This is a genomic window from Nesterenkonia muleiensis (assembly GCF_003600155.1).
GTDB classification, from domain to species: domain Bacteria; phylum Actinomycetota; class Actinomycetes; order Actinomycetales; family Micrococcaceae; genus Nesterenkonia; species Nesterenkonia muleiensis.
The window spans coordinates 1-55946 of record NZ_QWLD01000046.1; the positions used below are offsets into that span (position 1 = coordinate 1).

General features: G+C 64.5%; 55 protein-coding genes, 3 tRNA genes and 2 pseudogenes (1 of these 60 running past the window's edge). 20 read left to right on the plus strand and 40 right to left on the minus strand.

Annotated features, from left to right (window positions below):
- Positions 1–430: 430 nt before the first annotated feature.
- From DVO78_RS18420 to DVO78_RS18425, 5 genes and pseudogenes are all read right to left on the minus strand, one after another.
- A complete protein-coding gene (locus tag DVO78_RS18420; protein WP_420799095.1) occupies positions 431–538 on the minus strand; it encodes a CysS/YqeB C-terminal domain-containing protein in 108 nt (35 codons plus the stop codon).
- A pseudogene (locus tag DVO78_RS13640) lies at positions 512–661 on the minus strand (helix-turn-helix domain-containing protein); the annotation flags it as partial. The gene DVO78_RS18420 and the pseudogene DVO78_RS13640, both read right to left, overlap by 27 nt.
- A gap of 5 nt (positions 662–666) precedes the next feature.
- Positions 667–1233, minus strand: a complete 567-nt coding sequence (locus DVO78_RS13645) for an AAA family ATPase (protein ID WP_238385310.1) — start codon at positions 1231–1233, stop codon at positions 667–669.
- A gap of 196 nt (positions 1234–1429) precedes the next feature.
- Positions 1430–2686, minus strand: coding sequence for an ATP-binding protein (locus DVO78_RS13650; RefSeq protein WP_238385311.1), 1257 nt, complete (start codon positions 2684–2686; stop codon positions 1430–1432).
- 115 nt (positions 2687–2801) lie between these two features.
- Entirely contained in the window at positions 2802–3047 is a 246-nt protein-coding gene (locus DVO78_RS18425; RefSeq protein ID WP_157984045.1) for a GrpB family protein, read from the minus strand.
- 401 nt (positions 3048–3448) lie between these two features.
- On the opposite strand from DVO78_RS18425, the gene DVO78_RS13660 reads away from it, so the two are divergent.
- Positions 3449–4549: a Fic family protein gene (locus tag DVO78_RS13660; protein WP_120005505.1), complete on the plus strand. Its 1101-nt coding sequence runs from the start codon at positions 3449–3451 to the stop codon at positions 4547–4549.
- Positions 4550–4749: 200 nt separating this feature from the next.
- On the opposite strand, the gene DVO78_RS13670 is transcribed toward DVO78_RS13660, so the two are convergent.
- From DVO78_RS13670 to DVO78_RS13745, 17 genes are all read right to left on the minus strand, one after another.
- Complete coding sequence (locus DVO78_RS13670) at positions 4750–5097, minus strand: helix-turn-helix domain-containing protein (RefSeq protein WP_120005510.1); 348 nt, start codon at positions 5095–5097, stop codon at positions 4750–4752.
- Between the two features lie 324 nt (positions 5098–5421).
- Positions 5422–5985 (minus strand): HAD domain-containing protein, encoded by a 564-nt coding sequence (locus DVO78_RS13675; protein WP_120005512.1) that lies wholly within the window; start codon positions 5983–5985, stop codon positions 5422–5424.
- A 366-nt stretch (positions 5986–6351) separates the two neighbouring features.
- Positions 6352–7107 (minus strand): Fic family protein, encoded by a 756-nt coding sequence (locus tag DVO78_RS18430; RefSeq protein ID WP_202912198.1) that lies wholly within the window; start codon positions 7105–7107, stop codon positions 6352–6354.
- Positions 7108–7483: 376 nt separating this feature from the next.
- Positions 7484–7990 (minus strand): GNAT family N-acetyltransferase, encoded by a 507-nt coding sequence (locus DVO78_RS13685; RefSeq protein WP_157984046.1) that lies wholly within the window; start codon positions 7988–7990, stop codon positions 7484–7486.
- A 190-nt stretch (positions 7991–8180) separates the two neighbouring features.
- Positions 8181–8504, minus strand: a complete 324-nt coding sequence (locus DVO78_RS18435; RefSeq protein WP_420799093.1) for a type II toxin-antitoxin system RelE/ParE family toxin — start codon at positions 8502–8504, stop codon at positions 8181–8183.
- Between the two features lie 12 nt (positions 8505–8516).
- Entirely contained in the window at positions 8517–8816 is a 300-nt protein-coding gene (locus DVO78_RS18440; protein ID WP_420799094.1) for a hypothetical protein, read from the minus strand.
- Positions 8817–8910: 94 nt separating this feature from the next.
- Positions 8911–8987: transfer RNA gene (locus tag DVO78_RS13695), tRNA-Met, on the minus strand.
- Positions 8988–9111: 124 nt separating this feature from the next.
- Positions 9112–9183, minus strand: a tRNA-Thr gene (locus DVO78_RS13700).
- An 82-nt stretch (positions 9184–9265) separates the two neighbouring features.
- Entirely contained in the window at positions 9266–11122 is a 1857-nt protein-coding gene (locus DVO78_RS13705; protein ID WP_274380770.1) for a DEAD/DEAH box helicase, read from the minus strand.
- A 287-nt stretch (positions 11123–11409) separates the two neighbouring features.
- Positions 11410–13140, minus strand: coding sequence for a hypothetical protein (locus DVO78_RS13710; RefSeq protein ID WP_120005517.1), 1731 nt, complete (start codon positions 13138–13140; stop codon positions 11410–11412).
- A gap of 51 nt (positions 13141–13191) precedes the next feature.
- Positions 13192–13644, minus strand: coding sequence for a DUF4282 domain-containing protein (locus DVO78_RS13715; protein WP_120005518.1), 453 nt, complete (start codon positions 13642–13644; stop codon positions 13192–13194).
- Between the two features lie 159 nt (positions 13645–13803).
- Positions 13804–14424, minus strand: coding sequence for an MBL fold metallo-hydrolase (locus tag DVO78_RS13720; protein WP_120005670.1), 621 nt, complete (start codon positions 14422–14424; stop codon positions 13804–13806).
- Between the two features lie 17 nt (positions 14425–14441).
- Positions 14442–15557 (minus strand): S-(hydroxymethyl)mycothiol dehydrogenase, encoded by a 1116-nt coding sequence (locus tag DVO78_RS13725; protein WP_120005520.1) that lies wholly within the window; start codon positions 15555–15557, stop codon positions 14442–14444.
- Positions 15558–15602: 45 nt separating this feature from the next.
- On the minus strand, positions 15603–18002 hold the full coding sequence (locus DVO78_RS13730) for an FdhF/YdeP family oxidoreductase (RefSeq protein WP_120005522.1): 2400 nt from the start codon (positions 18000–18002) through the stop codon (positions 15603–15605).
- Between the two features lie 120 nt (positions 18003–18122).
- Positions 18123–19040: a formate dehydrogenase accessory sulfurtransferase FdhD gene (gene fdhD, locus DVO78_RS13735; RefSeq protein WP_120005524.1), complete on the minus strand. Its 918-nt coding sequence runs from the start codon at positions 19038–19040 to the stop codon at positions 18123–18125.
- Positions 19041–19096: 56 nt separating this feature from the next.
- Positions 19097–20356: a molybdopterin molybdotransferase MoeA gene (locus DVO78_RS13740; RefSeq protein ID WP_120005526.1), complete on the minus strand. Its 1260-nt coding sequence runs from the start codon at positions 20354–20356 to the stop codon at positions 19097–19099.
- A 28-nt stretch (positions 20357–20384) separates the two neighbouring features.
- Positions 20385–20693: a DUF6457 domain-containing protein gene (locus tag DVO78_RS13745; protein ID WP_238385314.1), complete on the minus strand. Its 309-nt coding sequence runs from the start codon at positions 20691–20693 to the stop codon at positions 20385–20387.
- Positions 20694–20851: 158 nt separating this feature from the next.
- Here DVO78_RS13745 and DVO78_RS13750 point away from each other — a divergent pair, with 158 nt between their 5' ends.
- On the plus strand, positions 20852–22426 hold the full coding sequence (locus DVO78_RS13750; RefSeq protein WP_120005528.1) for an OFA family MFS transporter: 1575 nt from the start codon (positions 20852–20854) through the stop codon (positions 22424–22426).
- 1 nt (position 22427) lies between these two features.
- Here the strand turns inward: DVO78_RS13750 and DVO78_RS13755 are convergent, their stop codons facing one another.
- The 4 genes from DVO78_RS13755 to arsM form a co-directional block, all read right to left on the minus strand.
- Positions 22428–23045: an NTP transferase domain-containing protein gene (locus tag DVO78_RS13755; RefSeq protein ID WP_157984048.1), complete on the minus strand. Its 618-nt coding sequence runs from the start codon at positions 23043–23045 to the stop codon at positions 22428–22430.
- Positions 23046–23094: 49 nt separating this feature from the next.
- Entirely contained in the window at positions 23095–24276 is a 1182-nt protein-coding gene (locus tag DVO78_RS13760) for a cystathionine gamma-synthase (protein WP_120005532.1), read from the minus strand.
- Positions 24269–25813, minus strand: a complete 1545-nt coding sequence (locus DVO78_RS13765; protein ID WP_120005534.1) for a pyridoxal-phosphate dependent enzyme — start codon at positions 25811–25813, stop codon at positions 24269–24271. Before DVO78_RS13765 ends, DVO78_RS13760 begins: the two co-directional genes overlap by 8 nt.
- Before the next feature lie 412 nt (positions 25814–26225).
- The gene (arsM, locus tag DVO78_RS13770; protein WP_120005535.1) at positions 26226–27041 is read right to left on the minus strand and encodes an arsenite methyltransferase; all 816 of its coding nucleotides are present in this window, start codon (positions 27039–27041) and stop codon (positions 26226–26228) included.
- A gap of 82 nt (positions 27042–27123) precedes the next feature.
- Between arsM and DVO78_RS13775 the strand changes: the two genes are divergently transcribed.
- Together DVO78_RS13775 and DVO78_RS13780 are read left to right on the plus strand one after the other, a co-directional pair.
- Positions 27124–27504 carry an ArsR/SmtB family transcription factor gene (locus tag DVO78_RS13775; RefSeq protein WP_120005537.1) on the plus strand — a complete coding sequence of 127 codons (381 nt, stop codon included), beginning with the start codon at positions 27124–27126 and terminating at the stop codon, positions 27502–27504.
- Between the two features lie 109 nt (positions 27505–27613).
- Positions 27614–28765, plus strand: coding sequence for a DNA-3-methyladenine glycosylase family protein (locus DVO78_RS13780; protein ID WP_120005539.1), 1152 nt, complete (start codon positions 27614–27616; stop codon positions 28763–28765).
- Between the two features lie 114 nt (positions 28766–28879).
- Here the strand turns inward: DVO78_RS13780 and trxA are convergent, their stop codons facing one another.
- The gene (gene trxA / locus DVO78_RS13785) at positions 28880–29257 is read right to left on the minus strand and encodes a thioredoxin (protein WP_120005541.1); all 378 of its coding nucleotides are present in this window, start codon (positions 29255–29257) and stop codon (positions 28880–28882) included.
- A 101-nt stretch (positions 29258–29358) separates the two neighbouring features.
- Here trxA and DVO78_RS13790 point away from each other — a divergent pair, with 101 nt between their 5' ends.
- Both DVO78_RS13790 and DVO78_RS13795 read left to right on the plus strand, forming a co-directional pair.
- The gene (locus DVO78_RS13790; protein ID WP_120005543.1) at positions 29359–29790 is read left to right on the plus strand and encodes a TlpA family protein disulfide reductase; all 432 of its coding nucleotides are present in this window, start codon (positions 29359–29361) and stop codon (positions 29788–29790) included.
- A gap of 57 nt (positions 29791–29847) precedes the next feature.
- A complete protein-coding gene (locus tag DVO78_RS13795; RefSeq protein WP_120005545.1) occupies positions 29848–30369 on the plus strand; it encodes a DUF4395 domain-containing protein in 522 nt (173 codons plus the stop codon).
- 105 nt (positions 30370–30474) lie between these two features.
- Here the strand turns inward: DVO78_RS13795 and DVO78_RS13800 are convergent.
- Positions 30475–30556 (minus strand) — tRNA-Tyr (locus tag DVO78_RS13800).
- A 283-nt stretch (positions 30557–30839) separates the two neighbouring features.
- On the opposite strand from DVO78_RS13800, the pseudogene DVO78_RS18060 reads away from it, so the two are divergent.
- From DVO78_RS18060 to DVO78_RS13825, 6 genes and pseudogenes are all read left to right on the plus strand, one after another.
- Positions 30840–31067, plus strand: a pseudogene (locus DVO78_RS18060) (GntR family transcriptional regulator); the annotation flags it as partial.
- 9 nt (positions 31068–31076) lie between these two features.
- Positions 31077–32156: an LLM class flavin-dependent oxidoreductase gene (locus DVO78_RS13805; protein ID WP_420799096.1), complete on the plus strand. Its 1080-nt coding sequence runs from the start codon at positions 31077–31079 to the stop codon at positions 32154–32156.
- Between the two features lie 42 nt (positions 32157–32198).
- Positions 32199–32774 carry a sigma-70 family RNA polymerase sigma factor gene (locus tag DVO78_RS13810; protein ID WP_120005549.1) on the plus strand — a complete coding sequence of 192 codons (576 nt, stop codon included), beginning with the start codon at positions 32199–32201 and terminating at the stop codon, positions 32772–32774.
- Entirely contained in the window at positions 32767–33435 is a 669-nt protein-coding gene (locus tag DVO78_RS13815) for a hypothetical protein (RefSeq protein WP_120005551.1), read from the plus strand. Before DVO78_RS13810 ends, DVO78_RS13815 begins: the two co-directional genes overlap by 8 nt.
- 52 nt (positions 33436–33487) lie before the next feature.
- A complete protein-coding gene (locus tag DVO78_RS13820; RefSeq protein WP_120005553.1) occupies positions 33488–33859 on the plus strand; it encodes a hypothetical protein in 372 nt (123 codons plus the stop codon).
- Positions 33860–33900: 41 nt separating this feature from the next.
- Positions 33901–34338, plus strand: a complete 438-nt coding sequence (locus DVO78_RS13825) for a cytochrome b5-like heme/steroid binding domain-containing protein (protein ID WP_202912199.1) — start codon at positions 33901–33903, stop codon at positions 34336–34338.
- On the opposite strand, the gene DVO78_RS13830 is transcribed toward DVO78_RS13825, so the two are convergent.
- The 5 genes from DVO78_RS13830 to DVO78_RS13850 form a co-directional block, all read right to left on the minus strand.
- Positions 34304–35335: a sugar phosphate isomerase/epimerase family protein gene (locus DVO78_RS13830; RefSeq protein WP_120005555.1), complete on the minus strand. Its 1032-nt coding sequence runs from the start codon at positions 35333–35335 to the stop codon at positions 34304–34306. The genes DVO78_RS13825 and DVO78_RS13830 overlap by 35 nt on opposite strands.
- 36 nt (positions 35336–35371) lie before the next feature.
- On the minus strand, positions 35372–36628 hold the full coding sequence (locus DVO78_RS13835) for a Gfo/Idh/MocA family protein (protein WP_238385315.1): 1257 nt from the start codon (positions 36626–36628) through the stop codon (positions 35372–35374).
- A gap of 11 nt (positions 36629–36639) precedes the next feature.
- Complete coding sequence (locus DVO78_RS13840; protein WP_120005557.1) at positions 36640–37710, minus strand: substrate-binding domain-containing protein; 1071 nt, start codon at positions 37708–37710, stop codon at positions 36640–36642.
- A gap of 93 nt (positions 37711–37803) precedes the next feature.
- A complete protein-coding gene (locus tag DVO78_RS13845) occupies positions 37804–38853 on the minus strand; it encodes an ABC transporter permease (RefSeq protein WP_120005678.1) in 1050 nt (349 codons plus the stop codon).
- Positions 38854–38966: 113 nt separating this feature from the next.
- Complete coding sequence (locus DVO78_RS13850; RefSeq protein WP_120005558.1) at positions 38967–40487, minus strand: sugar ABC transporter ATP-binding protein; 1521 nt, start codon at positions 40485–40487, stop codon at positions 38967–38969.
- Positions 40488–40594: 107 nt separating this feature from the next.
- Here DVO78_RS13850 and DVO78_RS13855 point away from each other — a divergent pair, with 107 nt between their 5' ends.
- Entirely contained in the window at positions 40595–41815 is a 1221-nt protein-coding gene (locus DVO78_RS13855) for an ROK family transcriptional regulator (RefSeq protein WP_120005560.1), read from the plus strand.
- A gap of 113 nt (positions 41816–41928) precedes the next feature.
- Here DVO78_RS13855 and DVO78_RS18200 read toward each other — a convergent pair whose 3' ends face one another.
- On the minus strand, positions 41929–42063 hold the full coding sequence (locus tag DVO78_RS18200; protein ID WP_274380771.1) for a hypothetical protein: 135 nt from the start codon (positions 42061–42063) through the stop codon (positions 41929–41931).
- Positions 42064–42117: 54 nt separating this feature from the next.
- Here DVO78_RS18200 and DVO78_RS13860 point away from each other — a divergent pair, with 54 nt between their 5' ends.
- On the plus strand, positions 42118–42606 hold the full coding sequence (locus tag DVO78_RS13860; protein WP_120005562.1) for a YajQ family cyclic di-GMP-binding protein: 489 nt from the start codon (positions 42118–42120) through the stop codon (positions 42604–42606).
- 21 nt (positions 42607–42627) lie between these two features.
- On the opposite strand, the gene DVO78_RS13865 is transcribed toward DVO78_RS13860, so the two are convergent.
- On the minus strand, positions 42628–43878 hold the full coding sequence (locus DVO78_RS13865) for a Na/Pi symporter (protein WP_120005564.1): 1251 nt from the start codon (positions 43876–43878) through the stop codon (positions 42628–42630).
- Between the two features lie 273 nt (positions 43879–44151).
- Between DVO78_RS13865 and DVO78_RS13870 the strand changes: the two genes are divergently transcribed.
- The gene (locus tag DVO78_RS13870) at positions 44152–45024 is read left to right on the plus strand and encodes a M48 family metalloprotease (protein ID WP_120005565.1); all 873 of its coding nucleotides are present in this window, start codon (positions 44152–44154) and stop codon (positions 45022–45024) included.
- A gap of 109 nt (positions 45025–45133) precedes the next feature.
- Here DVO78_RS13870 and DVO78_RS13875 read toward each other — a convergent pair whose 3' ends face one another.
- A complete protein-coding gene (locus tag DVO78_RS13875) occupies positions 45134–46582 on the minus strand; it encodes an FAD-dependent oxidoreductase (protein ID WP_120005567.1) in 1449 nt (482 codons plus the stop codon).
- Positions 46583–46785: 203 nt separating this feature from the next.
- Between DVO78_RS13875 and DVO78_RS13880 the strand changes: the two genes are divergently transcribed.
- Together DVO78_RS13880 and DVO78_RS13885 are read left to right on the plus strand one after the other, a co-directional pair.
- Positions 46786–47214 (plus strand): hypothetical protein, encoded by a 429-nt coding sequence (locus DVO78_RS13880; protein ID WP_120005569.1) that lies wholly within the window; start codon positions 46786–46788, stop codon positions 47212–47214.
- 2 nt (positions 47215–47216) lie between these two features.
- Positions 47217–47717, plus strand: coding sequence for an HIT family protein (locus tag DVO78_RS13885; protein WP_120005571.1), 501 nt, complete (start codon positions 47217–47219; stop codon positions 47715–47717).
- A gap of 185 nt (positions 47718–47902) precedes the next feature.
- On the opposite strand, the gene DVO78_RS13890 is transcribed toward DVO78_RS13885, so the two are convergent.
- Both DVO78_RS13890 and DVO78_RS13895 read right to left on the minus strand, forming a co-directional pair.
- Entirely contained in the window at positions 47903–48949 is a 1047-nt protein-coding gene (locus DVO78_RS13890; protein ID WP_120005573.1) for a polyprenyl synthetase family protein, read from the minus strand.
- A gap of 11 nt (positions 48950–48960) precedes the next feature.
- On the minus strand, positions 48961–49680 hold the full coding sequence (locus tag DVO78_RS13895) for a demethylmenaquinone methyltransferase (RefSeq protein WP_274380772.1): 720 nt from the start codon (positions 49678–49680) through the stop codon (positions 48961–48963).
- 104 nt (positions 49681–49784) lie between these two features.
- Here DVO78_RS13895 and DVO78_RS13900 point away from each other — a divergent pair, with 104 nt between their 5' ends.
- Complete coding sequence (locus DVO78_RS13900) at positions 49785–51113, plus strand: isochorismate synthase (RefSeq protein WP_120005578.1); 1329 nt, start codon at positions 49785–49787, stop codon at positions 51111–51113.
- Between the two features lie 547 nt (positions 51114–51660).
- On the opposite strand, the gene menD is transcribed toward DVO78_RS13900, so the two are convergent.
- Positions 51661–53535 carry a 2-succinyl-5-enolpyruvyl-6-hydroxy-3-cyclohexene-1-carboxylic-acid synthase gene (gene menD, locus DVO78_RS13905; protein ID WP_120005580.1) on the minus strand — a complete coding sequence of 625 codons (1875 nt, stop codon included), beginning with the start codon at positions 53533–53535 and terminating at the stop codon, positions 51661–51663.
- Positions 53525–54508 carry an o-succinylbenzoate synthase gene (locus DVO78_RS13910; RefSeq protein ID WP_238385321.1) on the minus strand — a complete coding sequence of 328 codons (984 nt, stop codon included), beginning with the start codon at positions 54506–54508 and terminating at the stop codon, positions 53525–53527. The genes menD and DVO78_RS13910 overlap by 11 nt, the downstream gene beginning before the upstream one ends.
- A 118-nt stretch (positions 54509–54626) precedes the next feature.
- Between DVO78_RS13910 and DVO78_RS13915 the strand changes: the two genes are divergently transcribed.
- The gene (locus DVO78_RS13915) at positions 54627–55595 is read left to right on the plus strand and encodes a phosphatase PAP2 family protein (protein ID WP_157984049.1); all 969 of its coding nucleotides are present in this window, start codon (positions 54627–54629) and stop codon (positions 55593–55595) included.
- A 15-nt stretch (positions 55596–55610) separates the two neighbouring features.
- Positions 55611–55946, plus strand: partial view of an HhH-GPD family protein gene (locus DVO78_RS13920; protein WP_120005582.1) — the beginning only. The gene runs 612 nt beyond the window's last position; 336 of the gene's 948 nt are visible here — the first part of the coding sequence; its start codon is at positions 55611–55613; its stop codon lies off the right edge, out of view.

Consider the following 55946-nt stretch of genomic DNA (forward strand, 5'->3'; position numbering starts at 1 on the left):
GACCGAGTATGACTTCACCACCCCAGTCACCTCAGATCTGACCCTCTACGCCGGATGGGAAGAAGCCCCAGCCTCCGGAAAGCCAATAGATGACGAACCGCAAGAGATTTCAACCTCGGGTGTCCTAGCCGCCACAGGGGTCTCGTTATCCCCGGTACTGGCAATGTTGACCGCTGCGCTTGTTATCGGCACTGGTGCCCTCCTCGTTGGTCGCACTCGAGGTCAAAGACCGCAACAATAAGAACATCTCGTCTCCGGCGAAACGGTCAAGGAGCACAGCCGCAAGGTTCCAGGGATGAAAGAGTGCTGAGAACGGCACCTACAATTCCGTCAGACGTCAACGAGAAGACGTCTCACGCCGCCATGAGCTCGAGGCTTTCCTCTAGGCCTGCACCACCACATAGTGTCCGGCCAACTGTTCACGGATTGTCTATGCCTCCCCGGAGCGTTCATCGGTGAGCGCCCGCTGGCGTTGGCGCAGCAGCGCATGGATCTCCCCTGAGCACGTTCCCGGACTGCGGTATTTCGGCGGCTCCATCGAGGCCACGGCCTTGGCCACAGTGTTTCGCGAGATACCAAGCTTCTCGGCGATATGCTTCTTTGGCATCTTCTCCGCGTGATAAAGACGTCGTATCTCAGCCCAATCTTCCACAGTAATCATGCCTCCTAGCATGGTCCGGGTGTCCAGTTTTCACCCGTCGCTAGGTGCCCAGTATTCAGGCGTCGTCGACAGTATTGCTGGGCCGTGAAGGACGATTCCCCACGCACTTCCTCCTGGGTTCCTTCCAGCAACCCGCGGAGGCTCACCGTTGGCTCAGCGGCGCCCCGCTCGTAGAGGGTCATGGGGCGCATACACAGCGACATGATGCGCCCTGCCCCAGAATGGGTGCCCCTCCCCGGCTTCGGTGTTGCACTGCCTGTCAGCAGAGAACGCCCCGGGGATGCGCCATCATCGACGCCTCTGCGGACCAAGTGCCAGGCTTCGGGAAGGTGCTGCCACTCGTCGATCAGCAGGGTCCCCTGCGCAGCTCCGCTAAAGTTCAGATCTGCGGCCAACGCCCGACGCTGCGCTGGATCGTCGAGCTTCCACATCAGGTCGGCACGCCGTTGTGCGGTCACCGTCTTGCCCACACCCTTTGGGCTGTCAATGGCAATGGCGGCTTCCCACTGCATATGGTCATCCAGCTGCGTGTCGACCGTCCTGCGCAGGTACTCCATGACGGAACGCACCATTCGCAGGGCATGATCGCTACCGTTCACATGACTGGAAAACTACCAAATGCAGGATCCCCCATAAAATGATGACTTTGAGTATTAAGTCGCAGAAGACCCCGGGTTAGTGACAAGGGGGTCTTTCCTCGTATTCAGATATCTGGTACGGGCGACGGGACTCGATCCCGCGACCTCACGATGATGAGTCCTGGGGAATCTACTCCCCCAGGAGCGCCAAAGGGACGACAGCGATACCGTCTCGGGTGCGGTACGCTTCCTTGCCGGAGTAGAGCACCATCAGGTCAACCACTCGATCCGGCATCTGCTCACGCAGCCACTTCAGGTGTTTCAGGTGTTTCTCATCGACATGAGCGGAAAGCTTCACCTCAATGCCGAGGACTGCGCCGTCGAAGCTTTCAACAATGAGGTCAATTTCCTGTCGACCGCCCTTGGTCCGGAGATGGCCAATTTTCGCCCAGGCAGCACCTGCGGCCGCCCGCACCGACAAGGTGGCCAGGCTCTCGAACAATGGCCCCGCCATAGACGCCCCCCGTGAGTCGCCCAAACTCGAAGCGGAGAGTCCCAAGAGGTGAGCGGCGATCCCCGGATCAGCCAGCTGATGCTTCTCAGAGAACTGCAGCCACTTGAAAGGGTTGTTCAGGGCAGGCGACCAAGCCGGAATCGGGTCTAGCAGCCAAAGTTGAGTCAGATGGTCGCGGTAGGAGATGGTGGTGGTTTTCGCCGGTTGGTGGCCATCACCGCTGGTGGTGGCGTCCAGGATGGTGGAGTACGTGGCAGTCGTGGAGGAGGCCGCTGCGTAGGCTGCCATCCATCGCCGAAGGGTCTCCGGTCGCCGCACGGAGAATCCCTGTTCGGGCAGATCTTGATCGATGATGCGCTGAATATATATCCCCACAGCTCTCGATGCCTGGCGCTCCGAGAGTCTTTGCAGATCGGGGAACCCGCTCTGCACGATCGCGCGGTAATAGTCCGAAGCAGTCAGGGGCGAGGCACCGGTGATTTTCCCTGCCTGCCCCTCGAGCAGAGCACCCAAGCTCACCTCAGTCTCGATCTTCCCCCGCTCATACAGAGCCATAGGGCGCATACGCACAGAGTCAATGCGCCCCGCGCCCGAATGCGTCCCCCGTCCAGTGCGAGGAGTCGCGCTCCCAGTGAGGAGGAAACGCCCAGGTGGTGCGCCGTCGTCCACACGACGACGCACCGAATCCCAGATCGGCTGATAGTGCTGCCACTCATCAATGAGCAAAGTTCCTTCAGGAGCGTCCCCGAACTGTGGATCGGCCAGCAGGGAAGCGCGTTCAGCCTCATCATCGAGCCGCCATGCCTTGACAGCGCGGCGTCGCGCGGTCTCAGTCTTGCCCACACCTTTGGGGCCATCGAGCGCAATCGCAGATTGGAACTGCATCAGCTCGTCCAACTGCGTGTCTGCTGTGCGACGAAAATACTCTTTCACCGTCAACCCTGCTTTCTACGCTACCTTTAGAACACGATATACGCTACTTTATGAACATCCCCTACGATCCTTCTGGAACATCTATTGCCTGCTGGAGACCAGGCGGCTTCCCCGGTCAACTCCGCTCGTTCAGTCCACGGATGGAGGCCCTTTCATTCTTAGTGAGGTCGGAGTACTCCAGAACTTCTTGCAGTACCACAGACTTTCCTGCGAGATATGCGTCCATGCCGATGCTGGGAACTCTGGAAAGTTCGAACTTCACCGCACCGTATCTGTCACGCAGATCGGAGCGACGGCGCAGCACATCACGTACAGCCAGATGGTTCCGCAGGTGCAAGGATCCTTCGACACAAACGTACACATGGCGTCTTGGCTGATCATCGGGAGCCTTCAGCGCCTCCGGTCCGTCATACCGAAATCACCTTCGTGGATATAGCCGCAAGCAGTCAGTGCTAAGAGGGCAGTCTGTACATCACTCCGCCGAACCACAACGTCGATAGACACACAAGCATGGTTGCACAGGCCTGCCGCAAAGACATCGGCGTACGAGACTCCGGTGCATCTCCCGCCTGAAGCAGGTTGAGCCCCCGGGGTCATGTGTTAAATTTTCTTGGTAGCGGTGCCGGGGCTCGATCCCGGGGACCTCACGAGTCGCACTACCCACCTCTGAAACATGTCAACGCAGCGAACACATGGCCTGCAACATGTTATTTTTTCGACGATTTCTTTACATGTTAAGGGGGATCTGTCACGATGTCTGACATGTCGCCGATCCACCCGACCCGCTGGGATCCCACTCAACCTTATAACGAGCTCCCTGCTCTTCCGCCGCGGAACGACGTGGAAACACGCGGTGTCCTCAAACTCCTGATTGAAGCGAGATCAACTCTGGCCGCGATGGACCAGGCAGCCCGCCGACTCCCCAACCCCCAGGTACTGCTCAGCACCTTGACGGTGCTCGAGGCTCAGGCCAGCTCGGAGATCGAGAACGTCGTCACGACCACTGACGAACTCTTCCGGCATATAGATAACGATGCGGGGGCCTCCCCCGATGTCAAGGAGGCGCTGCGCTACCGGCAAGGCCTCTTCTCCGGACTTGACCTTGTGCGCACCCGCGGAACGATCACCCGTGTCACAGCCGAGACCATCTGCACCGAGCTGGCCGGACGGCATATGGGACTACGACGGACTTCTGGCACAATCATCGCGGATCCACGGACCCGCCAGGCTGTCTACACCCCACCTGAGGGCTACGAAATCCTGGACCGGAAGATGGCGGAATGGGAACGATATGTGAACGGTCCAGGCCATCACGATCCCCTGATTCGCATGGCCCTGGCGCATTACCAGTTCGAAGCGATCCATCCCTTCGAGGACGGAAACGGACGCACTGGTCGGATCATCAATATTCTCCAACTGATCAATGACGAGCTCCTCGACCGTCCCGTGCTCTACCTCTCTCGACAGATCATCGCGACGAAGAATGAGTATTACCGACTGTTGAGAGAGGTCACCAGCGAGGAGAACTTCGAGGACTGGATCATCTACATGCTGGAATCCGTCCGGAAGACTGCTCAATCAACCTTGTATCTCATCGACCAGATTCAGGAACTGGAGGGGGGCCTCAGATCCGTCATGGATTCAGCCCTCCGAGGTGCAGGTTCACTAGCACTGGCAAATGTACTCATGGCCCAGCCTTATACACGCATCAAGCAGGTCTCTCAAGCATGTGGGGTAACGCGACAGACCGCGAGTCGATGGTTGAGCGCTTTGGTTGACGCGAACATTCTGGAACGGATCGAAGCGGGCCGCGATGTACTCTTCCTCAATCCTCGATACATGCGGCTGCTTGCAGAGGCATAGACCCACCGCTCACCGGAAAGGTCGTGCGCCGCTGACGCCTCCGGCAACGTCGAAACGGTGAGGAATGGTGTCGCCGACATGCCGGCATGGGGTGAAACCCATCGCCTGATACTCGCTCTGATCCTCAGCACCGAGAATCAGAGTCCGTGTCACTGGAGCAAAAAGCACATTCGCATCCAGGAAAACACGGACTCTGCTGCTCAACCCTCCAGCTCCGCAGTGAGCTCATCAGCATACAGATCCACTGCAGCATTCATCCTGGTCTGGTGGAACCGGCGCACCTCAGCCTCAGTGATTCGGTGATGACTCCCACGCTTCTCCGCGGCAATCTCCCCACTGGCGATCTTCCGCGCAACCGTCGCCCGCGAGATACCAAGACGCTCTGCCGCCTGTGCAGGAGTCAACAGCACACGCCGAGAACTTACCTCGACTTCCTCCCCCTGCTCAGCAGCGCGCTGCACATATTCCAGCATATCCTTCACCCACTGAGGCGAGGACTCCAGCGGGTGACGCCGAATCTCATCCGGCCGAAACTTCAACTTACCCATATTCCAGTGTACCTAACGTGAGCACATAGAGAAACATATCTGATCAAACTGGGCAGCCGAAGTGCACTCTATCTTCAGTTGGATGAACATTCGGTAACGTGACGAGCCGTAGCCCTTGTTTACTGCATAGCCTGGTGGAGATCCTCGAGAGGGCTAGCCCGCGAGGGGTGTTCCTCTGGAAGCTGGTCGAGTTCTGAAATACGCTCTCGGATTCCTGCCTTCAGCGTAGAAGGCAATTCGCTGCTCCAGAGGGCCCGCAGGGTGTCTGGTTCCTGGTGCCACGGCGACCAAGAGGACGAATAGCGACCAAGGACAGACGGTGGGTCACGACAGTTCGCCCTCGCCCAGCCCGCGAAGCCATGTCTCGACGACGTCGAGGTCGCTGCCTTGCATACCCGTCAGCGAGTCGACGCGATGCAGGAGCGCTCTCCCCGAGTAGTTTGCGCTCACCCAGGCGCGGTCGACAGCCGTCAGTTCGTCGTCGATCCAGACGAACGAGCGCCCGGCCGCGATCCGGCACAGGTGCCTCGTCTTCCAACTCAACTCAGCAGCGTCGTCGTCGGCCCAGACCGGACCCTCAAGCCCCGGGAGCTCCCCCATCTCCGCTACCGGCAGTGCGGGCAGACCCAGGAGCGGGGCGATCACCGTATTCGCGTCGTGCATCCACGCCGTCGCCCACACAACGTCACAGCCGAGCGCCAGGAGGCGCGGCCCATGCGAGCGATCGATCGCGGCTAGCTGCGAGTTGCCAGGGTGCTGCCACATGGCGTACCAGGTCCCGAGAGTCTCCGGGAGCGACACCCCACCCGTGGGCAACACGGTGCCGTCGACATCAAGGAACAGCAATGGACGATGCTCGGTGCTGAGATCCTCGTGCGCAACCGTCACCCTTATACCCTAGCCCGGTTCATGGCGCCTCTCACTCGTGCCAGCAGGCATTCTGTCGGATTCAGGCCTGGACTCAACAGTAGAGAGGACGTTTGACAGAAATCGATGAGCTTCACATGACCCAAGTCCACGATTTCCGAGCCAGTTACCTCGTCGGGTCACAGGATATGGCTGCTATTCGGTGACTATCGCGGACTACAACGGCAAGATTCCGCGACTCAACTTGTTGCGTGGCGACCACCGTTGAAGAACCAAGGTTCGCGTATGTTCAGTTGTTGGTAGCGGTGCCGGGGCTCGATCCCGGGACCTCACGATTATGAGTCGCGAGCATTCACTTCTTCGGCACCCGGCGTCAGCAGGTCTACCTTACCGACTGCGCCTGGATCGCTTGACCGCTTTCCTTGTACTTCTCCACTCACCATCAGATCCGTGTACCGCGTCAAGGCGCCCCCTACGGGCAGCGTGTCGAAGAGCCACCACGGTAAGGTCCTTGTCAGCCAGAGCGCGCAAGGGGACAAGACGCGCAGGACCAGCAACGTTCGGAACAATGAATCGGTTGAGGTTTTCATACATCGCTCTGGCCAGCAGCTCTCCCAGCGGGCCATAGTCTTCGTCGTCAGCACGCTGCATAGCCTTCAAGTAAGCCGGGCGTTGACGTTTCAGGATGATCACCGGCGGGTATCCAAGCCGGACCAGGATGAGGTTCAGAAGAAGACGCCCTGCACGCCCATTGCCATCCAGGAAAGGGTGCACCTTCTCGAAACGATTGTGGACCTCGGCGAGGCGCTCGGGCCATGGGACTGGCACCTGCCGACTTCGGAGTTCCTCAGTGTGGGTATTAACGAAGCGAACCCACTCTTCGATGGCGGCCGGGACAAGTGGCCAAAATTGGGGTGTCATGCCACCCTGGAACGGTTGAATGTCATGCTCACGGAAGTTTCCCGGCGCTGCGGCATCGGTGGCCACTGGGTGTGGGGCAACTGCCCACACAGGGCTCATCGCCCGGTGGTGAACCTGCCGGACCTCGTAAATGCTGATAACCCCTTCGGTGCTCCAGCCACCGGGTTCAAGAGCCTGCCGATAGACCCATTGCGCGGCAGCACCGTATCCCTGAACTTCCATGTACTCACGAAGAGGCTTGGCTCCAACAGCACGTCCATCCTCCAAGAGAGCCTCAACCTCCCGCAGAACGAGAGTGTTGCCTTCCAAGGCAGTGGAATGGTGCGCTTCAAGGTGCCGATATCGGACCAGATGTAGTTAGCCTCTTTGGGAGAAGGCAGCCCGCCAAGCCGATCGTTGAGTTCACGGATTGCGCTCTCCAGTCGGTCATAGACCGTTACTCGAGAGGGACGTCCGCGTGCCACTCACGATCCTTGGTACATCTAGCCCTGTCTAATTGATCGTACCGCTGAGAGGCGAGTTTGGTACATCACAGGATCGCTAATTGATCGCACCACCGGGCCGCGTGCTCTTGAACCCCTCGTACGCACACCGCAAGCTATCCGCTGCGGTCACGGCGAAGGCGAATCTCCCAAACTCCCGTGCCCGGATCAATCTGCCGAACACCATCGGGCTTGAAATCATGCTTCTCGTAGAAGCGCCGAGCACGTACATTCTCCTCAAAGACCCACAGCAGCGCAGACCGATCCTGTATCCCGAAGTGCATCAGGCGGCGCGCCAGACCAGTTCCTTTCCAGGATGGCCTCACATAAAGAGTTTTGAGTTCGAGGCCGGGGTTTTCCCCCGTACTGGACCAGCTGGCGACTCCGACCACTTCGGTTCCGTCGAGTGCCATCGCGGCTTCCCTCACGCCGGAGGCCAACCTGTCTCTCCAGCGATACTCCCGCTGCGCTGTGGCAGTCTCATCCAGATGCTCCTCTGGAATCAGACTCTCGTATGCCTCGTTCCACGCAGTGGTCTGGAAAGCAGCAATCGCATGAGCATCATCGGGCAGAGCTAGCCTGATCAGCAGGTCGTCTATGGGCACGTAGTCATCGTCGCACAAGCTCCACTGCAGGATGGGAAGACCTCCGAGTGCATCTGCTCTCTTGCTCTCTGAAGCAGGGGAACAACGGGGTTCACGCATGTTGAGTTGTTGGTAGCGTTGCCGGGGTTCGATCCCGGGACCTCACGATTAGCGGATGAGCCGAGAAGGGAAGTTCACCGGGGCGCGGCGAGCCGAGGCTCCTCCCGGTTCAGCCCTTGGACCAACGGGAAGGGTTCCGGAGGCGAATCTCATAGTCCTGTCTGCTTGAGTACACCCCTACGACTTCCACATTGTCTCCGATCACTCGATAGGCGACCGCAATCCGTTTATCGTGGAAGGCAAGGCGACACCCCGGTGCAATGTCTCCACGTTCTGGTCTGGACTTAGCCGTAGACAGTAGCGTTTGGCAGAAATCGATGATCTTGAAATGGTCCGAGTCCGCGATCTCTGGACCAGCTACATCTTCGAGGTATTCCCAACGGTGCTGCAAATCAGCAATAGCGTAGTCAGTGAGATGAAGCTTCGGTGCCATAGCGAACTGCCGCTATGCCACCCGACGAGCCGCAGCCCTCGTTTGCTGCATGGCCTGGTGGAGGTCCTCAAGAGTGCGGCTCCGCGAGGGATGACCCTCTGGAAGCTGGTCGAGCTCTACGATGCGTTCCTTGATGTCCTCTTTCAAGGCAGCAGGCACGTCTCCATGGTGCCCCTCGACACCCAACTCCCTATCCAGACTCTTGTTGATGGCATCGTTGATGTCCGAATAGACACCAGCCTGCACACGACTCTCTAAAGCCTCAGCTCGTTCTGCGGGGAGCGTCACAGTGTATTGGCGATTCTCGGACATAAGGCACACCTCCTGTGGCTGATAACCCCAGTCTACGCCTGCTCCCCTCGCGAACCCATACGGCCCAGGGATCCCGTCTCCGTATTCAGATGTCTGGTAGCGGTGCCGGGGCTCGATCCCGGGACCTCACGATTATGAGTCGTGCGCTCTAACCAGCTGAGCTACACCGCCATGGACGAAGTGTTCGCCCGGAACAAGAACCCCCGCGCTGCGCAACCCTGAAAGTACGCTGCGCGGGGTCTTGCTCTTTAGGTCTGAGGCCGCTGCCGCGGCACGCGGCCGACTTCAAACGCAGAGCCCCAACCGGGAATCGATCCCGGGACCTCAGTCTTACCAAGACTGCGCTCTACCACTGAGCTATTGGGGCAACAGCAGTAAAGCTTATCACCGGTTCTGCGACCGGCTCAAATCACTGTACTGCCGCATGCTGACGCGGATCCGGCCCCCGATCAGCGGTCGCGCCAGCGAGGCTTTTTGCCGGTCTTCTTGGCAAAGCGATCGTCTTTGAAACCGTCTCGCTTCTTACCACCCCGGTACCCGCCGTCGCTATTCTTCCTGCCCGGTCCCGAGGTGCCGTGCGGACCGGCGTCGCGCTCAAGCCGGATCAGCTCTCCACCGATCCGGGTCTTGGCCAGCGCCCCCCACTGATCCTTGGTCAGGCTCTCCGGAAGCTCCACCAAGGAGTGCGTCGGGCGGATCTCGATGCTGCCGATCTCACGTGCCGAGAGACCAGCCTCATTCGCGATCGCTCCGACGATGTGGCCGGGGGCCACGCCGTCACGCCGGCCGACGGCGATCTTGTAGATCGCATTGCCCGCACCGGCCACCGGAGCCGCGCCCTTCTGCCGCGGGCCCCGGTCACGGGGTCCGCCATCGCGGGCACCGCGGTCTCGAGCACCTCCCCGGTCTTCCCGGTCGAAGCTCTGCGCCGCCGCACGGGCCAGCTCGTCCTCACCCTGCTCGTCCAACAGCAGCGGACGCCCTTCATGAACCATCGCCACCAGTGCGGCCGCTACATCCTCGGCCGGGATGTTGTGCTCAGCCACATAACTGGTCACCAGATCGCTGTACTCCTCCAGGTCTTCGCTGGAAAGCGTCTGAGTGATCCGTTCGGAGAACCGCTCCAACCGCGAGGCGTTGACATCGGCCACCGTGGGCAGGTTCATCTGCTCCACAGGCTGCCGGGTGGCCTTCTCGATGGCCCGCAGCAGGCGCTTCTCACGTGGGGTGACGAACAGCACCGCCTCACCGGAACGGCCGGCACGCCCGGTGCGGCCAATGCGGTGCACATAGGATTCTGTGTCCAGCGGGATGTCGTAGTTGAACACATGGCTGATGCGTTCCACATCAAGTCCGCGGGCGGCGACATCGGTGGCCACCAGCACATCGATCCGTCCATCCTTGAGCGACTCCACGGTCTTCTCCCGCAGATTCTGCGGGATATCTCCGTTGATCGCCTGAGCGCGGAAACCGCGGGCGATCAGTTTGTTGGCGACCTCCTCGGTGGCCGAGCGGGTGCGCACGAACACGATGGCGGCGTCGTGAGGCTCGGTCTCCAGAATCCGCACCAGAGCCTCAGGCTTGGCATGATGCTTGATGAACACGAACCGCTGCTTGATGTTCGTCCCGGTCGTGGTCTTGGCCTTGACCGCAACCTCCACCGGCTCATTGAGGTAATCCTCAGAGATCCGCCGGATCGCTCTGGGCATAGTGGCGGAAAACAGTGCTACCTGCTTGGTGTCCGGTGTCTGGGCGAGGATCTTGTCGACCTCTTCGGCGAAGCCCATGCGCAGCATCTCATCGGCTTCGTCCAGGATGAGGTGCTTGACTTCGCTGAGGTCAAGAGACCCCTTGGACATATGGTCGATCACCCGGCCCGGGGTACCGACAATGACATTCGCTCCCCGGCGCAGACCGGCCAGCTGCGGTCCATAGGGCGCACCGCCGTAAATGGGCAGCACAGAGATTCCCTCCAGCTGGGCAGCATAGGAGGCGAATGCCTCCGCCACCTGGATGGCCAGCTCGCGTGTGGGGGCAAGGACCAGGGTGTTGGGCACGGAACCGAGGCTCCCGGCGTCATAGTCCGCTGCCATATGCGTCAGCGCGGGTAAAGCGAAGGCGGCAGTCTTTCCGGTGCCGGTCTGGGCGAGCCCGACGACGTCGCGTCCGGCGATCAGGTGCGGGATGGTCTCTGCCTGGATGGGAGAAGGGGTTTCGTAGCCCATCTTCTCGATAGTGCCCATGACCCGGGGATCCAGGCCGAGGTCGGAGAAGGCAGTCTGGTCAGTTTCAGGTGCTTCAGTCACAGGGGACTCCTTGTCACATTGGGCGGCTCACCCCCGTGGCATGTCAGCGTGCAAGATTCTTCGACCACTGGTGCTCGAACTGCCTGCTCGAGGGTACGGCAGCGCATGGGCACAGCAGGATTCATCAGGTGGTGTCACGCTGGACAGTTCACGGGGACAGGACCGCTGGGGGTTCCGGAGTCGACCCGTGACGAAAACAACGCTCAACTGGACCTACCGACCGGGTGGCCGGACGAGCCAGGAGTCTGCACAGAGATACGGGATTATCCGGAGAGTGCTCACACAGTCTACGGCATAGGTGGCGAATTTCCCGCATTGGGCGCCGTCGGGCCCGAGTACGGTGGAGGTAGCGGTCCAGCGAAGGGGTCCTGGTGCGCTGCGGAGGCCGGAGTACTGCGGCGTTTGCCGGCGAGGATACGCCGGATGGGTGCAGGCACCGAATCGCTGATGAAGGCGGAGCAGACCCGAGCCAGGGCCTCGATGATGGCACCGATGATGAGCAGGATGAGGAAGCTCCACCAGGCCGGACCGAGCGCGATCTGCCCTGTCATGAGATTCATCATGGAGATCTCAACTCGCATCTGGCCAAAGAGCGTCAGAGTGGCACCGAGCACGGCATACACCAGAGGCAGCGTCAGGAAAGAGAGGATGTTCGCCACGGCACCGCGACTCGCCTGACGCACCATCGACCAGGTCAGAGAGGCGGCGAAGAGGGCGAAGAGGCCGATCAGGACTGAAATCAGCACCTCCCACCAGGCGAAGCCGTCGGCGAGCACATGGTAGATCCACTCATCCTCCGCTGAGACTTCGGCCGGGAGCTCATCGGCCCCGCCGCTCCACAGGTAGAACGCCGTGGAACCGGACTCGGACTGGCCGAATCCGATCATGTCGCGGAATTCCCCAGAGCCGTGGACCGCGCCTGAGGTCAGCAGGATGAACGCGATCACCGCGGCGGAAGATCCCCAGAGGGGACTCGTCATCACTGTGCCGGGTGAGCCATCGGCGAGGAACCGGATGCAGACATACACCAGTGCCGGGATCACAATGATCATGCTGTGGACGACCATCACTCGCGGGGTACGGGTGATGGAGGGAAGAACACTGTTAAGCCTGGTGAGAGCCGTGCCGAAGATCCCCTTCTTGGCCGAGACCAGCAGGCCGATGAGCAGGTAGAAGGCCAGTGCGCCCCAGAAGAGACTCAGCCCCGCCGCGGAGCTGAAAAAGGTGATGTCCATGTCACCGGGCTGGATGCCCATGAACTCGGCCATCTCTTCCAGTTCGGCCTCAGGGATGTCCTCTCCCAGGGCCTGCGCCATGTCCAGGGATTGGCGGAAAGCCAGAGCCCAGGTGATCAGCAGCGTGAGTCCCGCCAAGGCTGCAGAGACGAGGACGTTGATGACTAGCTTGGCCAGAACCGGAAGCTGTGACAGCGGCACTTCTCCGCGGCCAGCAAGCCGCCGCCCGGCCCACACCGCCACCCACAGGGCCACGGCAAGCACGAGCAGGTTCGGCATCCAGAAGGTGAAAGTCATCTCGGCAGAGGCGCCAGCCCCGCCGAACTGCGCGAACATCTCCTGGAAGAAGTCCGGCATGCCGACCTCGAAGCGCAGTGTGCCGAACAGCCAGAGCCCCACCACCTGGAACGGGATCACAAAGCTGGAGAGCACGTCGGTGAAGTCTGGGGTGCCGATGAGATTACCAAGATCTCCGGCCATGACCTCGACCTCAGCTGTCTCACTATCCATGGTAAGGCCGAGAACCAGGAGAATGCAGCCAAGCACTGCCAGGAGAAGCAGCGTCATATAGGCGATACCCTGGCTGATCAGCACGGTCACTGCGTGCCGGATCCTCACAGCGCTGAGAAACCCCGGCACCTGCATGGTCACAGTCTTCGGCGTATCCAGCGGCTCCTCTTCACGCTCGCTGCTGCCGCTGGACCCCGCATGAGGTGGACGGTAACCCTCTGGCGGCAGAGGAGCCCCGTGCGGCTGCTCCCGGTGTGCTGGGTCTTCGCTCATCAGTTCCCTTCGGCAGCCTTGGACGGGCAGCAGTGAGTCCGGTGTGCTGGATCAGTTCTTCTGGGACAGATCCCAGCGAAGGTTCTCAATCTCCGAGGTGGTTGCCGCTGTGTTCTGCGCGGTCCGAATCATCGAGACATACAGCTCCAACGTCAGTCGGATCATGATGAGGTAGAACGGTGCGGCGAGGAGGACCATCAGCAGGATGAAGAAACCAGCCAGCACTTCCTCCGTCATAGTGACAAACGCCACGACAACCCCGATGAGCGTCAGCGCACCAATCAGCAGCAATGCGATGGCGTAGATGATCGCAGCGAATTTGATGGTGACAAAGCTCTTGAAGCTGAAATCGAACAGTGCCCGAAAGAACCCTGCGGCGTTGGGGCCTGTCTTCGCCTCACGGGACGGATAGGCGTTCGGATCACCTTGGGGCTGCGGAGGCTGCTCGCCATAGGACGGGTTTGGTGGCTGATCACCGTAGGGTGGCTGCGGTGGCTGTGTCATGGTCCCTCCATCGTTCGTAGTCTGCTGAGTGACGGCGACGGCGACAGCCGCCTGGGGTTCAGACTACACAGTGGGGTGTAGCCGCTTCCAGAGGAATCGCCGATTCTTCGCCGCGATCACGCCGATCGGCCTCCGGACCAAAGCGCAACCGGGCCTTCTTCACCCCTGGAGCTGCACGGCCTCCTCACCGATGGTGGTGGAGGGCCCGTGGCCGGTGTTGACCCGGGTGTTTTCAGGCAGGGTGAACAGCTTGGTGTTGATGGACTCGACGATCGTGTCATAGCTGCTGTAGGAACGGCCGGTCGCCCCGGGCCCGCCCTGAAACAGAGTGTCCCCGGAGAACAGCACCGGGGTCTCCCCCAGGTCCTCGGAGTAGAAGCATGTGGAGCCCGGCGAGTGCCCCGGGGTGTGGATGGCCCGCAGCGTCGCCCCGGCCACGGTGAAGGTGTCACCGTCGTTGATGTCACCATCCGGAGCGCCGTCGGTATGGACCTGATCCCACAGCATCCGGTCTGCCGGGTTGAGGTGGATGGTCCCTCCGACTCTGCTGCCAACCTCCATCACCTGCCGGATGTGATCGTCGTGGCCGTGTGTCAGCAGGATCGCAGCGACCTTCCGGCCGTTGACCGCCGAGGCCACGGCCTCAGCACTATGGGCCGGATCGATGATGATCACTTCTGAGTCATCGCCGACGATCCAAACGTTGTTGTCCACATCCCAGGTGCCGCCGTCGAGGGAGAAGGTGCCTGAGGTCTCGAGATGCTCAATACGCGCGTTCATCATGGTGCTCCTTGAAGCTAGGGGGTTGTCCGAGTGTCAGGGGCCATTTCAACGACAGTGCGCAGCACGTCTCCGCGGTTCATGGTGTCGAAGGCCTCCTGCACCTTGTCCAGGGTGGTGCGTTCGGTGACGAAGGCGTCCAGGTCCAGCCTGCCCTGCTGGTAGAGGTCCACCAGCATCGGGAAGTCCCGGGAGGGCAGGCAATCGCCGTACCACGAGGATTTCAGCGCTCCGCCGCGCCCGAAGAGCTCGATCATCGGCAGCTCAATGGTGAGGGAGGGATCCGGCACGCCGACCAGGATCACCCGGCCTGCCAGGTCCCGGGCGTAGAAGGCCTGGCGGTACGTTTCTGGACGGGCGACGGCGTCGATCACCACATCTGCCCCGAAACCGCCGGTGTGCTCACGAATGGCTTCCACCGGGTCGGCCTGCGTGGAGTTGACGGTATGAGTGGCGCCGAGTTCCTTGGCCTTCTGGAGTTTCCGGTCCTCAATGTCCACTGCGATGATCGTGGTAGCTCCTGCCAGCTTGGCACCTGCGACGGCCGCTGTGCCTACGCCTCCGACGCCGATGACAGCCACTGATTCGCCGCGCTTGACCTCACCGGTGTTCAGGGCAGCGCCGAGGCCGGCCATGATCCCGCAGCCCAGCAGCCCCACTGCCGCGTTGGCGGAGTCTGGAACATCGTCGATCACCGTGCACTGCCCGGCTGCGACCAGGGTCTTCTCCGCGAAGGCTCCGATGCCCAGGGCCGCCTCCAACTCGGTGCCGTCGGTCAGCGTCATCTTCTGCTCGGCGTTATGGGTGTTGAAGCAGTACTTCGGCTCTCCTTTGCGGCAGGCCCGGCATTCGCCGCAGACCGCACGCCAATTCAGGATGACCTTGTCGCCCTCTTTGACGGAGGTGACCCCCGCACCTGTCCGGGAGACCCGCCCGGTGGCCTCGTGGCCGAGCAGGTAGGGGAAGTTGTCGCCGACCTCGCCCTGCTGGAAGTGCTGGTCGGTCTGGCAGACGCCGCAGGTGAGGATGTCGACGATGACTTCCCCGGGGCCGGGGTCGGGGATGACGATCTGTTGGACGGTGGCCGGGGCGTTCTTCTCAGTGACGACGACTGCGTTGACGGTCTGGGCCATAGTGGGCTCCTTTGATGTGCTCGATGCGGGAGGGACTGATCGCGCTCAGGAGCTTCTAGCCCCTGCCAGCTCCGGCTCGACGGTGCTTTCCACCCCGTACTCCTCGCTTGCGCGAGGACTGTCGGCGCAGGGCTCGAACCGGACGAAGATCGCTTTGAAGCCCGGGGTGTTCGACTCTCTGGCCACCAGATCGCGGTGGACCAGAGCGTTGGCTTCCGGATAGTAGGCCGCCGCACAGCCTCGTGCGGTCGGATAGGCCACCAGCCGGAAGCGTTCAGCCCGGCGCTCATCGCCGTTGAACATGGAGACCACATCGACCATGTCGCGATCCTCAAAACCCGTGGCCTTGAGATCCTCGGGGTGGATGAGGATCACCCGACGGCCTCCGGAAATGCCACGATAACGGTCGTCGAGGCCGTAGAAGGTGGTGTTGTACTGATCGTGGGAGCGCATGGTCTGCAGGACCAGGCAGCCCTTGGGCGGTGCCAGGTACTCCAGTGCACGAAGGGTGAAGGCCGCCTTGCCGTCCTCTGTGGCGAAGGCCCGGTGGTCGCGTGGCGGGTTGGGCAGGACGAATCCGTACTTGTCACGGACCCGCTCATTGAAGTTCTCCGTGCCAGGGATGACTCGCGAGGCATGGTCGCGGATGACATCATAGTCATCGGCCATTGCCTTCCAGTCCACCAGGTGGCCGGTGCCGACGCGGGGCTCCTTGCCGAAGATCGCCTCGGCCATTCTCGCAATAATGACCGGTTCGGCCAGCAGGTGGTCAGAGACCGGCTCCAGCCGGCCCTGGGTGCGGCTGATCACCGACATGGAGTTCTCCACCGACAGGAACTGTGCGCCACCCGGGTGCTTGTCGTCCCGGTCGGAACGGCCCAAGGTGGGCAGGATGATAGAGGTCTTCCCGTGAACCACATGGGACCGGTTCGGCTTGGTGGAGATGTGCACCGTCAGTCCGGTCCGCTTCAGCGCCTTCTCCATCAGAGCGGTGTCGGAGTTGGCCATGGCCAGATTGCCGCCCAGGGAGACGAAGACATCGGCCTTGCCCTCGGCCATCGCGTACATCGCATGGGTGGAGTCGTAGCCGTGCTCTCTCGGGGAGGAGATGCCGAACTCAGCGTCCAGCTTCTCCAGGAGCGCCTCCTTGGGCTTCTCCCAGATCCCGAAAGTCCGGTCGCCCTGGACGTTGGAGTGCCCGCGCACCGGGCAGGCACCGGCACCGGGTTTGCCGAAGTTGCCCTGCAGCAGCAGCAGATTGACGATCTCCTTGATGGTGTCCACCGAGTGCGGCTGCTGAGTGATGCCCAGTGCCCAGCAGAAGATGGTGGCCTTGGACTGCGCCAACAGCTCCGCGATGTGCTCGATCTCAGCGCGGTCCAGCCCCGTGGCCAGCTCGATCTCGTCCCAGTCGAGCTGGTTCCGGGCCACCTTGTACTCCTGATAGCCCTTGGTGGAGGATTCGATGAACTCCCTGTCGACCACAGTGCCCGGATTCTCCTCCTCCTTCTTCAATAGCAAGTGGCCCAGGGCCTGGAAGAGCGCCTGGTCACCACCGACCTTGATCTGGAGGAATTCGTCGCTGATGCGATCGCCGCTGCCCACAAGGCCCTGCGGAGTCTGCGGGTCCTTGAACCTCAGCAGACCTGCCTCGGGAAGCGGGTTGACCGCCACGACCTTCCCGCCGTTCTTCCGGCATTCGGCCAGTGATCCGAGCATACGAGGATGGTTGGTGCCCGGATTCTGGCCGACCACGAAGATCAGCTCGGCCTTCTCCAGGTCCTCCAGGGAGACGGTCCCCTTACCGATGCCGATAGTGGGGTTCAGGGCTGTTCCAGAGGATTCATGACACATGTTCGAACAGTCCGGCAGGTTGTTCGTCCCCAGGCAACGGGCCAGCAGCTGATACATGAAAGCCGTCTCGTTGGCCGTACGCCCCGAGGTGTAGAACACGCAGCGGTCCGGTGCCGTCGCCCGGATGTGCTCAGCGATGGTCTCGAAGGCCTCGGCCCAGCTGATCGGGCTGTAGTGCTCCTCGCCCTCACGGATGACCATCGGATGGGTGATCCGCCCGGACTGCCCGAGCCAGTACTCGGTCCGGCCCTCCAGCTCGCTGATCGGATGCCGGGCCCACCATTCCGGGGTGACGATGCGCTGGGTATTCTCCTCGGCGAGCGCCTTCACACCGTTTTCGCAGAATTCGACCTTTTTGCGGTGCCCAGTAATGGACTCCGGCCAGGCGCAGCCGGGACAGTCGACGCCGCCGGGCTGATTCACCCGGTACATGGAACGAACCGTCCGGCTCACCCCGCCCTGCTCCAAGCCGCGGTCGAAAGAGACCTTGACCGCTTTCAGCCCAGCAGCGTAACCCTTGGGGTCGCTGACCTCCAGCTTGGTCTCATCGATATCATCGAACTCGACTATGCGTCCTCGCACGTCAGACATTGCCTATCAACCCTTCACCACATCATTCGGAACAGCATGTGTCTTGGCTAACAATTTTATCGGTAGGCGGGCCCTGTGGCTATGCGTGGGTGTAGACGCTGGGGCCGCAGGCACAGCCTCTCACATCCTGCTTCGCTGCGCCTGAGCCTCCTGTCCCGTCTGTGCATCAACGTCTCGAATTCTCTCCGGATGGGTATACAGGTTGACGCTCCTGCCTCGGGAGAAACCGGCCAGGGTCAGTCCGGCGCGTTCGGCCAGATGAACAGCCAGGGACGACGGCGCCCCGACAGCGCTGAGCATCTCGATCCCGGCCAGGGCAGCCTTCTGCACCAGCTCGAAGGAGGCCCGCCCGGAGACCTGCAGCACGGTGCCGGTCAGCGGGAGCCGGTCGTCCATCAGCGCCCAGCCAACCACTTTGTCCACGGCGTTGTGCCGGCCCACGTCTTCGCGCAGGCAGATCAGATTCCCCTCACCGTCGAAGAGGCCCGCCGCGTGGACCCCTCCGGTTTTGTCGAAGATGAGCTGATTGTCCCGCAGAGTGTCCGGCAGTTCCAGTATCGTCTCGCTGCTGATGCTCAGCTGAGGACCTTTCGCCGGCGCCGCAGGGAGCGTCTTCTCCACCGCATCAATGGAGGTGGTGCCGCAGATGCCGCAGGCCGAGGTGGTCAGCACATTGCGCTTCTCGCTGATCGAGGGCCTGATCAGCAGCGGGTCAAGCTCGGCGTCGATCACGTTATATGTCTGGTTGCCGAATTCATCAGTGCCCGCGCAATAGCGCATCCCGCGCAGCTCATCGGCGGCCCCGACGACTCCCTCCGCCACCAGGAAGCCGGCGACCAGCTCGAAGTCATTGCCGGGGGTGCGCATGGTCACGGTGAAGGCCTCTCCGCCGAGCCTGAGCTCAAGCGGCTCCTCGGCAGCGAGCACATCGATTGTGCTGCGGATGGCGAAGCTGGACTCGCCGTGCTGTGCAGAGTCGCCCTCACCGGACTCGCGGAGGATCCGGGTGACTCTCCTCCGCTGTGTCATACGTCCCATTACTCAGCTTCCTTCCCGCTCGATCGCCGGGTTCTCCTCTGGGCTGAACGGCTCGGTCAAGGGAAACTGCCCGGAACCTGCAGGCACTCCACCTGTTCACCGGCGGCGATGCCGCCGGTGGGCACCACGGCAAACGCATCGGCAGCGGCCAGGCCACGCATCATATGTGAGCTGGCGTGGCTCAGCGGCTGCGCGTCATCCTCCCGGATGTGCACCGGCAGCAGCCGTACTGCGCTGCGAGCCCCTTTAAGGGCGTTGCTTGCTCTAAGAATACGGGAACTCACCGCGGGCGTGATACCCCGAAGTGCCCTGATCAGCGGCTCGCCCAGAACAGCCAGGGCAGCGAAGCCCGCCAGCGGGTTACCGGGCAGGCCGAGGACATAGGTGCGTCCGTGACGTGCCAGCATCGCTGGATGACCTGGACGCATATCCACTGACCCGACCAGGACCTCGGCCTCGAGACGCTCCAGTGCCGGGCGCAGTGCATCGGCACGGGAATGCGCCGTCCCCCCGGTGGTGATGACCAGCTCCGGACCATCTGTCTGCCAGCTTCGCTGTCCTGAACATCCCTGTTCAGAAAGTCCCGGCTCTGAGAATCTCAGTTCGATGAGCGAAACCAGCCCTGCGGTGTCGTCGCCCAGTCTGTGGACGCCCACCAGCTCGGCACCCATGGCGCCCAGCATGCTAGGAAGCGCCAGCCCGAAGACGTCGCGGACCTGCCCCCGCGCGGGCAGACCGGAGCTGATCACCTCGTCTCCGGTCAGCACCAGCCGGACCCGCGGACGGGGGATCACGGTGAGCTCGTCATAGCCGGCGACGGCGGCGGCAGCGGCTCTGGGGGCTGTCAGCACCTGGCCCGGCTCGCAGAGCAGTTCACCGACCCGCGCCTCGGCGGCCTCAGGCCGGATGTTGCGGCCCGGTTCCAGGTCCGGGGTACCCGGATCGGCACGAAGCACCGCGCCCTGGGCTTCGCTGTGCTCGATGTGCCCGTGCTCGGAGCGGAGCACGGAGTGAGCGCCTTCCGGCACCGGTGAACCCGTCACCACGGCGACCGCCTGACCCGCAGCGAGCGGATCCAGAACGGTGGCGGGACGGTCGGCACCGTCGGCCCTCAGCCACCAGCTGCGCTGCTGCCCGGAGGTGATCGCCCAACCGTCCATGGCGGAGGTCGCCGCATGGGGAATGTTCAGCTGGGCGTTCAGCGGCTCCGCCAAAACACAGCCGATGCCAACGGCCAGCGGGCGCCGCACCGGGACCAGCGCTGCGGCCGACGCCGCGATGCTTCGGGCCTGGCCGAAAGGGAGCGGGGAAACCATGAGGCTACCTGGGACTGCCGGCGCCGGCTCAGCCTGTGGCCTGAGAACGGCGCTCAAGCAGCCGCCGAGTCACATCCGAGGCCGCGCTCAGCGCCTTCTGGTAGTCGGCCTGCCCTGAGGCCTCGGCGAGTCCGGTCACATATCCGATCAGGAAGGTCGTCACCGGCGCAGCGGGCCGGACGACGGTATGGGCGGCTTCTCCGGCGAGCTTCAGGAGGGCATCGATGTCGACCTCGACCTCGTCGATCTCCAGGTGATGGGTCAGCTCCTCGACCCACGGGGCGATCATCTCGCGCGCGGACGGCTGGGCATTCTCTGCTTTCTCGGCTTCCGGCATGGGGCTCCTCGCGGTGCTGCGTTCTCAGGTCAGTACATACTCTGCTACAGGCTCGCATAAAACGTGCGGTACTCGCTGATTGTTCTGCGAGGCTGCAAAACAGCAGGTGCTATCGTTGTGATCCGCATCACGACCCTGATAAAGGAGACTACTCTCGTATGACGGTCACTGTGCCCTCCAGGTCACCCTCCATGCAGCGCATCACCGCTGGCCCCGGCTTCAACAGGTGGCTGATTCCGCCTGCCGCACTGGCGATTCACCTCTGCATCGGGCAGGCGTATGCGACCAGTGTGTACAAGGACTCCCTGGTGCGGCATTTCGTCGACTCGCGCTTCTCCGAGCTTATGGGCCCTCAAACATCGGTGGGCGTGATCTTCTCCATCGCCATCGTGATGCTCGGCCTCTCCGCTGCGCTATTCGGCACTTGGGTGGACCGAAACGGTCCGCGCCGGGCCATGCTGGCCTCCACCGTCTGCTGGGTCACCGGATTCGCCGTCGGCTCCCTGGGCATCTACACCGGCCAGCTCTGGTTGGTCTACCTGGGCTATGGTTTCATCGGCGGCATCGGGCTGGGAATCGGCTATATCTCCCCGGTCTCGACACTGATCAAGTGGTTCCCGGACCGGCCGGGACTGGCCACCGGCATGGCAATCATGGGATTCGGCGGCGGTGCGATGATCGCCAGCCCGCTCTCCTCGTCACTTCTGGACTTCTACGACCCCAACGCAGAGGACGGCATCCATTCAGGTCAGGCCGTCGGCGCGCTCTTCCTGACCCTGGGGGCCATCTATCTGGTGGTCATGCTCTTCGGCGCCTGGATCGTCCGGGTACCCCACCCGGACTGGAAGCCCGAGGGCTTCGACCCCAGCAAGGCCAAGAAAAAGGCTCTGGTCAGCGCCGGCAACGTGCGGGCGAACACGGCAATCTCCACCCGGCAGTTCTGGCTGCTGTGGATCATCCTGTTCACCAATGTCACCGCCGGTATCGGAATACTCGAACACGCTTCTCCGATGATCCAAGACTTCTTCCGTGGGGGCGACAACATATCATCGGTGGCTCCCGCGGCGGCCGCAGGGTTCGTCGGGTTCCTGAGCCTGACCAATATGGCCGGCAGGTTCATCTGGTCATCCACCTCGGACGTCATCGGGCGCAAGAACATCTACCTGCTCTATCTGGCCGGCGGTGTGCTGCTCTACTTCTCACTGGCCGTATGGGGCAGCGTATCGATGACCCTGTTCATCATCATCTCCGGAATCATCCTCAGCTTCTACGGCGGAGGCTTCGCCACCATACCGGCCTATCTGCGGGACCTCTTCGGCACCCTGCAGGTGGGAGCCATCCACGGACGGCTGCTGACCGCCTGGTCATGCGCTGGCATCGCAGGTCCGCTGATCATCAACGGCTTCCTGGATGCTCGCGGCGAACCCGGCTCACTGACCGCAGCCGACTACCGGCCTGCGCTGTTCACGATGGTCGGCCTGCTGGTGGTGGGGCTGATCGCCAACATCCTGGTGAACGCGGTCGATGAGAAGCACCATGTGGAGAACGCTCCGGCAGATCCGGAAGCAGAGAAGAGCTCAGGCACCGAAGCCAAGCCCGGTGACACCGAGACGCTCAAGCCGCTGGGCGCACCCCGGGTTCCGCTCTGGCTGGCCTGGGGCGTGGTGGGCATTCCACTGCTTTACGGCGTGGGGCAGACGTTCAACAGCGCCATCCGGCTCTTCACCGGATAGCTCATCCTGAGCGGTTGACCCCGAGACGCTGCGCGTCCTCAGCAGTGTCCACGTCGGCACCCAACCCTGCCGGAAGTATCGGGTGGACGGTCCGGGCACCCTCAAGCAGCCAGCGCAGTGACTGGCTGGTCTCCTCCCCCGGTCTCAGTCCGGCCACTCGCTGGCTGAGCCAGCTGTGGCGGAACGCGGAGCTGAGCATCTGGAACTGCCCCTGAGCATCCCGGGGGACCACGGCCTGTTCTCCGGCGCGGCTGAGCGGCGGCAGCCAGTCCTGGAGCCAGCCGAGCAGCGCCACGGGATCCACCACGTCCACCGCCAACAGGAGCACCACATCATCGGGAGCAGCAGATCCCGCGCCATCCAGCGCACGGACCCCAGCGCAGACTGCGGCGGCCGGGCCGGCCAGCGGCGGATCCTCCCGGGTGAGCAGGAAACCGTCCGGCAGGTTTTCTCCCAGGTGCTCAGGGCCGACGACGACGCCGGAGAACTCCCGGTCGGCGAGCGCCGCAGTCCAGTGCTCCAGCAGGGTACGGCCTCCATGGTCCAGCAACGCCTTGTCCGCACCGCCGAGCCGCTTTCCGGCACCGCCTGCCAGCAGCACTGCGCGCACAGCAGGCATCACCACTGACTCCTCACCCGTGGGGCCGTGGGGCATCACAGACCCGCGGTCACAGTCCTCCGAGGGCCTGTTCCAGATCATCCACCAGATCGGCGACATCCTCAATACCCACCGAAAGCCGCAGCAGGTTCTCCGGAACCGCCAGCTCAGTGCCGCGCACCGAGGCATGGGTCATCTCATGCGGGTAGTTCATCAGCGACTCCACACCGCCCAGAGACTCGGCCAGGATGAAGTACCGGGTCGCCTCGGCGACCTTGCGGGCCGCCGCCTCCCCTCCCGCCAGCTCGATGGAGACCATGCCGCCGAAACCACGCATCTGCTGGGCGGCCAGCCCATGGCCGGGGTGGGACTCCAAGCCTGGGTAGAGCACCCGCTCAATGGCCGAATGCCCCTCGAAGTGCTCAGCGATGGTCTGCGCATTGGAGCAGTGCCGGTCCATCCGCACTCCGAGGGTCTTCAGCCCGCGGGTGGTCAGGTAGGCGTCCAGCGGACCGGAGACCGCGCCGACGGCGAACTGCTGGAAGGCGACCTTCTCAGCCAGGCCGGTGGCGGCGTCACCGGACCCCAGGACCACCGCGCCGCCGACCACGTCGGAGTGCCCCCCGATGTACTTGGTGGTCGAGTGCACCACCACATCCGCCCCCAGCGCCAGCGGCTGCTGCAGGTAGGGGGTCGCGAAGGTGTTGTCCACCACCAGCAGCGCCCCGTGAGCGTGGGCGATCTCAGCCAGCACGGCGATGTCGGTCACCGCCATCAGCGGGTTGGAGGGCGTCTCCACCCACAGCAGGCCGGCGTCGTCGTGCTCTAACTCCGCGGCGACCCGCGCGTGGTCGCTGAGGTCCAACGGGGTATTGCTCACTCCCCAGGCAGAATGGATCTTGTCGAAGAGGCGGAAGGTGCCGCCGTAGGCGTCGTTGCCCATCACGATGCGCTGGCCCGGGCGCAGCAGTGCGCGGATGATCGCGTCTTCGGCGGCCAAGCCGGAGCCGAAGCTGAAGGCGTGACCGCCGCCCTCCAGTGCGGCCAGCTGGGACTGCAACGCGGTGCGGGTGGGGTTGCCGGCCCGGCCGTAGTCATAACCGTTGCGCAGGTTGCCGATGCCGTCGGGAGCGTAGGTGGTGGAGAAGTGCAGCGGGGGCACCACCGCGCCAAAGACCTGGTCCACCTCCTGCCCGGTGTGGATGGCGTGGGTGGCGAATCCCCGCTGGGATCCGCGCTGGGACTCACTCATCGATACTGTCCTCCTCCGCGGCCGCACCCGAGAGGTGGGCCAGCAGGTCGTTTCTGGTGAGCACACCGACGATATCGCCGCGGTCAGCCACCAGCAGGGTGGGGTTGGCCCGGAGTTTGGCCAGGATCTGCGGCACCGTCTCTGTGATGCCCACCAACGGGAGGTCGTCACGCAGGTTGTCGGCCACCAGCTCGTCAGGCTTGGCCTGTCCCTCGATCACATCCTCGGAGAGGTGGGCGACGTCCACGATCCCATAGACCTCGCCGATCCTGGCGGCGCCGCCGGGGCGGTCGATCACTGGCACAATATCCACCCCGTAGCGGTTCATCACGCTCACGGCCTCCCGCAGGGTGGTGTCGCGGGTGATGGAGATGACCTCGGGAAGCGCGTCGGAGAACAGGTCCCGCTTGGCGGCGAGCAGGTCCGCGGCCGTCGTCGTGCTGGTGTCCGCACTTCCGGTGCCCGGCAGCGGCGGCGCAGATTCTGCACCCACCGTTCCCTGGCGCACCGCGGCGCTGATCTCCTCGACGGACTTCACCGTGATCTCGGTGCCAGTGGAGGTGGAGACCACCTCGCCGAAGCCGTGATCGATCATCCACTGGTCGTTGAAGATCTTTCCCAGGTAGCCGCGGCCGGAGTCGGGCAGCACCGCGACGACGACGTCCTCGGGCCCCAGCTCCTGGGCGACCTTGAGTGCGGCAGAGACGGCAAGACCTGAGGAACCGCCCACCAGCAGACCCTCTTCGGTGGCCAGGCGGCGGCACATGGCGAAGGACTCGGCATCGGTGATGGCGTGCTTCTCATCCGGCACGGAGGGGTCGTAGTTGGGGACCCAGACGTCCTCGCCCACGCCCTCCACGAAGTACGGGCGACCCTCTCCGCCTGAGTAGACCGAACCGTCAGGATCGGCGACCACCACGCGCACTGGCCCTGACTCTCGCTCAGCGGAGACTTCCTTGAGGTAGCGGCCGGTCCCGGTGACCGTGCCTCCGGTGCCGGCACCGACCACCAGATGGGTGATCCTTCCGTCGGTGTCCTCCCAGATCTCCGGGCCGGTGGTCTCATAATGGCTGGCCGGTGCGCCCGGGTTGGAGAACTGGTCCGGTTTGAAGCCGCCCTCGATCTCCTCTGCGATCTGGTCGGAGACGCCGTAGTAGCTCAGCGGGGACTCCGCATCGACCCCGGCGGGGCCGACGACCACGTCGGCACCGTAGGCGCGCAGCACATCGCGCTTCTCGAGGCCGACCTTGGGCACGGTGACGAACACCGCCCGGTAGCCCTTCTGCTGGGCCACCAGGGCCAGACCCACACCGGTGTTGCCGGAGGTAGGTTCGACCACCACCCCGCCGGGCACCAGTTTGCCGGCCTCCTCGGCGTCTTCGATCATCTTGCGTGCGATGCGGTCCTTGATGGAGCCGCCGGGGTTGAGGTATTCGAGCTTGACCAGGATGGTGGCTTCGATCCCCTCAGTGACATGGTTCAGGCGCACCAACGGGGTGCCGCCGATCAGGTCGACGACGGACTGGGCATATTTCATGCCTCTCAGGGTACCGGCGTCGCTTCCGTGACCCTAGGGGGCTCGTCTTCTTGCGCAATATAAATAGATAAATAGTAGGCACCATCAATATTAGGCACCATGGGTTCTTGCGATCTGCTTTCCCCGCCGAGTGCCAGATTCTCTCCGCCTCCAGCGCATCTCGGGTCATCAGGCGGAGAGAACCTAGCACTCGAGGGGTGTGAGCTCGACGTGATCTCAATCCTCCCCTCCGAACCGCCCCACCGATGGCCGCGGGCCGTGCAATGACGAGGTCTTCTCATGCCCGAGCCGATGATCGCCATGACCAGCACTGCCGTCCAGGTCGCTTCGGCGGCGATCATGCTGACCAGCCCACCGCGCGGCGCCGCGGCTGGCGAGTCCACCGATGTATCGGGTTGAGGCATAGAGGCGCTCAGGCGGAAGGCTTGGCGGCGCGGACGATGGCGGCGTGCATCCCGTCGGCGGCTTGATGGGTGAACTCCACGCTGGCGTCGATGAACCCGACCGCAGCCAGCCCGTGGAGGTACTCGCTCATGGAGAGCGCTCCGGCAAGGCAGCCGACGTAGGAGCCCCGCTCAGCCCGCTCGGCCGGGGTCAGGTGGTCCTCGGCGACGACGTCAGAGACCCCGATCCGCCCGCCAGGCGCCAAGACACGGAACATCTCGGCCAAGACGGCGGGCTTGTCGGTGGAGAGGTTGATGACGCAGTTGGAGATCACCACGTCCACCGCACCGTCTGACAGCGGGAGATCCTCCATGGCGCCTTTGAGGAACTCCACGTTCCTCGCTCCGGCCCTGACAGCATTCTTCCGGGCCAGCTCCAGCATCTCGTCGGTCATATCCACTCCGTAGGCGAACCCGGACTCTCCGACCCTGCGGGCCGAGAGCAGAACGTCGATCCCGCCGCCGGAGCCCAGGTCAAGGACACGCTCGCCTTCCTGCAGATCGGCGACCGCGGTCGGGTTCCCGCAGCCCAGGCTCGCCTCGACCGCCTCAACGGGAAGGTCCATGGCCGCGGCGGGCTCATAGAGGCCCGCCCCGAATCTCCGTTCGGTGGAGGCGGAGCCGCCGTGACAGGGCGATGCCGAGGGACCGCAGCAGGAGCCCTCCTCAACCAACAGCTCCGCGTTGCGGGTGCCGGTGGTGACTGCGGTCGCGGCCTGCGCGTAGCGGGTGCGGACCTGTTCACGCAGCTGGGTGTCGATGCCCTGATCGCCGCTCTGGCTCATAGCCGGCCTCCTTCATGTCGGATGTTTCACATCGATAATGATCGATGTATCGATGAATGTCAATGTGTGAAAGAATGAAGGCATGACGACCTCACTGCCTCCGCTGACCTTAGAGGCATCCGGCTGTTGCGCTCCGGTGACCGCGGGTGTGATGGAGGTTGCCGACGCTCAGCGGTTGGCGCAGATGTTCAAGGCACTGGGCGATCCCACCAGGGTGCGGTTACTGTCGCTGATCGCCGCCCAGACCGGCGCCGAAGCCTGCGTGTGCGATCTCACCGAGCCGGTCGGGCTGTCCCAGCCCACGGTGTCCCATCACATGAGGCAACTGGTCGGGGCCGGACTGGTCACCCGTGAGCAGCGCGGCAAATGGGCTTACTACGCGATCGTTCCCGAGATGCTGGCCACACTCAGCAGGGTGCTCGACCCGCAGCCGTTGCAGGCCGGGCCCGGCTCATCCTGCTGAACGCGCCTCCAGGCTTCTTCAACCCTGTTCAGCGAGCCAAGGCGCAGACACGAGCATCAGAGTGTCCCGCCACAGGACACCGCGGGTTGATGATGGGATGGTGACAAGTATGACGGCCGAAACAGCCACCGCGGCGGCATGCGCGGAAGCCAGCAGCGAGATGGTCGTGGAGTGCGGCACGCCCTATGACCTGCCGCGCACGCTGGGGGTGCTGCAGCGCGGGTACGCCGACCCGGCAGTCCGGGTCGATGCCGGCACCTTCAGCGGCGGACCTCACGGCACCCCGGGGGCTGGCGCGTGGATGTGCCAGCGGATCTACGGGATCAGCCCCAAAGCCCCTCGGACTCTTGAGGAGCGCCCTGCCCCACTGAGCCGCAACACCGCCGAAAGCCCGGCGAGCGACCCTCTGGAACTTGGCCAGGTGACCTTGCGATTCGACCAGCTCAGCGCCTCCGAGGTCCGCGTCCGGGTGGCGGTTCGCCCCGAGCGCATCCCGGCGGACCTGCTGACTGAGACCGCCCTGCAGCGAGCCGCGAGCATTCTGGGCGTGGAGGACGACTGGACCGGGCTGGAACTGCTCCTCGATGCCCTCGGAGACCGGGCCTCCACGGAGCTTGCGCGGACGCGGCGTCGCCACCCCGGAGTCCGGCTGCCGGCCACTGGTGCGCTGTTCGACCAAGTGGTCAACGTCACCCTGGAGCAGAAGGTCACCCATGAACAGGCGCGGCACAGCTGGCGGAATCTGCTGAAGCGGCACGGTGAGCGGCCACCGTCGTCCTCCGCCCTGAGCGCTCCGGAGTGGATGCGGCTTCCGCTGACGGCTACTCAGCTCAAGCGTGTGCCGAGCTGGGAATGGCACAGGATGTGGGTGCAGCCGCCGCTGTCTCGCACGGTGCTGCGGATCGCCGAACGCGCACCGGCCATTCATCGGCTTGGCAAAGCCACGCCTAGCGATAGTCCCAGCCTCGCCGGACTGGCCGAGCAGCTGACGTCCGTCCCGGGCATTGGGCCATGGACCTCAGCTGAGACCCTGCAGCGATCACATGGAGCGGCGGATCTGGTCGCCGTGGGCGACTATCACCTGGCGCACTTCGTGGGTGAGGCGCTGACCGGCCGCCGCACCGACGATGCCGGAATGCTTGAGCTTCTTAAGCCCTACCGCCCGCATCGGCAACGGGTTGTCCGGCTGCTCGGGCTGAGTGGATTCCGGATGAGCCGATTCGGCCCGCGTCTGGACCCAGAGGATCACCGGCAGCGCTAAGTCCCGCGCAACCAGAGCGTGAAGACCATGGGAACAGCGCCCGACGACGCCGTCATGCCTTACAGTTTCCGCGCATTCCACACAGCGACTTTCCGGTGAGGAAGATCTCCGGTATCAGGACTGGGACTGTTCGGATTCCTGCTCCGCGACCTGCTGGTGAACCTCTTTCATGTCGAGGTCCTTCACCGCGGTGACCACCTGGCCCAGCTGTTCCGCGTTGAGCGCCCCTGGCTGGGAGAAGACCAGCACCTTCTCGCGGAAAGCCATCAGTGTGGGGATGGAGCTGATCTTCGCAGCAGCCGCCAGCTCTTGTTCGGCCTCAGTGTCGACCTTGGCGAAGGTGATCTCCGGATGCTCCTCGGAAACCTTCTCATAGACCGGGGCGAACTGTTTGCAGGGACCGCACCAGTCCGCCCAGAAGTCGATGAAGAGAATCTCGGAGTCCTCGAGCGTCTGCTGGAAGGCCTCAGCGGTCAGTTCAGTAGTAGCCATGGGCGCCACGATACGTCAGCGGGCCGCTGATGTGGAGTGCTGGGAACCATTAAGCGTCCGGCGAATCCCGGAACGGCGCCTTCTTTGGGTAGCCTTCGGGCATGAGTCCCAACTCCGCGCTGCTGCTGGTTCTGGGGATTGTGCTGGTCTTTGCCCTGGTAGGGGTCCTGATGCGGCGCAGAGCGAACCGGCGACGTCGTGCCTCACCGGCGGCGCCGGACACCGCACAGCTGCTGGGCCTGAGCGAGCTGGGCAGCACGGCGACACTCGTGCAGTTCAGCACACAGTTCTGCAGCCGTTGCCCCGGGATGCGGCGAGCATTGGAGGAGCTCACCGGTCGGTTCCAGCATGTGGTCCTCCACGAGGTCGACCTCACCGAGGACCTCGCCACCGCGAAGGCGCTGAACATCCTGCAGACTCCCACTGTGCTGGTTCTGGACAGCGCCGGGAATCTGGCCGCGCGCTACGCCGGAGCCACCGACCCGCGAGCACTGGAGGCCGAACTCATTGCGTTGCGTGACAGACAGCTCTGAGCCGGGACTCTTGGCACCTATAGTGATGACATCAATCATCAGTGAGCGGAGGCAGGGATGAACGCTACGGGCCCTGAGCAGGCATCTGACGAGCAGGCGCGCATCGATCCTCGGGGTCCGCGGTTCACGGCATGGATCACCTCGGCACTGCTCGGCGTGGGGCTTTTTCTGGCGCTGCTGGACGGACAAGGGGCCGCGTCGGGACTGGGCGAACGAGCCTCTCAGCCTGGATTCGTCCTCCTGGCTGGGGCCGGGCTGCTCTTCGTGTGGGGGTTCACCGCACCCAGCACAGCACCCTGGGGACTGCTGTTCCGGCAGGTCGTGCGCCCTCGTCTGAGCCCGCCGCGGGATGTGGAGGATCCCCGTCCGCCCAGATTCGCTCAGCTGATCGGTTTCACCGTGGTTACCATCGGCCTGGCGCTTCACCTGCTGGGCGTTCCCTGGGCGCTGGTGGTCGCCTCAGCGGCGGCCCTCGGAGCAGCGTTCTTGAACGCGGCGTTCGGGTTCTGCCTGGGCTGTCAGATCTACCTCGGCCTGGCTCGCGCTGGTCTGATCCGGCCCCGGGGCGGGCTTGCCTGAGCTAACCCAGACTCAGCTCAGGCGCCAGGAGGCCGGCAGACGAACGCCGAAAGCGGGCCTCAGCCCTCGCCGAGACCCGCTTCTGTATGTGCTGCGTGAGTAAGGTGGCGGATGAGGGATTCGAACCCCCGTAGGCAGTGCCAGCTGATTTACAGTCAGCCCCCTTTGGCCGCTCGGGTAATCCGCCTGAGCAATGGGCGTCCACGCAGAACGCACCGGATTACTTTACCGCACCAGGGGGTATTTCTCGAATCCGAGCAGCTCCCTGTACACGCTCTGTCTCACCCACTGGGCTGATGCCGAGGTCCCTCCACCAGCCATGCGGCGGCGAGGGGCCCGAGGGCGGCCGAGAGCAGGAAGACGAGCATCCGCAGAAGCAGTCGAACCATGATGACTCCCTCGTTCTTACGGAAGTCGCCGCGAGTAGAATGACAGGCAGGATTCTGACCCGAACCGGAGGCTGTGGAATTATGTCTGAGCTCGATGCCGAGGAACTGGCCGCCCGGCTCAGCGACCGCACACCGGCCGGCATCGCCGAGCAGATCGGCCACCTGATCGAGCATAAGCTGCTGCCTGTGGACTCCCGGCTGCCCACAGTCCGGGATCTGGCACAGGAGTTGGGGGTCAGCGTAGGGACCATCGCCCAGGCGTGGAGCCTGCTGCGCGAGCAGGGCCTGGTCGAGACCCGACGCCGCGGCGGCACCCGGGTGCTTCCCCGGGCACGACGGCGCGCCGAAGACTTCACCGGCCCCGGCTCAGCGCTGAAGAAGCTCGGGTTCCTCACCATCGGCCTGTTCGATCCCGCTGAGCCTGCTGCCGGGCACGAATCCACTCTGCGGATCATCGAGCTCGGCGAACAGCTCGGCTTCGACTCCGCCTGGCTGCGCCACCGCCACCTGCAGTTCGGCATCTCTTCGCCGGTAGCGGTCATGGCCGCGGCCTCCCAGCGCACCTCCCGGATCGAGCTGGGCACTGCAGTCACCCCGCTGAGCTGGGAGAATCCACTGCGCCTGGCCGAGGACCTCGCGACCGTGGATGTCCTCTCCGGCGGGCGCATCAACCCGGGGTTCAGCGTCGGTGCGCCGATGCACTTTGACACTGTGCGTGAAGCCCTCTATCCGCACACCGCTGAGGCTGAGGACTTCAGCCACTCCCGCGCCGAGCGGCTGGCGGGGTTCATCGCCGGCGAGCCGGTGCGCGAGCTCTCCGGCAAAGATGGTGTGGTGGAGGAGTTCTCGAATCGGGTGGAACCCCACTCCCCCGGGCTGCGGCAGCGGCTCTGGTACGGAGCAGGAAGTCTGCGCTCTGCCCAGTGGGCCGGCCAGGCAGGGCTGAACCTGCTCTCCTCTTCGGTGCTGTTCCCGGACGACGACGCCGGAGACTCACCTGATTTCGCCGAGGTGCAGGCTCAGCAGATCCGCGCCTTCCGTGCCGCCCACCCTGATGGTGGGCGCGCCCGCGCCTCGCAGGGCCTGGTCGTGATTCCCACGGATTCGGCCAGCCGGGAGCAGGAGGCCAAGTACCGCGCCTATGTCCAGGAGCGGACTCCACGCACTGGTGAACCGCAGCAGGCCGGCGCCAAGAGGATGATGTTCGCCCCGGATGTGATCGGCACCAGCGATGAGATCGCCGATGCTCTGCTTGCTCACGCCGGATACCTGGAAGTGGATGAGGTCGCCTTCGCCCTGCCCTTCAGCTTCGCTGAGGAGGACTACGTGCAGATCCTCACGGATATCGCCGCCCGCCTCGGGCCTGCACTGGGCTGGAGGCCCCGATCCAACCGATGAGCTGCCAATCCCTGACGACCTTCTCACCGTAATGTAGATGTGATGGCATTCTCACGGGCGGCTGCGGCCGACGATGACGCGCTCTTGGCGGCATTTGCCCTGGGCGATGAATCCGCGTCTGCGGCTTTCCTGCGGCGCTTCCAAGGACGCGTCTATGGCCTGGCGCTGTCGATCATCCGTGATCAGGCGATCGCTGAGGATATCAGCCAGGAGGTTTTCGTCCGTGCCTGGCGAGCAGCCCAGAGTTATGATCCCCGGCGCGGCACAGTGCTCACGTGGCTGCTGACGATCACCCGCAATGCCGCCATCGATGCGATGCGAGCCCGGCGCAGCATCCCGGCAGAGGACGAGATCCTCGACCATCTCCTCCACGCAACGCTCGACGCCGCTCCCGCCACGGAGGATCTTGCTCTCAACCGTGCAGAAGTGCAGTCCGCTCTGCGGTTCCTCCAGGGCATCTCGCGCCCACAGGCGCGGGCGGTCGTCCTTGCCACGCTGGGAGGATGCACTGCGGCTGAGATCAGCCGCCTCGAGGACATCCCACTGGGCACAGCAAAAACACGGATTCGGGATGGACTGCGCCGCATACGGCAGCATTCGGAGGCAGCACATGACTGAGACCTGGCACCCCGATACCGACCTGCTTGTGGATCTGGCCCTCGGTCACGCCCGAGCCGATACCAGCGACCGGATCACGCGCCACCTCTCTGAGTGCCGTGCCTGCCGAGGCGTCTACGACGAACTGCAGGAGGGATTGGAAGCTGTTCTTCCAGCTGCTCCCGAGACCACCGCACCGGCGGGCTTCGAATCCGGCGTGCTTGAGAGACTGCATCCGCCGCAGCAGACAGCGCCCGCGCCCCATGCTCCGAAGACCCGCATGACGCTGGCAGCTGCAGCAGCCTGCCTATTGGGTGCCCTGATCGGAGGGACCGGCGTCTACGCCTATGAACGAGGCACCTCTGAGCAGACGCAGAGCCCAGCACCCGAAGCTGAGCACACCGCAGAACTGGTCACCGCCGGCGGCGAGACCGTGGGCTGGGCCGCCGCCGGATACGGCGCCGAAGGGGCTGTGCTGATCCTGACGGTGGACGGCGGATCCGCTGGAGCCAGCTATACCTGCCTCGGAGTATTCGACGATCGGAGCACCGAGGTTCTCGCCGAGTGGACGATCTACGAGGACAAGACGAGCATATGGGTGCTGGAGGAATCCGCCGATTCGCTGCAGCGGCTCGAGCTGCTCGATGACTCAGGTGACGTGTGGGCGCAGGCGGAATGGTGAGGAATCTGGGCCGGAGGCAATCCCTGCCGGGCGCGGGTCCGTAGTACTACTCGTGAAGCTCACCACCATGCTGATGCTGACGGCGCGAATCGCCGCGCTGCTGACCCTCGCCTCGCTTGCTGCACTGTTCGCTTCGGCGGGGCTGCTCGTCCAGGACGCCCACGGACTCACCCTGCACAGTACTGGCGCGGTGGGGATCCATATCTTCTCGGGGATACTTGCCGCGGCTCTGGCTGCACGCGCATGGGTGACGCGCTCAGGAGTCCGAACTGCGGCGGCTGCCGCAGCACTGTTCGGACTGAGCTTCGTCCAGGCCGCCCTGGGCAGTTATCTGACGATGGCACTGCACGTCAGCGGCTCTCTGGTGGTCACCGTACTCTCAGCGGGGATCACCTTCTGGGCCTTCACGACCCGAGCGCACTGACCGGCAAGACCAGATCACCGACACAACGGATGGAGAACCGCATGACGATCCTTGAGAATCGCCTGAGCCCGCACCGACTTATCGCCGCCCCGCTCGTGATCGGCGCCATGCTGCTGGCAGCAGGGTGCGCTGCCGACGAGCCCAGCACGGACACCGGCGACGGCGAAGCCGATACTGCGACCGCTGAGGAGAATGGCACCGACGACCCCGAAGACGACGAGGCTGAGCAGGGCGCCGCAGACGGGGCGATGACGTTGGCAGAGGTTCAGGAGAACGACTCCGCAGACTCCTGCTGGGCGGTCATCGACCAGACGGTCTACGACCTCACAGACTGGATCGACGCGCATCCAGGCGGGTCAGCCCGCATCGAAGAGCTCTGCGGCACCGATGCCACCGAGCAGTTCGCTCAGCAGCACGGTGGCCAGGACGGTCCCGAGAGTCAGCTCACGGAGTTCGAGGTCGGGCCCCTGGAGGACTGACGCTGAAGGCTGCGTCGAAGGCGGCGGCCGAGGGTTCGAAGGCGTTGGCGCGGACGAAATCCAGGGCCTGCGGGGCGCCGATCAGCCGGTCCATTCCGGCGTCTTCCCACTCCACGGACAGCGGACCCCGGTAGTGAATGGCGTTGAGCATCCGGAAGGCGTCCTCCCAGGGCACATCGCCGCGGCCCACGGAGATGAAGTCCCAGCCACGGCGCGGATCGCCCCATGGCAGATGCGAGGACAGCCGTCCGCTGCGCCCGTCGGTCAACCGCTTCTTGGTGTCTTTGCAGTGCACGTGGTAGATCCGGTCCTGGAAGTCCCAGAGGAAGCCGACCGGGTCGATATCCTGCCAGACCATATGAGAGGGGTCCCAGTTCAGCCCGAAAGCCTCTCGGTGGCTGATGGCCTCCAGCGCCTGGTGGGTGCTCCAGTAGTCATAGGCGATCTCCGAGGGGTGAACCTCGTGGGCGAAGCGGACCCCGGCCTCGTCGAAGACGTCCAGGATCGGGTTCCACCGGTCCGCGAAGTCCCGGTACCCGGCCTCCACCAGCTCCTCTGAGACCGGCGGGAACATGGCCACGTACTTCCAGCTGGCCGAACCGGTGAACCCGGTGACGGTCTTGACTCCGAGCCGGGCCGCAGCATGGGCGGTGGCTTTGAGCTCCTCCGCGGCGCGCTGACGCACACCCTCGGGATCGCCGTCACCCCAGACCCTGTCCGGAAGGATGTCCCGGTGCCGGGCGTCGATGGGGTCATCGCAGACCGCTTGGCCCTTCAGATGGTTGGCGATCGCGTAGACCCGCAGACCGTTCTTCTCCAGGATGTCGAGCCGGTTCCGTACATATGAGTCGTCCTCGGCGGCCCTCCACGGGTCCAGGTGGTCGCCCCAGCTGGCAATCTCCAAGCCGTCATAGCCCCATTCCCCGGCCAGCCGCGCCACCTCCTCAAACGGCAGGTCGGCCCATTGACCGGTGAACAGTGTGACTGGTCGTCCCATTGCTGTGCTCCTTAGGGGTTCTCACGAGGCGGGTGCTCAGTGGGCGGGTGCAGCGGCCCGGCCGTCGGGAACGGAGGCGGCGGCACCGTCCTGAACTGTGGGTGGTATGGGTGTCCAGCGGCTCTCTGCCGCGGAGGAGCGCTCCACGGCATCGAGAACCCGCTGGACATGCAGGCCGTCGTCAAAGCTGGGGCTCGGCGCGGTCCCAGAGCCCAGGGCGGTGAGCAGGTCGACCAGCTGGTGGGTGAACCCGTGCTCATAGCCGAGCCCGTGACCGGGGGGCCACCACGCCTCCAGATAGGGATGTTCCGGTTCGGTGACCTGGATCCGCCTGAAGCCGGCAGTGGTGGCGTCATCGGTGGCCTCGTAGAGGTTCAGGACGTTCATCTCCTCGAAGTCGAAGGCCAGCGCCCCGGTGGTTCCGGACACCTCGATGCGCAGCGCGTTCTTCCTGCCCCAGGCGTAGCGGCTGGCCTCCAGGGTAACCGGTGCTCCCGACTCCAGCCGTGCCAGGCCCAGGGCGACGTCGTCCACGGTCACCGGTCCGCGTGCGGTGCCTGCTGTGCCGTGGAGTCCGGAGAAGGACTCGGCCACCGGGCGTTCGGGGACGAAGGTGTCCAGCAGCCCCGAGACTCCGGCGAAGCGCTGACCGGTGATGAACATGGTCAGGTCCACCGCGTGGGCGCCGATGTCGCCCAGCGCCCCGGAGCCGGCCTTGGCCTTGTCCAACCGCCAGGACAGCGGGGCATTCTCATCGGCCAGCCAGTCCTGCAGGTACTGGGTCCGGACCTGACGGACCTCGCCGATACGGCCAGCGGCCACCAGCTGACGCGCCAGCTGGACAGCCGGGACGCGGCGGTAGGTGAAGCCGACCATGGAGTGCACCCCTGCGGCCCGGGCCCGGCGTGCGGTAGCGGCCATGGATTCGGCCTCAGCCACAGTGTTGGCCATGGGTTTCTCCACCAACACGTGCTTGCCGGCCCTCAGTGCAGCCTCGGCGATCTCGGCATGGGTGTTGCCCGGGGTACAGATGTCCACCAGGTCGACGTCCTCCCGCTCCAGGACACGGCGCCAGTCGGTTTCTGACCCGGCCCAGCCAAGCTGCTCAGCCGCGGCCCGGGCGGCCCCCTCGCTGCGGCCGACCAGCACTGTCATCTCCGGGGTCAGCGGCAGATCGAAGAACCTCGGAGCGGTTCGCCATGCCTGGGAGTGCGCCCGCCCCATGAAGGAGTACCCGATCATGGCCACGCCGAGCCTCTTCTTCGCCGGAGGCGGCGTCAACTGCTGGTTCATGCTTTGCCCCCTCAGGACTCGAAGGCGGAGTCTATGTACTGGTCCACATTCTCAGCGGTCACCACCGGTGCGTACAGCTGAATCTCCCGGGGCACCTCCAGCTGAACCAGATCGCCCATGGCCCGGCCCTGAGCCAGCAGGCGGGCCAACCGGATGCCATCAGCAGCCTGGGTCGAGGGATAGATAACCGTGGCTTCGACCACCGACTCCTCATCCTGAATCTCGCGCATCATATTGGCTGAGCCCGCCCCGCCGACCATGAAGAACTCATCGCGGCCGGCGTTCTCGATGGCAGCGAGCACCCCGACCCCCTGATCGTCGTCGTGGTTCCACAGGGCGTCGATCTCCGGGGCCGCCTGCAGCAGGTTGGCCGCGGCGGACTCACCCTCAGAGACGGAGAAGCCGCCGTCCACCCGGTGATCCACCTCCAGGCCGCAGTCGGCCAGCGCATCCTCGAAGCCGGCGCTGCGGTCCTGGGTCAGCGGCAGTGAGTCAATACCCGCCACTTCGGCCACCACGGCGTCGGAGTCGCCGTCCAGCCGTTCACAGATGTACTCACCGGCCGAGACTCCCATCCCGTAGTTGTCGCCGAGGATGGTGGTGCGGGCGGCGAACTCGGAGGAGAACTCACGGTCGACGTTGACCACCGGGATACCGGCCTCCATGGCGTCGATGGCGACCTCTGTGAGCGCTGCGCCGTCGAAGGGCAGCACCACGATCGCATCGACGCCGTCGTTGATGAACTGCTCGATCTGACTGATCTGCAGATTGACATCGTTGTCGCCTTCGGAGATGCGCAGGTCCACGTCCTCGAGCTCCTCGCCCTGTTCCTGGGCCGCCTGGGTGATGGCGCTCATCCAGCCGTGGCCGGCAGCCGGGCCCGAGTAGCCGATGACCACTTCTTCCCCCAGTTCGGCGTTGTCACCGACGAGCGCGGTGTCGGCGGTGCCGCCGCCGTCGTCATCATCATCGGCCACGGCGTCGGGGTCGTTGCTGAGGCAGCCGGAGACCAGCAGGCCGGCCGAGAGCAGGGCGGTGGCGGAGAGCCACCATGTCGGAGTGGTTGAGATGGTGCGAGTCATGTTTCCTCCTTGAAAACGGTATGGACTCAAGTGGTGGGTGAGTGATTCCTCGTAGGACGTGGGGACAGAGCCCGGAGAACCAGAGGCAGCTAACTATCGTCGTTTCGCTTCACGGGAGAAGCGCTGCTGCAGCAGCACCGCGCCCACGATGATGCCTCCGGTCACCAGGGCCTGGACCGACTGGTCCAGATTGTTCTGGATGAGCACATTGGTCAGCACCGCGAAGATGATCACGCCCAGCACAGTGCCGACGATGGTGCCTCGGCCGCCAACCAGCAGCGTGCCGCCGATGACCACTGCGGCGATGGCGTCCAGCTCCATGAGGGAACCGTGGGTGGAACTGCCCGCTGTGGTGCGGGAGAGCATCATGACCGCACCGATGCCGGCGCAGAGACCGGCCAGGGTGAAGACCAGCATGGTGTGCCGCTTGACCTTGATGCCGGCCAGCCGGGCGGCCTCCGCGTTGCCCCCCACCGCGATGGTGCGGCGTCCGAAGGTGGTCCGGTTGAGCAGGAACCAGCCCGCCACGGCCACCAGGATGAAGATCCATACGATCACCGGAACACCCAGGATGCTGCGGCGGAAGGCGTTGGTGAATTCGGGGACGTTGACGATCTGGGTCTGCCGTCCGGAGATGATTTCGGCGAAACCCCGGGCTGCCACCAACATGGCCAGGGTGGCGATGAAGGGGACCACTTTTCCGTAGGCGATGATGATCCCGTTGACCAGCCCTGCACCGGCGCCGACTGCCAGCGCGGTGAGCACCAACACGATCCAATGCAGGTCATTGGCCATCGCCTGGGTGCCCAGGGTGGTTGCCCAGACGGTGGCCAGTCCCATCACCGAGCCGACGGAGAGGTCGATGCCCCCGGCGGTGATCACGAAGGTCACCCCGATGCTGATCACCCCGATGACGGCGGCCTGGCTGAGGATCGTGGTCATATTGGACAGGCTGAGGAAGCGGTCTCCCCCGGTGGCGGCGCCGAGTGCGATCAGGGCGACCAGGGCCAGTACCAGGCCGAGGCTGTGCCCCAGGCTCAGTTGGAATGTCGGCGCGGCCTTCTGCTCAGAGTCCACCGGTCTGAGATCTCGCTCCACCGTGCTGGTTTCGCCGGTGGGCACAACCGCCTCGGTCCCTGACATGGCCCTCCCGGGCACGGACGTGTCCGGGTGAGACCCGGCCCGGGGTCCGCCACGGCCGCGTGCAGGGGCCGAGGCCTTCACGCCTGAAGCGTCGTGAGAGGTGTCTTCGGTGCTCATGCGGGGGCTCCTTCCATGACAAGGTCGAGCACTTGGTGCTCATCGAGTGCTGCCGCTGGTCGCTGGTCGACGATCCTGCCGTCGGCGACCACTAGGATCTGGTCGGCCAGACCGAGCACTTCTTCGATTTCACTGGAGACCATCACCACGGCAGTTCCCTGGGCGGTCAGTTCACGAATGAGGGTGTAAATCTCGGCGCGGGCTCCGACGTCGACTCCGCGGGTGGGCTCATCCAGCAGCAGCACCTGACAGCCGTGGACCAGCCAACGGGCGAGCATCGCCTTCTGCTGGTTGCCTCCGGAGAGGGTGCGGATCCGACGGTCCACATCCGGCGGGGACAGATGCAGCGACGTGGCCTGTTTCTTGGCCGCGCCGCGTTCGGCGGCTTCGCGCAGCCAGCCGCCGGCGGCGAAGCGGGCGAAGGTGGACAGGGTGATATTGCGGTAGATCGGCTCTTCCAGCAGCAGGCCCTGGCTCTTGCGCTCCTCAGGGGCAAGCCCGATACCGTGGCGCACCGCATCGGGGACGGAGCCTGCACGCAGCTGCCGGCCCTCCATTCGTACCGCACCGGCGGTGGGCTTGCGCGCCCCGTAGATGGTTTCAAGGATCTCCGAGCGGCCCGCCCCGACCAGTCCGGCCAGGCCGATGATCTCACCGGGACGGACGCTGAAGCTCACCGCCTCGAAGAGGCCGTCGACGGCGAGGTCCTCCACTGACAGCACAGGTGTCTCGCTGATGGCGCCGGTGGGTGCGCCGCCGAAGTCGGCCACCACCTCGTGACCGGTCATCAGCTCGATCAGTTCAGCAGTGGAAGTGTCCTCCACTGACAGGCCGGTGGCCACGGTGCGGCCATCCTTGAGCACAGTGATCCGGTCACCGATCCGCCGGATCTCCTCCAGCCGGTGAGAGATGTAGATCACCGCCACACCCTGCTGCTTGAGGGATATGACCACACGAAAGAGGTTTTCGACCTCTTCGGGGTCCAGGACTGCGGAGGGCTCGTCCATCACGATCAGCTTGGCATCATGGGAGAGCGCCCGGACCATGGAGACCACCTGCTTGCCGGCGGCGGGCAGACGCCCCACCTCCTGCTGCGCGGAGATCTCCGGGTGGCCGAGGCGGGCGAGGAGTTCGCGCGTCTGTGAGGCGGCGCTGCGCCGGTGCAGGACCCCTGCGGTGGCCATCTCATGACCGAGGAAGATGTTCTCCGCCACGGAGAGTCCATCCACCACATCCAGTTCCTGGTACATGGTGGCCACGCCCAGCTGCAGGGCTGCCGTGGGGTTAGGGATGGAGGTGGGCTCGCCCATCCAGAGGATCTTGCCGTCGTCGGGCTGGTGCAGACCTGCCAGCGTCTTGATCAGGGTGGATTTGCCGGCACCGTTCTGCCCGAGTAGGCAGTGGACCTCCCCGGCGCGGATGTCGAGGGTGACCCCGTCGAGGGCTTTGGCGCCAGGAAAGTGTTTGGTGATTCCGCTCATCTGAAGCAGCGGAGCAGCCTGACCTTTTGTGATCATGCTCACAGCCTAGGCTTACTTTTGATTCTCGTCAATCAAAAGATGCGTGTTCATAATTTGATGTCAGCACTAGGCTGATCAGAAGTAGGGGTGATTTACTGTTCTGCATGTCATTCGTTGTCCTTCCCGACGACAAGAACCGTGCCGCAGTGTCAGCCCCCGGCACAGCCCCGCCCTCCAGTGCGGGCAGCCTCTTTCAGCTGCTGCGCGATGGCGTTCCCCGAACCCGCTCCGACCTGGCCGCGCAGACCGGGCTTGCCCGCTCCACCGTCTCTGGCCGCGTCGAGGAGCTGCTGGCCTCCGGCCTGATCATCTTGGCCGGCGAGAATTCCTCCACCGGCGGCCGGCCCCCCACGACGTTTGCCTTCAACCCCGGTTCCCGCTGCGTGCTGGCGGTGGATCTGGGCGGCACCCACGCGCGCATCGCAGTCACCAACCTGGCCGGCAGCATCCTCGCCGAGGAGGAGCAGGAGCTGACCATCTCCCTGGGCCCGGTGGCAGTCCTGGACGCTGTTGTTGATATTGCCAGCCGGATGATCGACCAGGCTGGCCGAGATCCGGAGAACCTTATTGGGATCGGTGTGGGCCTGCCCGGCCCGGTGGAGTTCGCCACCGGGCGGCCCACCAGCCCCCCGATCATGCCCGGTTGGGACGGCTACGATGTCCCCGGCCATCTGCGACGGACTTTCGACGTGCCGACTCTGGTGGATAATGACGTGAACATCATGGCCTTGGGTGAGCACGATATGGTCTACCCGAATGTGCCGCATATGATGTTCGTCAAGATCGCCACCGGCATCGGTTCGGGCATCATCAGCGACGGCCGCCTGCAGCACGGCGCACAGGGCGCAGCAGGGGATCTGGGGCATATCGCAGCACCTGGCGAGGACAGGACCCCCTGCGCCTGCGGGAACCTGGGCTGCCTGGAAGCCGTGGCCTCTGGCCCCGCCATCGCCAGGCAGCTGCAGAAGAGCGGACTCGACGTTCCCAGTCATGCCGCCCTGATCGACTTGGTGCGGGCAGGGGACCTGACGGCCATCCGCGCCGTGCGCGAAGCCGGCCGAAAGGTGGGGGCGGTGCTGGCCAGCTGCGTGAACATGCTGAACCCGCAGCTGATCGTCATCGGCGGCCTGGTGGTCACCGCCGGAGAGCACTTCCTGGCCGGTATCCGGGAGACTGTCTACTCCCGGTCGTTGCCGCTGGCCACCATGCACCTGCGCATCGTGGCCACCCAGACCTCCGGCCGCGCCGGGGTGCTGGGAGCCTCGGCGCTGGTCACCTCCTACGCACTTTCCCCGGTGAACGTCAACGCCCTGCTCGCCCGGTAATCAGCACCCCAGCAGCCAGTACCCGACTGCCGGAGAGCGACGAGGCAGACCGCAGAAGCGACGTCGTCATCCTCTGCTGCGGGTCTCAGACACCTATCCTCAGGCGAGAGAGACTAAGCGGGATGCGCGCGGCATGTGAGGACAGGTGGCTTCACCTGATCCCAGACGATGTACTCGTGCTCGTGCCGGACGCTGGCCGCCTCGAAGGAGAAGTACTTCGGGTTGACCTCCTCGCTTCGCAGAATCACACACCAGTAGTCTTGTACACCAGAGGTGACCACAGACAGTTAAGGAGAGCCGTGATGGCCAAGGAATCGACGTTCGACATCGTGTCCAAGGTGGACCCGCAGGAGGTCTCCAATGCGCTCAACCAAGCCGCCAAGGAGATCTCCCAGCGTTACGACTTCCGGGGCACCGGGGCCGCAGTGGAACAGAGCGGAGAGATCATTGTGGTGACTGCCAATGCGGAGGAGCGGGTCAAGGCCGCCAATGATGTGCTCGAATCCAAGCTGATCAAGCGTGGGATCTCGCTGAAGTCCTATGAGGCCTCCGAGCCCAAGCAACTGGGCAAGACCTACCGGATCGAGGGCCAGATCAAGGAGGGGATCGACCAGGCCACCGCGAAGAAGATCTCCAAGCAGATCCGCGACGAGGGCCCGAAGTCGGTCAAAGCCCAGATTCAGGGCGATGAGCTGCGCGTGTCCTCCAAGTCACGGGATGATCTGCAGGCGGTCATCGCCATGCTCAAAGACTTTGACGACGCGGCACTCCAATTCGTCAACATGCGCTGACTCTGCGGCCGGCGCCGTGGTTCACAGGAGGATGATCAGAGCCAGCGGCAGGACGATGAAGATGCCCAGCACCCAGGCGAAGGCGGCCAAGGTGCGCTCGGCGGCCAGGCCGGATAGCCACTCAGCCCCCTTGGGCGGAATGTCGCGGACACCGGGGATTCCGTAGATCACGGCGGTGCCGAGCACGTTGAAGAACAGGTGGACCAGCGCGGCGGTCAGCGCGATGGTGCCCAATGCGCCGTCGAAGGCGAAGGCTGCCACCAGGGCGGTGATGGTGGTACCGATGTTGGCACCCAGGGTGAAGGGGTAGATCTGGCGCAGGCCCAGCGCACCGGAGCCAGCCAGCGGGACCATCAGCGCAGTGGTGGTGGAGGAGGACTGAACCATCACAGTCACCAGGGCACCGGAGCCGATGGAGGTGACCGGCCCGCGCCCGATCGCAGTGTTGAGCACTCGCTGCGCACGGCCCACCAGCAGGGCTTTGAGCTTACGGCCGATCAGATTGATCACCGCCAGGATCAGTCCAATGGCAACAACGATCATCGCCACCCCAGCCCAGATCCCGGGCAGCCAGCTGAGGCTGAAGGCGATGAGGTCGGCCAGCGGCGTCGTCGCCCCTTTCACCACGGTGCCGATGCCGCCGAAAATGACAGCGAGGAACCCGGCCTCCGCCCCGGAGAGCGCCCCGGCGGCGGCAGAGGCCAGGCGCTCCAGCAGCCCGAAGGCCATCTCCAGGGGCAGGAAGATGGCCACCGCCAGCAGGTTGAAGAAGTCGTGGACAGTGGCAGCCGCGAAGCCTCTGCGGAACTGCGCCTTGTCCCGCACCATGCCCATGCTGACCAGAGTATTAGTCAGGGTGGTGCCGATATTCGCCCCTAGGATGATCGGCACCGCGATCCCCAGCGGAAGTCCACCGGCCACCAGACCGACAGTCACCGAGGTGGTGGTGGAGGAGGACTGGGTCAGCGCGGTGGCCACGATGCCGATCATCAGTCCCACCACGGGGTTGGCGGCGAAGTCGAACAGCTCGGCGGCGCGGTCGCCTGCGGCCAGAGAGAATCCGGAGCCGATCACATTGACCGCAGTGATCAGCACATAGACACAGATAGCGACGGTCAGCCAGTCCAGCACCGAGCGGGTTCGCGCAGAGAACTTCCCGCGCCGACCTGGTCCTCCGCGCACCCCCGAAAGAGCCGAAGGTGCGGGCAGCGGCCCCACCGAAGCCCCGGGGGTCAACGTCTCCTGCTTCTCCGGGGCTGGCAGTACGGCCATCAGCTCTCCGTTCGCACGTCTAAGAGGGGTGCCCCTCCACGTCACTTGGAACTCTTCGGTTCCGCTGTCCTCTGCAGACTGACAGCTCAAAGTGAACTTCAGGTAAACGCCTATGAAACTTCGCTCAAAAACACTGCGGCTCTGCAGAAGCCCTCACAGCTTTCGGTCCCGGACCAGCCTGACAGGGCGCCTCCGCAGAGGCGGGAAGATCAGACCCGTAGAATGGCGTTGTTTCTGGTGAGGACCAGTGACGCAACAACCGACGGGAGCCCCATGCACCAACATCACGGACGGCTGCGCACCGCAGGACTGCTGGCGTTTCTGTTTGCCATGGTGCTGCTGGTGGGGGCGATCGTCGCCTACTCCACCCAGGAGCCGATCTTCCTGTTCGTCTTCGCCGGCGTCGGGCTGTTCTCCGTGGCCTACTCCTACTGGAACTCTGACAAGATCGCCATCCGGGCGATGCGCGCCTATCCGGTCAGCCGCGACCAGGCTCCTGCCCTTTATCAGATGGTCGAAGAGCTCGCTCAGCGCGCCCAGCAGCCGGTGCCGCGCATCTTCATCTCTCCCCAGCCAACGCCCAATGCCTTTGCCACCGGGCGAAACCCGGACAAGGGCGTGGTGTGTTATACCGAGGGCATTCTGAACCTGCTGACGCCGCGGGAGCTGCGCGCGGTGACCGGCCATGAGCTGATGCACATCTACAACCGGGACATCCTCATCTCCTCGGTCGCGGCAGCGGTGGCGGGGTTCCTCACCACTATCACCCAATTCTTCATCCTCTTCGGCGGTGGCCGCGGCCGCGGCAATCAGAACGTTGTGGCGCTGGTGGGCGGACTGCTTGCGATCATTCTGATGCCGCTTGCCGCAGGACTGATCCGCTCAGCGATCAGCCGCACCCGGGAGTACGACGCCGATGCTGACGGGGCAGAGCTCTCCGGAGACCCCCTGGCACTGGCCTCAGCTCTGGACAAGCTGGAGAACGGCATTTCGAGGATCCCCCTTCAGGAGGACCCCAAGCATGATGCCCACGCGCACATGATGATCGCCAACCCGTTCGGGCCGCGGGCCAAGCAGATGTTCTCCACCCACCCACCGATGGAGGACCGGATCGCCCGGCTCAAGGACATGGCCAGGCAGAGCTAGTCCCGGCGGCGGGGAAACCCCGCCAGCCTCTCGGTCAGCTGCCGCTGACCATCGCACCTGAAGTCGTCGCTCCGCTCCTCACGCGTGGCTTCGCGCCGCAGAGCCAGCGCTAAGCGCGGGAGATCCTCACCATGTCCTCGCGAGGCACGACCTTGACACGTTCCCGCTGCACAGGCCCGGATTCCGTGGCCGCAGACCCAAGTGAGACCTCGTGTGCGTCGAGTCTCAGCCAGCCTTCCCACGTGGTGTACTCCACACCGCGTGATTCCAGCAGTGCGGTGATCGCATCCTCCTCGGGGTTCTGCGCCTGCGGCAGGCGACCGGCGTCACTGAGCAGGCAGTCGATGGTCTCCAGGGCGTCACCCTTGGTGTGGCCGATCAACCCCACCGGGCCACGTTTGATCCACCCAGTGGCGTAGGTTCCTGGGATGTGGCGGCCCTGCTCATCGAGAACCCGGCCTTCCTCATTGCGGATCACGCCCTTGCGCTCGTCGAACGGAATGCCCTCCACCTCGGAACCGAGATAGCCGACAGCACGGTAGACGGCCTGCACGTCATAGTCCAGGTATTCGCCGGTGCCGGCCACATTGCCGGTGCCGTCAAGCTCCATCCGTTCGAAGCGGATCCCGGCAACTTTGCCAGTGCCCGAGCCGTCGTCGTTCTTGCCCTCCAGAATCTCCACCGGCTGGTGCAGGAAGTGCAGGTGCAGCCTGCGTGAGGCCTCCGGCTCATCAGAGGCCGCACGCTCCTCCTGCTCCACCATCCAGTTGGCCAGGGTGTTGACCATGGTCTTGACCTGGTTGTTGGTCTTGATCTCCTCATCGGAGGCCTCGTCGAAGTCGAAGTCCTCCTCGTTGAGCACGATGTCCACATCGCGTGAGTGCGAGAGCTCGCGCAGCTCCAAGGGGGTGAACTTCACCTGGGCGGGTCCGCGGCGGCCGAAGACATGCACATCGGTCACCGGAGAAGCCTGTAGCCCCTGGTAGACGCCTTCGGGAATCTCGGTCATCAGCAGATCATCGGCGTGCTTGGAAAGGACCCGGGCCACATCCAGGGCCACATTGCCGTTGCCGATCACCGCGATCTGCTCGGCCTCCAAGGGCCATTCGCGCGGGTAGTCGGGGTGACCGTCGTACCAGGAGACGAAGTCAGCGGCTCCGAAGGACCCTTCAAGATCGACTCCGGGAATGTCCAGCTCAGCATCTTTGATGGCGCCGGTGGCGAAGATCACCGCGTCGTAGTGCTCCCGCAGGTCCTTGATGCTGAGGTCAGTACCGATGTTGACATTGCCCAGCAGCCGGATGTCGCCGCGGTCCATCACCTTGTGCAGCGCCTTGACGATGCCCTTGATCCGAGGGTGGTCCGGGGCCACGCCGTAGCGGATGAGCCCGAAGGGAGCCGGGTAGCGGTCGAAGAGGTCGATCGAGAAGCGCAGGTCATGCTTCTTCTGGGACTTGGCCAGAATGTCCGATGCGTAGACCCCGGCAGGACCTGCACCGATGACTGCGACGCGGATGGGCCGGAAGCTGTGAGTCTCAGACACTGCGGATTCAGACACGGTGCGGCGGGTTTCCTTTCATCGTGCGCGCACTGCGCGCGAATTTACCTCAGGACAGTATGCCTTATTAGTCAACGCAACACCCCCTTCTCCTTCTTCCCGTTCGGGGGCGCAGTCTGACTGCTTATGGGACTCAGAGCAGTCCAAAGTACCGTCAGAGTGTGTCGAGGAACGCCCGGATGGAATCGCATAGAGTGAGTTCTATGGCGGAAATGTTCCTGGAGAAGTTCAAGGCCCTCGTCCCGAAATACCTGGATGACCAGTGGACTGACCGGGAGGGACTCACCAGCGAGGAGCTCAGGGATCTGCTGGCCGACTCCGAACTGCCCGGCAGCACACAGCTTCCGCTGGTGCTGGAGGAGCTCTACCTGGCCCTGGGGCGGTGCGAGGAAATCTTGGAGGCCTACCACTTCATCTTCGACCCCGACGAGCTGGTGACCGAGGAGGGGTACCTGCTGTTCCTGGAGGACGAGGAGGAGCACTGGGCCTGGGGCGTGGAGCTGGCCGATCTCATGGTGCCCGACCCACTCGTCCACCGGCGCAATAACGACAAACACCAATGGTCCCCTGAGGGAGCCACTGTCAGCGAGTTCCTGTTCGACCTGCTTGAGTTCTCCTTCGAAGAGGACTGAGCATGGACACCCGAGACTTGTGGCACTCCCACGCGCCTGATGGCTACATCTGCCCCTTCTGCCAGTTCGCCGCCGGCGACGTCTCCGACCACGGCAACCGCTGTGAGCTCAGCGACCTGGTCTACCAGGACGAGGACCTGCTGGTGTTCATCGCCTGCGACGGGTTCGGTCCCCATGCCGGCCACGCGATGATCATCCCCACTGCCCACCGGGAGGCCCTCTATGACCTGGAGGACGAGCTGCTGACCAAGATCAGCCTCTTCTCCCGGCATGTGGCCCTGGCGATCAAACTCGCGTGGAACCCCGAAGGCACCAGCGTCCGGCAGCATAATGAGCCCGCCGGAAACCAGCATGTGTGGCATTACCACCTGCACGTCTTCCCCCGCTACGGCGACGATATGCTCTACCGGCAGATCCGCCACCCGCTGGAGGTCGGCTATCGGGCCAGGCTCGCCCGCGAGCTGGCCGCCGCACTGGAACAGATCCTGACTGCGCACGCCTGAGGACCCCGACCGCCCCACAGTGCGCGTGTTGTGCAAACCTGCGGATGACAACTAAGTGCGCACGTTATGCGCACCTGCGCGGGAAATAACCCGCGCACAGTTTCACAGCCTGCGCACTGTACAGGCTGAACGTCACACGGCAACACCCACGGCTGCAGAGCGCGGGCAGGGAATCTGGAAGACGGCTAGCCGTGGCGCTCGACGACGGCATCAGCGAAGCTCAGCAGCGAGGACTTCACCGTGGACTCCGGAAGCGGTGAAATCGACTCTTTGGCCTTGGCAGCCCAGCTGCGGGCCACCTCCCACGACTCATCAGTCACCGGATGGGCCACGATAGCCGCCACCGCCTGAGCCAGTTCAGCATCTCCGCTCAGATCCTCCTCGACCAGGGCCAGGACTGCACGAGCCTGCTCATTGTTCTCCGCAGCAGGATCTTCGGCGGTCCTGCGCAGCAGCAGCACCGGCAGAGTGGGCACTCCTTCACGCAGGTCAGTGCCGGGAGTCTTGCCGGAGGACGCGCCGTCGGCAGTGAGGTCGATGACGTCGTCGGCCAGCTGGAAGGCGATGCCGACTGCCTCTCCGTACTGCTGCAGCATCTGGGAGACCTCCGGCTCCGAGCCCCCATAGTAGCACCCGAGCCGGGCCGACGAGGCCACCAGGGCGCCGGTCTTGTCCGCGATCACCCGCAGGTAATGCTGGTAGGGGTCTTCGCCCTCCCGTGGGCCGACGGTCTCGTGCAGCTGACCCATCACCAGCCGCTGGAACGTCTCGGCCTGGATCTTCGAGCCTTCGTCCCCGAGTTCGGTCATCAGCTGTGAGGCCCGGGCCAGAATCAGGTCGCCGGTGAGGATCGCCACCGAGTTGCCCCACACCTCGTGGGCGCTGGGTGCGCCGCGCCGCAGCGGGGCGGAGTCCATCACGTCATCGTGATACAGAGTGGCCAGATGGGTCATCTCCATCACCACCGCAGCCCGCAGGACCCGTCCATCAATGCCGCTGCCCAGCAATGAGGTCAGAATGGTCAGCAGCGGCCGCACTCGTTTGCCTCCGGCCTCAGCAAGATAACGAGCCGCGCTGTTGGCGAGCTCATCGGTGCTGGAGAGCGCGGCCAGAAGCTGCTCCTCCACGGCGTCGAGCGCTTCGGTGACCTGGGCGCTGAGCTGCTCGTCTGCAGCGAGCACATCAAAGCCTGCTGGCAGATTGATGGTGGGGGTGTGTGCTGGTTCGGTCATCGGGGTCAAGCTTAGTTGGTGCCGCCGGGCTTGTAGGCATGATGGATGGCGACGACGCCCCCGGTCAGATTTCGGTACCGCACTCGGGACCACCCGGCCTCGGCAATGATGGCTGCCAAATGGTCCTGGTCGGGCCAGGCCCGAATGGACTCGGCCAGGTAGACATAGGCCTCCGGGTTGGAGGACACCGCCCGCGCCACCGGCGGCAGGGCACGCATCAGGTACTCGTTGTAGATGACGTTGAACGGTGCGAACGTCGGGTCGGAGAACTCCATGACGGCGAGCCGACCGCCGGGAGTGGCCACCCGCAGCATCTCCCGCAGGGCCACCGAGACATCGGCGATGTTGCGCAGCCCGAAACTGATGGTGACGGCGTCGAAGCTGTCATCGGCGAACGGCAGGTCCATCCCGTCTCCGGCGACGAAGGTGAGCTCCGGGTGCCGTCGTTTGCCCACCTGGAGCATGCCCATGGAGAAGTCGCAGGCCACGGCGGTGGCACCGGCACGTTGGAAGGGCACGGTGGAGGTCCCGGTCCCGGCGGCCAGGTCCAGCACCTGCTCCCCGGCTTTGACCGCGAGCGCATCCACCAGCCTCTTCCGCCACCGGACGGTCTGACCGAAGGAGAGCACGTCATTGGTGATGTCATAGCGTTCAGCGACATCATCGAACATGGACGCGACGTCCTGCGGTCTCTTGTCCAGGTCGGCCCGGTTCCCTGCGCGGCGATTCACCCCAGCATTCTCGCATGAGCCACGCCCCCCTTGCCTCACCAGGGCTCTGCGGACGAATCACACCGGGTACGTTTCGCCTGGCAGCCGCGTAAGATGGTCAGGCCATGCCTACTCCCCCGGATACTCGCCACACCAGCGTGGTGGACGTGGATCTCGATCACGGGCTGCTGGGCATACTGCCGCAGCTGAGCCCCAGCGGAGTCTGGATCCGCGAGGGTGAGGGGATGATCGGGCTCGGAGTCGCGGCGAGCGCAACGGCGGCGGGGCCACAACGGTTCGCAGAACTTGCCGCCTTCTGGGAGGCGTGGATCGGTACGCTGAATGTGGGGGCCGAAAATGGCGATTCGGATGCCACCGCGGAAGATGATCCTGTGGCATTCCTCTCGGTCACCTTCGCCGCGGACTCGCAATATGCATCACGACTGATCGTGCCGGAGGTGCTCATCCGGCACCAGGCAGGCCGTGCCACTGTGTTGTGCATCACGGAGCGGCACGAGCCTGGCGAGCAGGTTCTGCGCAGGCACGGGCTACGGATGGATCATCACGGGCTGCTCACCACCATCGGCCCACCGGTGGGCCGCACAGTGCCAAACACCTCCCTGCTGCCCGGCGCCCAATCCGAGCGGCAGTACCTCGACGGCGTGACGGCGGGGCTTTCGGCTATTCACGACGGAACCGTGGAGAAGCTGGTGCTTGCCCGAGATGTGCTGGTCTCAGCCTCCGCACCAGTGCCCACCGGGGTACTGCTGGCCCGCCTGGCCGCCGAGTACCCGCAGACCTGGACCTATGGTGTGGCTGCGGTGCCGGGTGCTCCGCAAGCGCTGGTCGGGGCGACCCCGGAGATGCTCGTCAGGCTGCGTGGTGACCAGTTGTCCTCTCGCGTGCTGGCCGGGACCATCGACCGTGCTGAACGCACCTCGGTCCTGGTGCAGGATGCCAAGCAGCACCGTGAGCACGGTCTGGCGGTCGCCTCACTGCTGGACCAGCTGAGTACGGTCACCGCGACTCTGCAGGCCCCCGATGAGCCCAGCGTCCTGCAGCTTCCCAATGTCTATCACCTTGCCAGCGATATCACCGGCACCCTCTGCCCTGACTCCACCGGACAGCTGCCCAGCCCGTTGCGGATCGCGGAGGCCGCGCACCCCACCGCTGCCGTCTGCGGAACACCCACGACGGCGGCCGCAGAGCTGATTGCCCAGCTTGAGGGTATGGACCGCGGGCCCTATGCCGGGCCGGTGGGATGGATCGACACCCGGGGCAACGCGGACTTCGGAATCGCTCTTCGCGGCGGGGTGCTGGAGGATCCGCGTACGCTGCGGCTGTTCGCCGGATGCGGTGTGGTGGAGGGCTCCGAGCCCGAGGCTGAGCTGGCCGAGACCCGGGTGAAGCTCACTCCTATGCTCGAGGCGCTGGGGCTGGAACAGTTCCGCTAGCCCCGCTGATCAGAGAATGGCACCGCTGACTCAACAGTTCACGTTCCCAGTTGTTGCTGAGCCCGGCGCTGCCTGGATCGTCCCGTACAACATCGACTGCATCCAGCCCGTCCCGCAGAGTCTCCAGGGGTGGGCGAGATGTCAGATCTGCCGGATCGCATGGCGGGTCACCCCTCACACGCCCAGTCCCTGGCCCCTCACCATTGTGCCTACCAACCTGAAATCGCCGTCTCCTTCCACCCCCACCGGCCCTGCCAACCTGAAATCCCGTAGCCCACGGAAATGGAGGTTGGTAGCAGGAGAAATCAGTTGGCAGGGCGGCCTGGACGGTCGATGCGGGCAAGTACCGGTTGGCAAGGCAGTCTGGGCGACCGGCGACGAAGTGGGCGTGGTGGGCCGGGCGGAACGGACGTCGCTCAGCGTGGGCTGGCACCTTGTCCGCTCTGAGCAGTGCGATCATTTGGTCCCCAGCAGCAGCTCCAGCGTGTCAGCCCCTCAGAAATGATGCATGCACGCAGAATGCGCATCTGCCCACCGAGGGTCCTCCCTACAGCTCAGCGACGGCTTCTGCGATCTTCGCGTGGAGGTCCCGCAGCCGACTGCGGTCGGTGCGGATCTCGATGATCCTGATGCCGAGCCGGTCATCGGGGTGGGCAAGCGCCCGGCTCAGCTCATCAAGATCCTCTGCATAGATGTACTCATGCTGGTAGGCGTCGGCGAGCGCCTCAAGGTCCACCGTCTGCGGGGTCCCGAAGAGCCTTTCGACCATCTCGGCCAGACCGGGACGGCGGCCGACCTCACCATGCTCCAGCTGGTCGAAGATCGCCCCGCCGGAATCGTTGATCACCACCACATCCAAATCCGGTGTCTGCTCGGTGGAGGGGATGAGCAGCGCATTGGCATCATGCAGGAACGTCAGGTCACCCACCAGCGCAGTGACCCGCTGACCAGTTGTCAGCGCGATGCCGGCCGCAGCGGAGACATTGCCGTCGATCCCTGCGATTCCACGCAGACCATAGATTCTCCGGGATCGGGCGGACGCGGCGGGTCTCCTGGTGCTGCCGGGCAGTCTGCGGGTCAGCGCGACGGTGAGGTCCACATCCCTGATCACCGAGGAGGACCCCAGGAGCAGCGGGGTGCGCACTGTCTCTGCCACAAACTGTGCTGCGCGCACCGAACTGAGGCCCCCGGCGTCGTCGTCCTCTTCACGCAGGACCGCATCGACCGCGCTCTGGGCCTTCAGCCCGGCTTCCTCCCAGGCACGGGCCCAGGCCGGTTCGGCAGCACCCGCGAACTCAGCCAACTCCTGGCTGCCGGTGATCACCCGCCTCGGGAGCCTGGCATCGTGCCAGGGCTCAGCGGCCGGGGCGTACTGCACCACCTGGAGATCCTTCCGCGCGATCAGCTGCTGCACCGGCCTGGTGAGTGTGGGGCGTCCGGCAACCACCACTCGTTCCACCCCCGCCAGCAGCTCCGCTGACCAAGAGCCTGGCGGGGGCTGCAGCAGCAGCCGATATGCCTGCACCGGCCCCAGGTCCGTCCATCGCGCACCAGATGTCGGTTCGGCGAGCATGGGGTGGCCCAGTCGGCGGGCCAGCTCCACGGCTTCGGCAGGCGCTTGATGCCCCATGACGAAGAGCACCCTGCCTGCCCCCGAGGGCGGAACTGCTGGTGCGGCGACGTCCTGAGTCCCGGCGGAACCTCTGCCGGGCCGCAGGGCACCCAGAGCCTCCGCGGCCTGCAGATGCTCAGTCGGGGTCAGGGGCCGCACGGCACGGCAGAGACGTTCTGGCTCAGCGGGCACCAGCGGGTCGGTGAACCCGATGTTGAGGTGCACCGGACCCGGGGCGGACCGTGCTGTGGCCGTGCTCGCCGCCCGGACCAGCAGCGCAGCCTGAGTTTCGGCGGCAAGCATGTCATCGCGTGAGACCGGCTCCAGCCGCAGCTCGCCCTCGGCGATCGATGTCTGCTCCAGGTGCAGCTCATCGCGCACCCGGCCGGTGAACATGCCCCGCTGCCAGACCGTCTGGTTGGCCCCGGTTCCGTGCAGCTCCTCCGGCCGGTCCGCGGTGATGACCACTAGCGGAACCCCGGACATATCGGCCTCCATCACTGCCGGCAGCAGGTTTCCGGCTGCTGTGCCGGAGGTGGTGACCACGCCGGCCGGCTGACCGGTGGACAGGGCGATGCCGAGCGCGGTGAACGCCGCTGAACGCTCGTCGGTGCGGACGTGGGTGGTGAGGGTGCCCAGCTGTTCGGCCTCGGCCAGCGCATAGGCCAGCGGGGCCGACCGCGAACCGGGGGCCAGCACCACATGCCGCATCTGAATGGCCAGTCCGCGCAGGACCCGCCTGGCCAGCCGGAGCGATTCGGCGTCATAGGAGTCGTCGAACTCCCGGAACGGGCCCCTCTCAGCTGACATGGAGTACATCGTAGGCCGCACGGAGGCGGTCGAACCACCAGGACTCCCGATCACCGGTGATGCGGAACCGGTCGAGCAGCTCCGGATCCGGCTCGGGGGACCGCACGACGGCGCCTGCTGGGGTCTCTGCCACCGGCACCTGGATCACGCCTCCGGAGGGCACCAGCGGCTCAGTCACCAGCTCACCGGCGAACAGGGTGACCGTGCCCAGGCCGCAGGAATAGGGCAGCTCAGGCAATCGCGCAGCCAGAGCGAGTCCGGCGCTCAGACCGACCGAGGTGTCCAGGGCGGAGGAGACCACGGCAGGCATTCCGGCCTGCTGCACAATACTGAGCGCCCGGTCGACCCCGCCCAAGGGAGGGACTTTGACCACGATGAGATCCGCAGCACCCAGCCGGGCCACACGCAGCGGGTCATCTGATTTGCGCACTGCCTCATCCGCGGCAATACGCACCATGACACCCGACTCGTGAAGCTGTTCGCGCAGATCGGCCAGCGCCTCGATGCCTGCGACGGGCTGTTCGGCGTATTCCATGCTCTCCCCGGCGATCTCAGCGATCCGGCCCAGGGCGCGCACTGCCTCGGGGATGCTCCAGGCACCGTTGGCGTCCACCCGGACTCCGGCTTTCGGGATAAGCCTGCGCACCTCGGCGAGGCGAGCGACGTCGTCCTCCAGTCTCTGGCCGGGCTCTGCGACCTTGACCTTGACTGCGGGGATCGCATCCAGGTCTCCGTACCTGCTCAGGACCGGCTCCACCTGCTCGGGGCCGACCGCGGGAAGGGTGGCATTGACCGGCACCTGGGTCCGCAGCGGAGCGCCCAGCCCCCGCCACCCGGTATGAAGGGCCGCTCGGAGCCAGTGAGCGGACTCCTCCGCCTGGTACTCGGGGAAGGGCCCGAACTCGGCCCAGCCGGCGGGCCCCCGCAGCAGCATGACCTCCCGGGCAGTCTGTCCGCGGAACGTGGTGCGCATGGGCAGAGCGACCGGCCGCGCGCTGTCGAGCAGCTCATCAGGGCCAGGCAGAGGATGGTTCAACACAGTTCTCAAGTCTATGTTCGGTGAATGGATGCTCAGCTGGGACAATATTCGCATGTCTTCAGCTGCGCTGCGCGCGCCGGCCCGGCGCACTGGCTTATGGATCGTCGCCACTCTGATCTGCGGGGTGCTCTTCCTGGCGGTGTACGAGTACTTTGTGCGCACCGAGTCTGGGCAGTTCCTGGACAATGTGATGCGGCTGACCGCTGACCACTTTGAGCATCCGCTGCCGCATCTGAACCCGCAGAACCGGTGGATCGCGGTGATCATCGTGGCGCCTCCCGCGGCCATCTTCGCCACTATCGTCCTGGCCGGCCAGAAGTACCTGGCCGGGCTGATCGCCGCAGGCACGGTGGTGGCGGCAAACATCTCCACCCAGGTGCTCAAGTACGGAATCCTCGACCGGCCGGATCTGGTGGGCAACCCGACCTACTGGACGAACAACTCTCTGCCCAGCGGCCACACCACTATCGCTGCGTCGGTGGCGGTGGCGGTGTTCCTGGTGGCCAGCCCCAAGGCTCGCCCGGCGCTTGGCGTGCTCGCCGCGCTCTGGGGCGGCGGCTGGGGCACCTATCTGTTCATTGAGGCGTGGCACCGGCCCAGCGATATGGTCGCGGCCTATCTGGTGGTGGCCGCATGGGGTCTTGTGGGCGGTTGGCTGATCTTCCGAGCGTCTCCGAAGGAGAACACGGTGATCACCGACGCCGAGCCGGATGTGGCGCCTGCTGCCGGTCTGTGCTGGTTCTTGGGCATAGTGCTGACCCTCGGCGGTGTGCTGTGCCTGTTCTTCGCAGGCGGCTGGTCGGGCCTGGCGCAGTCTATGGAGAGCCCCAGCCTGTGGCCGTGGGTCGCCGGCGCGCTGCTGACCTTCGGCCCCGTGTTTCTGACCGCGGCTGCTGGCATCAACTTTTTTGGTGTTGAGACTGGTCGCAGGGCGCGCGGTGGCGAGGTTCCTACCCACAAGGGTCACCGGATCGTCTATCCGATCCCTCCGGAACTGCGCACCCTCTACGAACGGGTATAGGGCAATAGAGGTCCCATGTCAGCACCTGCGACCGATGCCGTCGTCTCACCCGGCCCCGTACATACCGCCGCCATCTCCTGGTATCAGCATGCCGCTCGCGATCTGCCCTGGCGCCGTCGGGAGTGCTCCGCCTGGGGCGTCCTGGTCTCGGAAGTGATGCTGCAGCAGACTCCCGTGGCTCGTGTCCTGCCGCGGTGGCAGGAGTGGATGCGCCGCTGGCCGACTCCAGAGGCTGCCGCCGCGGCACCGGCCGCTGAGATCCTCACCGTGTGGGACCGGCTGGGCTATCCGAGGCGGGCGCTGCGCCTGCAGCAGGCGGCCCAGGCAATCGACGACCAGCATGGCGGCCAC

What these genes read in the sequence shown, in the direction of transcription:
- DVO78_RS13890 (WP_120005573.1), bottom strand. Translation starts at nt 48,949, where the DNA reads ATGACCGAACCAGCACACACCCCCACCATCAATCTGCCAGCAGGCTTT.
- DVO78_RS13780 (WP_120005539.1), top strand. Translation starts at nt 27,614, where the DNA reads ATGACGGCCGAAACAGCCACCGCGGCGGCATGCGCGGAAGCCAGCAGC.
- DVO78_RS13810 (WP_120005549.1), top strand. Translation starts at nt 32,199, where the DNA reads ATGGCATTCTCACGGGCGGCTGCGGCCGACGATGACGCGCTCTTGGCG.
- DVO78_RS13730 (WP_120005522.1), bottom strand. Translation starts at nt 18,002, where the DNA reads ATGTCTGACGTGCGAGGACGCATAGTCGAGTTCGATGATATCGATGAG.
- fdhD (WP_120005524.1), bottom strand. Translation starts at nt 19,040, where the DNA reads ATGGGACGTATGACACAGCGGAGGAGAGTCACCCGGATCCTCCGCGAG.
- DVO78_RS13775 (WP_120005537.1), top strand. Translation starts at nt 27,124, where the DNA reads ATGACGACCTCACTGCCTCCGCTGACCTTAGAGGCATCCGGCTGTTGC.
- DVO78_RS13765 (WP_120005534.1), bottom strand. Translation starts at nt 25,813, where the DNA reads ATGAAATATGCCCAGTCCGTCGTCGACCTGATCGGCGGCACCCCGTTG.
- DVO78_RS13720 (WP_120005670.1), bottom strand. Translation starts at nt 14,424, where the DNA reads ATGAACGCGCGTATTGAGCATCTCGAGACCTCAGGCACCTTCTCCCTC.
- DVO78_RS13880 (WP_120005569.1), top strand. Translation starts at nt 46,786, where the DNA reads ATGGCGGAAATGTTCCTGGAGAAGTTCAAGGCCCTCGTCCCGAAATAC.
- DVO78_RS13715 (WP_120005518.1), bottom strand. Translation starts at nt 13,644, where the DNA reads ATGACACAGCCACCGCAGCCACCCTACGGTGATCAGCCACCAAACCCG.
- DVO78_RS18440 (WP_420799094.1), bottom strand. Translation starts at nt 8,816, where the DNA reads ATGTCCGAGAATCGCCAATACACTGTGACGCTCCCCGCAGAACGAGCT.
- DVO78_RS13860 (WP_120005562.1), top strand. Translation starts at nt 42,118, where the DNA reads ATGGCCAAGGAATCGACGTTCGACATCGTGTCCAAGGTGGACCCGCAG.
- DVO78_RS18435 (WP_420799093.1), bottom strand. Translation starts at nt 8,504, where the DNA reads ATGGCACCGAAGCTTCATCTCACTGACTACGCTATTGCTGATTTGCAG.
- DVO78_RS18420 (WP_420799095.1), bottom strand. Translation starts at nt 538, where the DNA reads ATGGAGCCGCCGAAATACCGCAGTCCGGGAACGTGCTCAGGGGAGATC.
- DVO78_RS13855 (WP_120005560.1), top strand. Translation starts at nt 40,595, where the DNA reads ATGTCATTCGTTGTCCTTCCCGACGACAAGAACCGTGCCGCAGTGTCA.
- trxA (WP_120005541.1), bottom strand. Translation starts at nt 29,257, where the DNA reads ATGGCTACTACTGAACTGACCGCTGAGGCCTTCCAGCAGACGCTCGAG.
- DVO78_RS13790 (WP_120005543.1), top strand. Translation starts at nt 29,359, where the DNA reads ATGAGTCCCAACTCCGCGCTGCTGCTGGTTCTGGGGATTGTGCTGGTC.
- DVO78_RS13815 (WP_120005551.1), top strand. Translation starts at nt 32,767, where the DNA reads ATGACTGAGACCTGGCACCCCGATACCGACCTGCTTGTGGATCTGGCC.
- DVO78_RS13755 (WP_157984048.1), bottom strand. Translation starts at nt 23,045, where the DNA reads ATGCCTGCTGTGCGCGCAGTGCTGCTGGCAGGCGGTGCCGGAAAGCGG.
- DVO78_RS13645 (WP_238385310.1), bottom strand. Translation starts at nt 1,233, where the DNA reads ATGGTGCGTTCCGTCATGGAGTACCTGCGCAGGACGGTCGACACGCAG.
- DVO78_RS13865 (WP_120005564.1), bottom strand. Translation starts at nt 43,878, where the DNA reads ATGGCCGTACTGCCAGCCCCGGAGAAGCAGGAGACGTTGACCCCCGGG.
- DVO78_RS13870 (WP_120005565.1), top strand. Translation starts at nt 44,152, where the DNA reads ATGCACCAACATCACGGACGGCTGCGCACCGCAGGACTGCTGGCGTTT.
- arsM (WP_120005535.1), bottom strand. Translation starts at nt 27,041, where the DNA reads ATGAGCCAGAGCGGCGATCAGGGCATCGACACCCAGCTGCGTGAACAG.
- DVO78_RS13915 (WP_157984049.1), top strand. Translation starts at nt 54,627, where the DNA reads ATGTCTTCAGCTGCGCTGCGCGCGCCGGCCCGGCGCACTGGCTTATGG.
- menD (WP_120005580.1), bottom strand. Translation starts at nt 53,535, where the DNA reads ATGTCAGCTGAGAGGGGCCCGTTCCGGGAGTTCGACGACTCCTATGAC.
- DVO78_RS13795 (WP_120005545.1), top strand. Translation starts at nt 29,848, where the DNA reads ATGAACGCTACGGGCCCTGAGCAGGCATCTGACGAGCAGGCGCGCATC.
- DVO78_RS18430 (WP_202912198.1), bottom strand. Translation starts at nt 7,107, where the DNA reads ATGGAAGTTCAGGGATACGGTGCTGCCGCGCAATGGGTCTATCGGCAG.
- DVO78_RS13745 (WP_238385314.1), bottom strand. Translation starts at nt 20,693, where the DNA reads ATGCCGGAAGCCGAGAAAGCAGAGAATGCCCAGCCGTCCGCGCGCGAG.
- DVO78_RS13710 (WP_120005517.1), bottom strand. Translation starts at nt 13,140, where the DNA reads ATGAGCGAAGACCCAGCACACCGGGAGCAGCCGCACGGGGCTCCTCTG.
- DVO78_RS13725 (WP_120005520.1), bottom strand. Translation starts at nt 15,557, where the DNA reads ATGGCCCAGACCGTCAACGCAGTCGTCGTCACTGAGAAGAACGCCCCG.
- DVO78_RS13840 (WP_120005557.1), bottom strand. Translation starts at nt 37,710, where the DNA reads ATGACTCGCACCATCTCAACCACTCCGACATGGTGGCTCTCCGCCACC.
- DVO78_RS13850 (WP_120005558.1), bottom strand. Translation starts at nt 40,487, where the DNA reads ATGATCACAAAAGGTCAGGCTGCTCCGCTGCTTCAGATGAGCGGAATC.
- DVO78_RS13740 (WP_120005526.1), bottom strand. Translation starts at nt 20,356, where the DNA reads ATGGTTTCCCCGCTCCCTTTCGGCCAGGCCCGAAGCATCGCGGCGTCG.
- DVO78_RS13900 (WP_120005578.1), top strand. Translation starts at nt 49,785, where the DNA reads ATGCCTACTCCCCCGGATACTCGCCACACCAGCGTGGTGGACGTGGAT.
- DVO78_RS13885 (WP_120005571.1), top strand. Translation starts at nt 47,217, where the DNA reads ATGGACACCCGAGACTTGTGGCACTCCCACGCGCCTGATGGCTACATC.
- DVO78_RS13760 (WP_120005532.1), bottom strand. Translation starts at nt 24,276, where the DNA reads ATGAGTGAGTCCCAGCGCGGATCCCAGCGGGGATTCGCCACCCACGCC.
- DVO78_RS13910 (WP_238385321.1), bottom strand. Translation starts at nt 54,508, where the DNA reads ATGCGCACCACGTTCCGCGGACAGACTGCCCGGGAGGTCATGCTGCTG.
- DVO78_RS13660 (WP_120005505.1), top strand. Translation starts at nt 3,449, where the DNA reads ATGTCGCCGATCCACCCGACCCGCTGGGATCCCACTCAACCTTATAAC.
- DVO78_RS13835 (WP_238385315.1), bottom strand. Translation starts at nt 36,628, where the DNA reads ATGAACCAGCAGTTGACGCCGCCTCCGGCGAAGAAGAGGCTCGGCGTG.
- DVO78_RS13845 (WP_120005678.1), bottom strand. Translation starts at nt 38,853, where the DNA reads ATGTCAGGGACCGAGGCGGTTGTGCCCACCGGCGAAACCAGCACGGTG.
- DVO78_RS13750 (WP_120005528.1), top strand. Translation starts at nt 20,852, where the DNA reads ATGACGGTCACTGTGCCCTCCAGGTCACCCTCCATGCAGCGCATCACC.
- DVO78_RS13670 (WP_120005510.1), bottom strand. Translation starts at nt 5,097, where the DNA reads ATGGGTAAGTTGAAGTTTCGGCCGGATGAGATTCGGCGTCACCCGCTG.
- DVO78_RS13830 (WP_120005555.1), bottom strand. Translation starts at nt 35,335, where the DNA reads ATGGGACGACCAGTCACACTGTTCACCGGTCAATGGGCCGACCTGCCG.
- DVO78_RS13825 (WP_202912199.1), top strand. Translation starts at nt 33,901, where the DNA reads ATGACGATCCTTGAGAATCGCCTGAGCCCGCACCGACTTATCGCCGCC.